Genomic DNA, 57,671 nt, shown 5'->3' with positions numbered 1-57,671 from the left:
TCATGACCAGTTGGGCGAACGTCGACCGCATCCATGCCGAGATGTTCGGCAGCACGATAGTGCGTCTGGCGATCAGTCACGTGACGTTGTCCTTCGGTACTCCAGATCAGATCGCCGAGAACCTGGGGGAGATGTTCGGGCCGTTCCTCGATCAGGTCATCGGTTCGGGCACAGTCGAACCGAACTGAGCCGACAGGATCGATACGGTTTCCGAGCTAGGACGGAAGTTCGATCGAGACTGATCGCCGTAGTTCTTTGGTGGGAAGTTTCGCCGATATGTGTGAATCCAAGTCCCGCTTCTCGGTAGCGTGCCGGACGTGCGTCGAGGTGCAGCCCGTGGGCGGCTCTCGTCAGATTCCGTCAACGGTGGAGGGTTTCGAAGATGAAGAGTCGCAATAAGTCTCGAGTGATGTCGACAGTTGCGCTAGTTGCAACATTTGTCATGGCCGGTGCAGGTGTGGCAATCGCCGACGAATCATCGTCAGGGTCTTCCGGCAGCGGATCGCTCGGTTCCTCCGGTGCGGCAGAGGTTGATCCGTTGACCTTCGACGGTTGGGGCACGTGCCCGATCGAGGATCTCGAGGTGACGACGTGCGCCAGCGTCGTAGTTCGCGGAGGGACCATGAAATTGGGCGCGCTTTCGGTGCCGATCCCGGACGGAAGTCTCAAGGTTGCGGGCGGCGTGAAATACGCGACCCAGCCGGACAACAGTTTCATCGAGACGTTCGTCGCCAAGCAGGACGGGTCCAACGGGGTCTATTCCAATCCGATTTCGGTACCCGGAGGTGCTCTCGGGATCGATACTCCGCTGGGACTGACTCAGATCAGCGCGACGGTGGAATCGGTGGGAGTCCCGGATCTGAAGGTTCTCGAGCAGGAACTCACCATGCCTGTTCGATTGAAACTGTCTAATCCGTTGCTCGGTGACGATTGCTACATCGGTTCGGTTTCGAATCCGATCAACCTTCACCTGACCACAACCGGAAACCCTCCGTCGGAACCTATCGGTGAGTTCCCCGGTGCAGTGTTCCCGGCAGTCCCACATTCGGATGCTGTGTTTGCGGCGCCGGGAGCCAGCGGATGTGGACCGCTCGGTGCGCTCAACTGGGCGGTGAATCTACGCGGGGGAGTGCCGGCGGCCAGCGGAAAGAACTCTCTCACCACGTCGAGCGACGTCTACGCGGTGGCCGCACGAAAGGTGCGACCGCCTGCCTGACGGACGCGCAGTCGCTGGAAAGTAAAACGAGGGCCGACCCGTGGTGGGTCGGCCCTCGTTCTACACAATCAGGTCAGCTGACCTCGGGATCACGCACCGTGATGGTGCCGTCCCTTACTGCGTCGGCGATGCTGTCGTGCAGTTTCGGGCAACCGTCCTTCAATGCCGTCGACTGCCCGGAAGCAATGGCCTCTTTGAAGGTGTGACAACGCAGCGCCGGGTCGGAAGTCCACTGAACACTGGTGTGCTTGTACGTGTTCTTGCGAACAAGTACGCAGGCACCGCATGCCTTGCAGTCGACTTCCTGCAGACCCGAGTCGAGGTATTCGTGCTTGTCCTCGATCGTCTGGGCAGCGATCGCCTCGAGTCGTTCCGTCTGCCCGGCAAAGTCCGGTGCCTTGGCCCAACGAGCCCACCGTGCGTCGGTTCCGATCGAGGCGCTCACGATTAGACCTCTGCTTCTTTCTTTGCCGCTTCTGCTGCAGCTTCCTTCTCGGCCTTCTGGCGTGCGAGGTTTTCCTCGACCTCGGCGTGCCAGGCCTCGTTTGCCTTGGTGGTGTCCACCTCGAACTCGAAGCGCTGCGTCATCTTCTCGGTGACGTCTGCCTTGTCCACGTAGAACTGCTCGTACCAGCGTCGTAGCTGGTAGACGGGGCCGTCTTCTTCGCAGAGGAGGGGATTCTCGATCTTGGTCTTGTTCTTCCAGATCGCGACGTCCTGTAGGAACCCCTCGCTGATGCCCTCGGTGAACTTGCCGGCCAACTTGTCGGCCATCTCGTCGGAGACACCCGTCGGCTTCTTGACTGTCACGCCCCACTGCAGCACGAACGAGTCCGGGCTGATCGGGTAGTGGCAGTTGATCAGAACACTCTCGACCTCGTATCCGCTGTAGCTGTTCCACAGGGGATTGACCATGTACGACGGTCCGTAATACGCAGCTTCGGAGCGAAGAAGCGTGTCGCCGCCGTACTGGGAGGCCATTCCGATGTCGGGACGGCCGGTGGTGTTGAGGTACTGAGTGGCGATCTCACCTTCGAAGACGTTCTTGAAGTACGTCGGGAAGGCGTAGTGGATGTAGTAGAAGTGCGCCATGTCGACCACGTTGTCGATGATCTCGCGGCAGTTGGACCCCTCGATGACCATGGAGTTCCAGGTCCAGTCGGTCCATTCGTCGCTGTACGCACCCTCGATACGAGGAATCACGATCTCCTCGGGCGGCGGATTGCCCTCGGGGTCGTTCCAGACGAAGAGCTGACCGTTCTGCTCGAGGGTCGTCCACGCGCGGGTACGTGCGAGCGGGGGCACGCGGCGGGCATAAGGAATGCCGGTGCACTTTCCGTTGCCGCCCCAGCGCCAGTCGTGGAAGGGGCAGGCGATGGAATCACCCTTGACCTCGCCTTGTGTGAGGTCACCGCCCATGTGACGGCAGTATCCGTCGAGAACTTTGATGTCGCCCTTGCTGTCGGCGAACACCACGAGCTTCGTACCGAAAGCCTCGATCGCGTGCGGTTTGCCGTCCTTGAAGGTCTTCAGTAGACCCAGGCAGTGCCAACCGCGGGCGAAACGCGTTTGCACCGTTCCGACGTCGATCTCGCGAATCTGCGCCATTGTGACCTCACATCCCTTCTAGCTGTTAGTAGAACACGTTATAGAACTCGATCCGGTTCCGCCAGATTTTGGGGGCACTTGTTACAGCATTGCGGCCACAAACGGGACCTTTGTCAGCGTCTCGACAGAAAAGAGAACGTGTTCTAGTCTCAAGTGTAAGTGAACCAACCGATCGAGGAAGACGGGAGCGTCGAAGTGGGTAACCATGACAGCCACGAGGTGATGCAGAGGCTCGACGCACTACTGCCGGCACTGCGCGAGCGCGCACAGGAGACCGAGGATCTGCGTCGTATCCCCGACGAGTCCATCAAGGGACTCCAGGAAACAGGCTTCTTCCGCTTGCTGCAGCCGAAGCAGTGGGGCGGATACGAAGCCGATCCGGTGCTGTTCTACTCCGCGGTCAAGAAGATCGCCAGCGCGTGCGGTTCCACAGGGTGGGTCTCCTCGATCATCGGGGTACACAACTGGCACCTCGCCCTCTTCTCTCAGCAGGCGCAGGAAGACGTGTGGGGCAACGACACTGACGTGCGCATCTCGTCCTCTTACGCTCCGATGGGTATGGGTGAAGTAGTCGAGGGCGGATACAAGGTCAACGGTGCGTGGGCGTGGTCCTCGGGTTGTGACCATGCCAGCTGGGCCGTTCTCGGTGGTCCGGTGTTCAAGGACGGCCGCGCAGTCGATTTCGTGAGCTACCTGATTCCTCGCGAGGACTACCAGATCGACGACGTGTGGAATGTGGTCGGCCTGCGTGGAACCGGCTCCAATACCGTTGTGGTCAAGGATGTTTTTGTTCCCACGCATCGCGTGCTGAGCTTCCGGGCGATGAGCGAACTGACCGCCCCCGGCCTCGAAAACAACACCGCGCCGGTCTACAAGATGCCGTGGGGAACCATTCACCCCACCACGATCTCGGCGCCGATCGTCGGAATGGCTTACGGCGCTTACGAAGCGCACGTCGAGCATCAAGGCAAGCGTGTTCGCGCTGCGTTCGCCGGCGAGAAGTCGAAGGACGATCCGTTCGCCAAGGTGCGTATCGCCGAGGCGTCCAGTGACATCGACGCCGCGTGGCGTCAGCTCTCCGGCAACGTCGCCGACGAGTACGCGTTGATCCTTGCAGGCGAAGAGGTTCCGATGGAACTGCGGCTGCGCGCTCGACGCGACCAGGTGCGCGCCACGGGCCGCGCGATCGCCTCGATCGACAAGCTTTTCGAGAACTCCGGTGCCACGGCGCTGCAGAACGGCACTCCGATTCAGCGTTTCTGGCGCGACGCCCACGCTGGTCGCGTCCACGCCGCGAACGATCCCGAACGCGCATACGTCATGTTCGGAACCGGCGAATTCGGTCTGCCGATCACCGACACGATGGTCTAGAGGAGGCTCAGTGACAACCACCGAAGAAGCTCTCACCTACGAGTCCACTTCGCGGTTCGCGCAAGTGCGCCCCGATCTGAAACTGCACTTCCACGAGGCAGGCGTCGGAAACGACAAGACCATCGTGCTGCTGCACGGCGGTGGCCCAGGCGCGTCGTCGTGGTCGAACTTCGCCCGCAACATTCCGGTGTTGGCGAAGAACTTTCACGTCATCGCCGTCGATCAGCCCGGTTACGGGCAGTCCGACAAGCCGACGGAGCATCCGCAGTACTTCGTGCACAGTGCGTCGGCGCTCAATGATCTTCTGGATACGCTCGAGATCACCGGTCGCGTTGATCTGCTGGGTAATTCGCTCGGTGGTGGCGCTGCTGTTCGTTTTGCACTCGACTACCCGGACCGTGCGGGTCGCCTCGTTCTGATGGGCCCCGGCGGTCTGAGTGTCAACCTGTTTGCGCCGGACCCCACCGAGGGCGTCAAGAACCTCGGGAAGTTCAGCTACCAGCCCACACGGGAGAACCTCGAAGCATTCTTGCGGATCATGGTCTTCGATCAGAAGCTGATCACGCCGGAACTCGTCGACGAACGCTTTGCTGCCGCCAGCACTCCCGAGTCGCTGGCTGCGGCCAAGGCGATGGGTAAGTCCTTCTCCAGCGGTGACTTCGAGCTTGGCATGCTCTGGCGCGAGGCGTACAAGCTTCGACAGCGTGTGTTGCTGATCTGGGGCCGTGAGGATCGGGTCAACCCCCTCGACGGCGCACTGGTTGCGCTCAAGATGATCCCGCGCGCGCAACTCCACGTCTTCGGCGGTTGCGGTCACTGGGCACAGCTCGAGAAGTTCGACGAATTCAACCGGCTCGCAACCGACTTCCTGCTCGACGGAGGTAAATGATGGGTATTCGATCTCTGGCGTACATGCGCATCGGGGCCACCGACATGGCTGCGTGGCGCGAATACGGACTCAAGATCCTCGGAATGATCGAGGGCAAGGGCGTCGACGCGGATTCACTGTATCTGCGTATGGACGACTTCCCGGCGCGTCTTGTCATCGTTCCGAACGACACGGACCGTCTGCTCGTCTCGGGCTGGGAAACCGCGAATGCGGCTGAGCTGCAGGATATCCGTGACAGGTTGTCGGCAGCCGGTGTTCCGTTCAAGGAAGGCACGGCGGAGCAGCTCAAGGACCGTCGCGTCGTCGAGATGATCGCGTTCGAGGACACCTCGGGCAACTCCCTCGAGGTGTTCCACGGAGCTGCTCTCGAACACCGCCGGATCGTGAGCCCGTACGGGCACAGGTTCGTGACGGGCGAGCAGGGCCTCGGCCACGTCGTGCTCACCACCGACGACGACGATGCTTCGCTGCGGTTCTACCGCGACGTACTCGGATTCAAGCTTCGCGACTCGATGCGTCTGCCTCCGCAGATGGTCGGCCGGCCCGCGGACGGCGACCCGGCGTGGCTGAGGTTCCTCGGCTGCAACCCGCGTCACCACAGCTTGGCGTTCCTGCCGTTGCCCAACCCGACGGGCATCGTGCACCTGATGCTCGAGGTGGAGAACTCCGACGACGTCGGACTGTGCCTCGACCGGGCACTGCGCAAGAAGGTCAAGATGTCGGCGACTCTCGGTCGCCACGTCAACGACGAGATGCTCTCGTTCTACATGAAGACTCCGGGCGGGTTCGACATCGAATTCGGTTGTGAGGGGCTAGAGGTCGAGGACGAAAACTGGATCGCGAGGGAAAGCACGGCCGTGAGCCTGTGGGGTCACGACTTCACGGTGGGAATGAAGCCGTGAGTTCGCCCGACGCGTCGGTGAGTGCGGAACAGGCCATCGATCCACGCCAGTTCCGCACGGTTCTCGGGCAATTCTGCACGGGTATCACCATCATCACGACAGTCGACGACGGTGAGCCGGTCGGGTTCGCGTGTCAGTCTTTCGCTGCCCTGTCACTCGACCCACCTTTGGTGTTGTTCTGCCCCACCAAGGGTTCTCGGTCGTGGGCGGCAATCGAGCGGACCGGGAAGTTCGCCGTCAACGTGTTGGCGGAGGAACAGCAGGCGGTGTGTGCTCGTTTCGGGTCGCGTGAGCCGGACAAGTTCGCGGGTATCGATTGGACGCCATCACCGTTGGGGTCACCGATCATCGACAAGTCGCTCGCCCACATCGACTGCACGGTGGAAACCGTCCACGACGGCGGTGATCACTACGTCGTCTTCGGACGTGTGTCGTCGATGAGTGAGATCAAGACCGAACGCCCGCTGCTCTTCTATCGCGGGCAGTACACGGGCATCGAGCCGGACAAGACTGTTCCGGCTACCTGGCGTGACGATCTGGAAGCGTTCCTGACGACCACGACAGAAGATACCTGGCTGTAGTGGCAACCCCGTGAGTGGTTAAGGAGTCCAGGGCCTCCTTGACCACTCACGGGGCCGGAGGCCCTACAGAGAAAAACAGGTATGACAGAAGTCGTCACCGAACGGCGTCAGCAGGATGCTACGACGCACTATCTTGTTGGATCGTCCGGCTCGCTTGACCGCCTCGATCACCGACGGCTGTACCTCGACCACCTGGTACCGGTCGGCCTCGACGGGTTCGCGTGAGAACGCCACCAAACCGAGCCGATGCAGGTTGTTCAGGTACGCGCTGATGCGGTCCAGATGACGACATCCCGCCAGTTCTCCGATCATCGACAGACCCTCGTCGATCATCTCCGAGCCGACGCCGAACGGCCGCGCCGTACGTACGTCCACGCTCGGTTGCGCACCTGAAGTGGCCAGCAACCGAAGAATTCGAGCTTCGTCCGGCGCGATCTCGTCAAGGATCCGGTCGTAGGCCGGGTGCAGATCGTCGCGATCGGTCACGTCCGCGGAACGGTCCAGCAACCTGTCGCCGCGTGCCCGCAGCGCCGCGAGAGTGGCTTCGACACTCTGTTTGCGATTGGTTCGAGTTGCCATTGCTGCCCGTAGGTTTTCGGTCCGCGAGCCGTCTCCGTTGGAGTTCTCGGCCCGACGTTCGGATTGAACATTGGCCGATTCAGCGGCCTCTGCCGCGGCTTCGGCGGCAGCCTGAACGATCTGCCGCGTCGCCTCCTTCGCCGTCCCGAAAGCCCAACCCGTCAGCTTGATCGACGTGAGCGTCGTCGTGGCAGTAAGCCCGACAAGGCTGCGGATCAGACGCTTTTCCACGGATTCGACCGGCGCGATGTCCGCAGCCCAGTCGTACGATTCCGCTTCGACGATCAGGCGATGGTCGTGCTCACTCATACTCATACTCCGACTCATACTCCGAATATTGCGAGGTGCAGGAAACCGGCAAACGAGCCCAGCACGGCCCCGTGTACGAACAACAGCCACTCGTCCTGTTTGACGGCTGAGCGTAGTAGTTCACTGAAATCTTCCGGTGAAAGGATGCTCATGCGTTCGGTGACGAAGACACGAATCTTCTCCGACTGGCTCTCGGCGAACTCCGCGTCCTCGAAGACCCTTGGGTACAGATCGAGCACTTCGGTGGTGGCCAGGCCGGGCAGACGCTTGTAGCTCTGCGAACCGACGGTCATCTTGACCACCGACTTTGCCCAGCCGGCGGCGTCGTCGACGGATTCGCGCAGTACCTGATCGAGCATCCGCCGCGTTCGGTCCGAGCGGGGACCTTCGAGGAGTTCGGTGCCGATGTTCTCGAGCGTCACGACGTGATCGGCCAGGGTTTTTGCGTACCCGGCGATGATCTCGGTGCGGCGTTTGAGGAAAAGTCCCTGCCGCCACGGCACCCAACGGCTGGGGGTGATCGGTTCGAAGATCATCGTGATTCCCAGGTAGTTCACGATGTACCCGATGATCACGCCACCGATGGGAAGCACCCACCACTGCGGAACCAGATGGAGGATTCCGACGAGCACGAAGCCCATCGGGAACCCGAAGTAGAAGCCGAAGTTCTGCATGAACCTGAGCTCTTTGTTGCCCATCGTGCGGAAGATGTCGTTGAGCAGTTTGGGATGCGAGGAGAGGTAGCGGATCACCATCAGCTTCGCGTCGATGAACTCGTCGATGTCCTCTTCGATGCGGTCGGTGATCATGCGCACGCTGGCCGGCAGATCGTCCTCCACCTTGCGGAAGACGGCTTCCTTCACCGACGTCGGAAGGTTGTGCCACAGCTGAGGATTCTCGGCCGTCATGATTCTGGTGACCACGCCGCGCACTTCACTGCGGGAGATGTTCACCAAGTGCTCGGCGATGCTGTCCGGGTCCAGGACGCGATAGAAATCGGCGATGCTTCCGACTTTCGCGAGGGATTTGTCGACGGCGATCGACGCCATCTTCTCCGCCCGCGAGGGGACGATGCCTTGCCAACCGAATCTGCCGTCGCTGGTGATCGCGGGGATCACCTGGACGCGCCGGGGGAGGAACGGGAAGAGCAGTTTGAGGCCGGGCACTTTGATCCCGTGGAAGTTGATCGGCGCAAACAGCATCAGGACGCCCGACCAATTGGTGATGTACCCGATGATTCCGGTGAACAAAGGAATGGTGATCAACTGTTCGAGCAAGTGGTCCGGCACCGTCGCACATCCTCCTCATATCCGAGAACCTCACGTTCGGACATGATTGCCGAAACTTCGCTCTTCGTGGGTGTTTCGTTGGCTACTGCTGCGCCTTCCCAGTTGCGTCAGCATAGAGGCCCGACAATTCGGGCTGTAGGTGGGTAGGAAGTTGATGTAACCTCACGTACATGGTCAGTATTGCGCACAACACGACGACGCCGGTTCTCTTCCGGCGCATCGTTTAGCAACTGCTGACCGAACCCTTTCAGCCCCGGGAGTTATCGCCCCGGGGCTTTCCTGTTTCGTCGCTCCGCGTGCGTCTCCCCTTGAACGATTTGGAGAGCTCTCATGAGCGTTGACCACCGCGAACTCGGGCGCGACCTGGAGTTTTTCGCCACCACCCCCATAGTCGGAGCCGGCCTTCCGCTCTGGTTACCGGACGGCGCCGTCATCAGGAACGAACTCGAAAAGTTCGCCGCCGAACAAGCAGCGCGCTCCGGTTGTCAGGGTGTCTATACCCCGGTTATGGCGAAGAAAGAGTTGTACGAGAGATCTGGTCATTGGTCCAAGTTCTCGGAAGACATGTTCCCCGAAATGAAGATAGGCGGAGAGTCATTTCTCCTTCGTCCGGCTAACTGTCCTCATCACGCTCAGGTATTCGCCGCTCGCGGTCGTAGTTATCGCGAGCTACCTTTCCGCGTTCGTGAACTCGGCTCGATGTTCCGTAGCGAACTCTCCGGAGTTCTCAGCGGATTGAGTCGAGTCCGACAGATCAATCTCGACGACGCACATGTCTTCTGTAGTCGTGAACAAGTGCAAGCGGAAGTGATCGTCGCGCTCGTCGCGATCGAGCGCTGCTACTCGACTCTGGGGATTGCCGAACGGGAGTACCGCCTCTCGATCAGAGGGGGAGAGGGGCAGTACCTCGGCACCGACGAGCAGTGGGCGGACGCCGAGGATCACCTTCGCGAGGCGCTGAATGCACGCTCGATCGAGTACGTGGAAGCGAAGGGGGAGGCAGCGTTCTACGGTCCCAAGATCGACGTCCAGGTGCGAGACGCGCACGGCCGCGAGGAAACACTCTCGACCGTGCAACTCGACTTCAATCAACCGGAGCGGTTCGACCTCGAGTACACCGCTGAGGACGGATCCAAGGCTCGCCCCGTCATGATCCATCGGGGCTTGCTCGGGTCGATGGAACGCATGACTGCGCTTTTGATCGAAAGGTTCGAAGGGCGGATGCCGCCGTGGCTGGCACCCAACCAAGTCTCGATTCTGCCCGTCGGCGACCGGCACCAGGTTGAGGCCGAGCGTTTGCGGGCCGATCTCGAGGCTCGCGATGTTCGAGTGGCGATCGCGCCTGACGGATCGTTGGGACGTCGCATCCGCGAGGCACGCACTCACCGTGACCCGTACATCGCGGTGATCGGGGACAACGAGGTGCACGGCGGCACCGTCGACGTTCTGGTCCCTGCGCGTGGTGGGCGGGCGGTCGTCGATGCGAGTGTGTTTGTCGCTCAGGTGGTCTCGGGCATCGAGGAGCGTGCCCTGCTTCCGGCAGACTTCTAGCCGACGGGTAGTTCGTGGAGCGCGCGCACCAGTGGCGCGAGTTCGGGCGTTTTGCACGCCTCGTCGAGTGCGGCCTCGAGGGTGGCGTCGTGCGTCGGCCGTGCGCTTTCGAGAAGCTCGCGGCCGGCCGGCGTCAGTTCGGTGTAGATGCCTCGACGGTCGTCGGCGCACAGGATGCGCGTCAGTAGTCCTCGATCTTCGAGTCGATTGACCAAGCGCGTCGTGGCGCTGCTGCTCAGTGCGGCAGCGCGAGCCAGCTGGGCCATCCGCATGTGCCAGCCGTCCTGGCGGCTCAGTGCGTCGAGCACGGTGTATTCGACGACGGACAGTTTGTGCTCACGCTGGAGCGCGCGTTCCAGTTCGGTGTCGAGGGCGCCGTGCAGTGCTGCGAGCGTGCGCCACCCTTGCGAACGGATTTCGACGGCGTCGTCGGCGATCCCCATGTGATTCTCCTTGTCCGTTTCCTGCGACTCCAGGTTACCAGCTTGCGCATGTAGCGCGCGCGTGCAACTATTTATAGCGCGCCTGCAACTACTGCACACGCCCGCTAACGGCTTACGCGTAAATCTGTGAAAGGAACATCGAGATGCCATTGGGTCTCATTGCCCTCGCTATGGGCGGGTTCGGGATCGGCCTCACCGAATTTGTCATCATGGGCCTCCTGCCCGAGGTCTCGGCTGATTTCGAGGTCACCGAGTCCGTCGCGGGCTACCTGATCTCGGGCTACGCACTGTCGGTGGCGATCGGCGCGATCCTCCTGACCGCTGCCGTCACCCGCTTCGAGCGCAAGAAGGTCCTTCTCTCGCTCATGGTGCTGTTCATCATCGGCAACCTGATGTCCGCGCTCGCGCCCTCCTACGAGGTCATGATGGGCGGACGCATCGTTGCGGCACTGTGCCACGGTGCGTTCTTCGGGATCGGTTCGGTGGTTGCCGCCGACATGGTCGCGCCCAACAAGCGTGCCGGCGCCATCGCGATGATGTTCGCGGGCCTGACCATCGCCAACGTTCTCGGCGTTCCGTTCGGCACTCTGCTGGGCCAGCAACTCGGATGGCGCTCGACCTTCTGGGCCATCACTGTCATCGGCGTCATCGCCCTGATCGGAATTGCAGCACTCGTCCCGACGACGCCTGCCAGCACGACCGGTGGCGGATTGCGCGGAGAGTTGGGGGCATTCCGCAACAAGCAGGTATGGCTCTCGATCGCCATCACCATCCTCGGCTACGGCGGAATGTTCGGAGCCTTCACCTACATCGCCTTCACCCTCACCGAGGTCACCGGCTTCGCGACGTCCAGCGTTCCGTGGCTGCTCATCCTCTTCGGCTCGGGCCTGTTCGTCGGTAACTTCCTCGGAGCCAAGGCGGCCGACCGCTCGCTGACGAAGTCGCTGGTCTGGATTCTCGCGATCCTGACCGTCGTTCTGATCGTGTTCGCCGCCACCGCCGAGAGCAAAGTCATGACCGTGATCTCGCTGTTCTTCATGGGCGCCTTCGGTTTTGCGACGGTTCCAGGTCTGCAGATGCGGATCATGAACTACGCGTCGGCCGCACCGACCATGGCATCGGGTGCAAATATTGCCGCCTTCAACGTCGGCAACGCGCTCGGGGCATGGCTGGGCGGAATCACCATCGCCGCGGGACTCGGCTTCACCTCCCCGATCTGGATGGGGGCGGCGGTCACCGTCGCCGGTCTGCTGGTCCTGATCGTCGCGGCGAAGATCGACCGCCCGGCAGCGTCAGAGCAGTCGACGTCGAGCATCTCGCTGCACCCGACCGCCGCCTGAACGTGGCCATTGCGCTCTGATCCCATCGCGTGAACGTATCGCTCCCCTTGTCCAACAAGGGGAGCGATACGTTCACGCGGGTCAGGTGAGGCGGAATTCGGACGTCACCCCGGAGAACGGCGAAATCGCGCCGCTACCCCGAGCCTTCGACGCACCGAAGTGTTGGACTCGATACGTACCCGCCGGAGTATCGACCGGAACATCCCACGTGATGCGCACGACGGAACCGTTGCTCCCGACCCGGCGCCAGTGCAGTTTGGTGGACCAGTCGTTGTCGTCGGCGACCCGTGTCCAGGATCCGCCGGTATTTCGCTGGATCTCGTAGAAGGTCCCGTTTCGGTGAGTGTCGTTCTTGGGGTGGCCGGTGACGAACTCGACGGCAACCTGCGCACCCGGTGAGCCGTCGCCGGGCTGGACGGTCGCATCGCCGAATTGTGTTCCCGGCAAGGGCTCGTCGAAGTCGACGCCAGGTCCGAAGCTGGGTTGGAACCCGGACAGGTCGGCCGGCGCGGGGCCGCGAGGAGGTTCGGTGCCGTCGCGCATCGCGGCTGCGAGAGCGGCGTACCCCTGTTGATAGGCCGGCAGTGTGTAACGGCCGAACATCGTCGAACCGCCCTCGTACTGCTGCGAATCGTATTCCTGTGGCGTGGTGCAGTAGCTCGAGTACGAGTTCGCGTAGCCCTGGAAGATGACGTTCTCGAGGGGAACCCCAAGCTCCTCGGCGACGGTTCGACGCACTCGTAATCCGGAGACGATGGTGAATTCCGCAGGGCCACCGACGATGTAGAACTGGCCGATCCGCAGGATCTGGATCTTCAGTACGTTCGGCACCCATCCGCCCGGTGGCAACAGGCCGACCGGAACGACTACGAGCTTGGGAGCCTGTGCATCCTGAAGCCATTGAGGCACAGGAGCATCCATGCCGCCCAAGGCGTCGATCATGGGGTTTCGGGTGCCCTCGGGGAAGATCGGAATTGCCGGCCCGTCCTCGACGCTTCCGGCGCTCATTGCCGCACCGATCGCTGCCGGTGCAGTGCGGTGCTCGCGCCCGTCCGGGGTGAATCTTCCGCTCACCACCTGATTTGCCATGTCCAGGTACATGATCCGACTGTCGACACCACCAGTGACGGTTTCGGAGGCCGAGCCGAAGGCAGTTCGAGCCGCCGCAACCTGGCGCAGCCCGATGATGCGTGCATTCTCGAATTCGTCCTCGGTCGGTCCGCGTCCGGGCTCGAGGAAGAGGTTCGGTGACATGTCGCCGCTGTTGGTCTGCGGAAAAGCGGCAATGAAACTGGTGTCGCCGTCGAGGTAACGCACACCCCGGTCGTCGTGCTCCCAGAAGTACGCCGCGGCGCCCTTGTTGTCCCCGGAGATGAGATGGTTCTCGTTCGTGAGCGAGGCGCAGTGGGTGGCGAACCAGTTGATCGCACCGATGTCCTTGCTGCCCCGGCTGATCCGCATGACACGCATGTGGTGATCGTTGCCACCGGGGTAGTAGGCCTTGTCCTCTTCGGGGTTGAGGTCGAACGCCACTCGTGATCGGTTGACGCTGGCATCGGTGAGATCGGACCGCCCGAAACGGACGGAGCCCGGCGCCAGGTTCTCGTGGGCAGCGCTGATCGCCTCGACCATGCCGTTGACCTCGGCTTCGAACACCTGCAGTTCGAAGCCGAGAACTGCGAGGTTGTACGCGTAGTTGTGCGAGGCCCCACCACATGCCGCGTGTGAATGGATGGCCGTCAACATGACGTTGCGTTCGGTGTAGATGTCGCCGAATTTCCCAGCCAGCCGGCGTAGGACCTCGTCGTGAACGGACTGGAAGATCATGCAGTTGTCGACGCACACGTAGGCGACCCGTGACCCGCCGGACTCGAAGATGAAGGCGCGTGCGCGCATTCGCTGGTGCAGGCCTTCGGCGCGTTGGTCGAAGCTCGAGTAGCCCATCATGCCGACCTCGGCGACCGGTCCGGTCACATCGGAGATCCCGACGCCCACCTGCAACGACGACGACTTGTCGGTACGTGCGGGTGAAACGGTGCGTGCCGGCGAAGCTGCGACGGCCTGGTTCGTCGACAGAGCGGCGAGCGCAGGTGCGGCGGCAGCGCCTGCCAGTACGGTGCGTCGGGTGATCTGCACGAGTGTCCTTTCGGGCGGTCTGACGCGAGTTGGTCAACCGTCCAGGAGTGTAGCCCGAGTCACACGTGACCGAAAGGGGTGCCGTCGGCCGACACTCAGATCGTTGTCGCCTCCCCGAACGTCATCGCCAGGTTTTTGATGGTCGTGGTCATCAGGGCCCGGCGGGGGAGTCCCAGTTTCCGAAGCTCCGCCGCCATCGGGTGACTACCCAGCTGAACCTCTGCTCCACCAGGGCGCGATTTGACGCCGGTCGGCGCCATGTCCCACGACGTGCACCTGGTTGCGCCGTCGAGATGCGAGTACGCGGCCAACGACATGTTGGCTCCGCCGCCAGGCACGCTGACGCCGGACTTCACACTCAACTGTGTGATGAGTTTGCCGTCGCGCGAGACGGATCCGCGCTTGACCGAGCCGACGTGCTCGGTGTCGAACTCGGCGAGCACCTTCGGGAATCCCCAGATTTCCCGGCCGGCGGCCTTGGTGAACTCTCCGTCCACCGGCAACTCGTGAATGAGTGCCCCTGCAGTTCCGGCAGCGAGCGAACGTAGATCTCCCAGCACCGAGGTTTCGGGAGGCGCAGTGTGGCTGCGCACCATGTACGTCACCCCGAATTCGTTGTACGGACCTAGATCCCCATCGATGTAGTCGACAAAAACCAGGCCGCACAGCGCCCGGCCGGGACGGTATTGGAGGACGGTCAAGCCGGTGTAATCGATGATCGACTGCGCCGTTGCGCTGGGTACCGAGTACAACGCCATGAAGGCCGACGCGGTGCGAACTTCGACGGGCATCTCGACCTTCTTGCCCAGAATCGTGTAGCTCATGGCGCGACCACCCCGCGGAGTCCGTCGGATCCGTAGACGGGTTCGAGCATCGAGCGGAAATCCGGTCCGCGGCGCAGCATTTGGCCTCCGTCGACGTTGATGATCTGCCCGGTGATCCAGGTGGACTGCGGTCCGAGGAGGAAGGAAGCGAGTCCGGCGACGTCCTCGACCTCGCCGACGCGTTCGAGCGGAGTGTTGGCCAGGTAATCGTCCAGGATGGGGCCACCGTCGGTGATGAGCGCGACCAGATCCGTTCGGGTGAGACCCGGCCGGATCGCATTGACACGAATGTTGCTGGCGCCCAGTTCGTCTGCCGCCAATTGCACCAGGTGGTCGACGCCGGACTTCGAGACGCCGTACGCGCCGAACCAGCGATGTGTGTTGCTGCTGGCGATCGACGAGATCGCGACGATGGATCCACCGCCTCCTGCCACCAGCGCCCGGGCGCCGTGCTTGATCGTCAGCATGGTCCCCGTGACGTTGAGGTCGACGGTGCGGCGCCACGCGTCGACGTCGAGTTGCGTGACCGGTGCGATGGTTTCGTTCCCGCCGGCGCAGGCCACGACTCCGTCGAGCTTTCCGGTGACGGAGACCGCCGCGGCAACAGCGGCGACGACGTCTGCCTCGATCGTGACGTCGGTAGGGGAGACGCTGACCGATCCTTCCGGACTCGACTGCCGGATCGATTCGGCGGCAGCTTCGAGTTTCTCCTTGTTGCGTCCGCAGATCGTGACGTGAGCGCCAGACGCAACCAGCGAACGAGCGATGCCCAGACCGATGCCACTACCGCCGCCGGTCACCAGTATCGATGTGCCGGTGAAAGTGGGTATGCCCGCTGAGGCGGTGTCGTCGTCCATGTGTGTCTCCTGGTCGTTGCTCCGGCGGGCTCGCGTGCTGATTCTGGAGGTTTTCCGGTTCGGCTTCGGTGAAAACGCCCCACGCTATATAGGAACAGGTTCTACTTATTGTGGCAAGGGTTGTGCGAGAGGTGGAGTGATGGCTACCAGACCGACCTTCGATTTGATCGACGGACGCTTCTACAGCGGAGACCTCGGGAATGTGCGCGACGCATACGCCTGGATGCGTGATCACGAGCCCGTGTACCGAGACGACGCCAACGGAATCACCGCGGCCGCGAGCTACGACGCCGTCGTCGCAGCCGAGCGGGATCCCGAACTGTTCTCCAACGCCGGCGGCATCCGCCCCGAAACGGGTCCGTTGCCGCAGATGATCGACATGGACGACCCGCAGCACCTCACGCGTCGACGCTTGGTCAACGCGGGTTTCACACGTAAGAAGGTCGAAGCCAAGGCCGGCCGTATCCGGGAGATCTGCGATCAACTGATCGACGCCGTCTGTGAGAAAGGAGAAGCCGACTTCGTCGCAGACCTGGCCGCACCACTTCCCATGGCCGTCATCGGCGACATGTTGGGTGTCCGTCCCGAGGAACGCGCGTTGTTTCTGCGGTGGTCGGATGATCTGGTGAAGGCATTGGGAAGCAACGCTTCCCAGGAGCAACTGCAGGCCATGATGGCTGCGTATGTCGACTTCACCGCGTACATGATGCGAACCATTGCCGAGCGGAGGAGCGAGCCGGCCGACGATTTGGTGAGCACATTGATTCACAGTGCGGTCGACGGCGAGGCCCTCTCCGATCAGGAAATCGTCAACGAGTCCCTACTGATACTCATCGGCGGTGACGAGACCACACGGCACGTCCTGAGCGGCGGCATGGAGCAGCTGCTGCGCCATCCGGACCAGCATCGAGCGCTGGCCGACGATCCCGATGCCATTCCCTTGGCAATGGAGGAGATGTTGCGGTGGTCCTCGCCGATCAAGAACATGGCTCGAACTCTGACCCGTGATACCGATTTCTTCGGTGCGCAACTGAAGGCGGGTGAGAAGATGCTGCTGCTCTTCGAATCGGCAAATTTCGACGAGTCCGTGTTCCTGAACGCCGAACGGTTCGATATCGGCCGCACACCGAATCCACACGTGGCCTTCGGCTTCGGAACGCATTTCTGTCTGGGTAATCAGCTGGCCAGGCTCGAGGGACGGATCATGTTCGAGCAACTCTTCGCCAGGCTGCCGGGAATGGCACTTGCCACCGACGCGCCGTTGCAGCGGCGTGCCGCCAACTTCGTGTCCGGTCTCGAATCGATGCCGGTGCGGTTTACCGCTTCGGCGCCGTCAGCCGGGTAGTTGGCAGTTGGGAGGCGCAGCATCTTCGGAGAGGGCGCTGCCCGCCGGATTGACGTAGACGACCTCGAGTACCAATGGTGTTGTCTGCGAGTTGTTTCCGATGTGCACATGATCTGAACCGCTCGGTTCGATCAAAGTATTTCCGGCGCTGTAGATCCCGTCGACGGAGCAATCGGATCGGTAGTGGCTCAACGTGCCCTGCGCGATCAGTGCGTAGAGCGTCCCGTCGTGGAAGTGCCAACCGGTGGAACCGCCGGGGTCGATGGTGATCTGACGCAGGATGTAGTCCTTGCCGTCGAAAGTCACCTGCCCGAGGATTTCACCGTGTACTCCCGTGCTCGGTGTTGCCGACGCATTGATCGGCGTCAGAGACAGCCCGATCGCTGCGGACACTGCAAGCAGAACCTGATGGCGTTTACGCATGAGCGGCCCTCCCAGACGGATGTGCTCCTGAGTGTCCTCCGACAGTGTCCGATTTATCCCGGTTTTCGTGGATCTTGCAGGGTGAAGGCAGAGGTATGCCCTTGAGAGGCGGTTACGCTCGTGTCATGCAGCAAGTCGCGACGAGGCGCCGGAGCCAGCCGCCGCCTGCGCGCTTCATGTTCGAGGCATTGATCGATCCGTACCGCCAGCCCGCCCGGCACTGGCTGGAACTTCTCGAGAGCGAGATCGCACCGGAGATCGTCAGGGCTGAAGAACCGGGGCTGGTGATCTGGTCGTCGATCTGGCCGGACCGCCCCGACGCCGTCATCCGATTCGACATCGAGGCGGTCGGAAACGGCACGATGCTGCGTTGGACGCTTTTCCTCGAAGATCCGATACCGTCCGAGGCGGAGGTCGTGCGGATGCGAAAGCGGCTCAACACCTTGATAAATGCGAATCTCAGGTTCAACTTCGGCCAATAGTTCGCCAAAAGCGGGAACTCTGTGGGCGCCCGTCCCGCCTACCTGCAATTGCGATACGGCATGGACAAAGCCGCCGGCACCGAAAAGGTGTCCAGCGGCTTCACAGCGTCGGTGCTCGTCTTGCGCCTCTCGGCAAGTGGCCGCTCGAATCGGCATTTCTTTCGGTGGTATCCGGGGCAAAGAACTTCAGCACCGATGGCCTGTCGAGATGCAGCGAAGATTGGCGGGACGTGCGCCGCCACTTTGGTGGGCTTCGGGCGAGTCTCCGAAGCCCGCCAAAGTAGTTGCTTCGGCTCCAATAGCTTCTGAAAACTCAGACCGCAGGATCGGAGCGGCGCCGGTGAGGATTCGCGGTGTGAGCAGAGTAAGTAACGATGCGCTGGCCGACCCGTGCGGCCATGAGAGTGGAGACGCCGCTGGGCAGTAGCGGGTCATAGCCGGTGAGTTCGGCGATGCGGGAGAGCCGGTAGGTAACTGTGTTGCGATGGATGAACAGTGCCTGGGCGGAGACGTTGTGGTTGAACTCGCTGTCGATGAACGCATCGAGCGTCTCCAGCAGCGCAGGATGATCGGCAAGGGGATCGAGTAACGCTGCCAGAGCCGTCAGCGTGGGTCCGCCCGCAGCCACGGAATACTCGAATATCATGCGATTTCGGGTGCAGACCGTTTCAGCCCGGCCGAGGGCGCGGGCGGTCTCGGCGACGGTCCGTGCTTCGGCATAGGCCCCGGGGATGTCCGCCCGCGTAAGTGCGGTCGCGACCCCAATCCAGAATTCAGACTGAATGGCACTGTTGGACAGTACGATTCGGCTGGCTAACGCCGACGCCGGATCGCGTTCGTCGCCCGGGCGCAGGGGGACGAGCGCGATCCAACCGCCGTTGTCGCGGTAGAGGAAGGTGCCCGGGAGCAGCCCGAGCCGGTCGCGGAGGGCGGTGAGGGTGCCGGGCGCCGGTTGACCGAGTCGTACCGCGGCAACGATGAACGATTCCGCGATGGGGATCTCGGGTGCGCCCGTCCATCCGCTGACCTCGCGTCCAGCGAGCAGGTCGGCGGCGATCTCGCCTTGGCGTTCCAGGATGTCCCAGCGTGGCTGCCGGCTGTCCTCGATCAGGGTGGTGGCGATGTGTGTGACCACCAGATTGAGGTAGTTGGTCAGGCACAGCCCGAGTTTGGGCAATAGCGGGTACTCATCTGGTTCGAGGGCCAGGATGGACTCGCTCCATAGGAATGCGGTGCCGACCCGGTAGTTGGTCAGAATCTCCTCGAGGGACATGCCGTCACGGATCAGTCGCAACGCTCGTTCGACGATCGGGCGGGTGTCTTCCCTGGTCAGTTCGTGTTCCATGACGAGTGACCGGAAGAACAATGCGATGTTGAGCTGCACGCTGGGCACGAAGTCTGCGTCCAGCATGGAGTGCGGCAGCAGGTCGTCGGTCTTTAGAGTGGTGGCCAAGCCGGCCGCCCGGGCGTGCGCCCGGGCGATCACGTGCTGCCATTGCTCGTCGTGCGCGGGCCCGGGTTCGGGGTAATGCGCCATATTGCCTCCTCAGTCACTGGTACCCACGACCAATTCGCTCAAGCTCCTGGGAAGCCTGCGGGCAGAGGGGCGGGGGACCCGAGATTGAACTTCGGACCTGGGGACAAGCCGCGCAGTACGGCGCTGGTCCACGCTACCGCCGGAGCCCAACCGGTGACGGCATTGAGTCCGTGCTCGGGCAACGGTACGGTGATGAACCGCATGTCGGCACCGCTGTCCCAGTACTTGTTCACTGTCGGCAGCACTGTCGAGGGTGGCACGATCTCGTCCCAGATGCCGTGCCACCACAGGATCGGGCTGTCCGGGATGTGCTTGCCGAGACTGTTTTCTTCGAGCACTTGCATGACCGCAGGTTCGGTGTCCAACGATTTACCTGGCTTGAAATATGCGCTGAGTGGGCGGTAAGCCCCTGAGGGCGCGATGGTGATGACACAGCGAGATTGGAAATCGCGCAGCAATTGCTGGCCTTCCTCGGTGAGCAATTCCTCAGGCCGGAACACGTCCGGGTATTCCCGTGCCAAGGCTACGAACCCGAGCCACATGGTGAAATTTCCGGCTCCCGCGAGTCCGGGGTGCGGCTGCACTGCATATCGTGCGATGCCGGTGAGGCTGCCTGGGGTGGCGCCCGCGGCCGTGCCCAGCAGCCGTACGTCGGGCGCGTAGGTCGCACGCAGTTCGGCAGCGCGCATCGATCCCGAGCCGCCACCGGAGTATCCGTACAACGCGATGCCGGGATCGGCCAGGCCCAGCCCCTCATCGTTCTTCACCGCGCGCAGGCTGTCCAGCACCATCTTGCCCTCGGCATAGGTGTTGAACGTGTTGAACTTGCCGTCGAAGTCGGGGACGTTGATGGCGAAGCCCTGCGCCAGCCAACCGGCCACGAGCGGGGACTCCTTCATCGTGCCGACCTGCAAGGTGTGCGACGGATTGCAGGACGAATCGGTGGAGTCGATGGCCTCCTGGAACGAGACCACCGGCCGGGTACTTCCCTGCCACGGAATGCCTGGCACGATGACCGTCGTGGCTGTCACGATCGGATTGTCGTGGACATCGTTGGATCGGAAGAGTAGTTGCTTGGTGTAGACGGGAACCGGAATACCGACCAACCGGGTCTGCACCTCCCGAGTGCGCACAATCTGACCAGGTGCATAGGACGCGAGGTCCTCCGGATCGTTGTACCAGGGGTCTTCCGAGGGGGTCGGAATCGGCAGCTGATCGTAGAGTTGCGGTTCGGACGGCAGTTGTGGGAGCTGGTTCTGGTCCGGAGGAAATACGATATCGGTGGGATCACCCGCCGCAGTATTCGCACCGACCAGCACAGCTACCGCGGATATCATTGCCACAGTCGAGTGTCGCAACCACGTCTTACTCATTTAGCCTCCAGCGTCATCGCCATGAGGTGAAAGCCTCCAGGCGTCTGGAACAAGAACACCGCATGACGCGGTGTGAAATCTTCGGCACGATCCCAGCGGTGATTGCAATTATTAGTGCATGTGCACAATCGAATCGGCTGCGCTTCATCTGACTGGACAGGAATTGCTGGCGGGACGCTCCAGGAAGGACGCGATGCGCGTAGGCCCCGGTATCGAGTAGGGCAATCTACGGTCCCCTGGGGGGAAATGCTGGGAACCGATGTTCTATTCGTAGCCACATCGTTTCCCTCTTCGCAGCGAATACTTTCGGTGAAAACGTATGCCGGTGGGAACTTTCCCGGCAGGGTAAACGTAGAGTAAAGAACAAGGCTTCTTTCGCATCGACAGAGAGACCCATGGACAGCCACAGACCCAGGCCGGACACACCCCACTACGTGAACGCATGTGATGGCGAGGTGTCCGGCTCATGATGATCGCCCTGACACTGCTGCTCGGTGTGCTGGTCGTTCTGCTGATCACCGCAGTGACCGGCTACTTCGTTGCCCAAGAGTTCGCCTACATGGCCGTGGACCGATCCCGGCTCAATTCACTCGCCCAGGCCGGCGATTTGGGGGCGCAGCGGGCTCTGGCGGTGACGCGACGCACCTCGTTCATGCTTTCCGGCGCCCAGCTGGGCATCACCGTCACCGGTCTGCTCGTCGGTTACGTCGCCGAACCTCTCATCGGTGAATCGCTGGGAACGATCTTCGGTGGCATCGGCATTCCCACCGCCGTCGGGCTCGCGATCGGTGCCGTGCTGGCTTTGCTGTTCTCCACTCTGGTCCAGATGCTCTTCGGTGAGCTCTTTCCGAAGAACCTGGCCATCGCCCGTCCCGAACCGGTGGCCCGGTGGCTAGCTCGCTCGACCACCCTCTATCTGAAACTGTTCGGCTGGCTGATCTGGATCTTCGACCAAGCGTCGAACCTGCTACTTCGTGCCCTGAAGATCGAGCCGGTGCACGACGTCGAACACTCCGCCTCCGCCCGCGACCTCGAGCACATCGTCGCCGAATCCCGCGAAACTGGGACTCTGCCGCCCGAGTTGTCGACGATGCTCGATCGTATTCTCGATTTCCCCACTCGTCCGGTGGAGCACGCGATGATCCCGCGCACCCATGTCGACACCGTCCGCGCTGACGACTCCCTCGACCACGTCATCACTCTCATGGGGCGAGGGCACTCCAGATATCCCGTCGTGGGAGCAGATTCCGAGGACATCGTCGGCGTCATCCACCTCCAGGATGTTCTCGGCCTGACACCGACCACTGATCTGACCGTGCGCGCACTCACCCGCTCCGCCCTGATCTTCCCGACCACACTTCCCCTGCCGAAGGCCCTGGCCGAACTCACCGACAGCAAGAACCAACTCGCTTGCGTCATCGACGAATACGGTGGATTCGCCGGAATTATCACCCTCGAGGACATCGCCGAAGAACTCGTCGGCGAAATCACCGACGAACACGACCCCGATCTGCCACTCGAACTACCCAGCGAGGACGGATCGTGGACCGTCGACGGTGGCGTGCACCTCGACGAGATCGAACGCACCATCGGACACGACCTCCCGAGCGGTGACTACGAGACGATCGCCGGCTTCACCATCGCTCATCATGGCGAACTTCCGGCCGAAGGGACCCGAATCCGCGTCGAATTGCCACCTGATCCCGCCGACCTGATTTCCGACGGCGAACAACCCCGACATTCACTGGTCATCGATGTCCTGTCCGTCGAGCGGCACGTCCCGGCATCACTACGACTACGCCTCGACCCCACCGAGATGGCCGGGACTGAAGCCGCGGAGGAGAACCGATGAGCAATCCCTGGATCGTCATTGCGATCACCGTCGGCCTCATCGCATTGAGCGCCTTCTTCGTCGCCGTCGAATTCGCCCTCATTTCCGCCAAACGGCACCGCCTCGAAGACGCCGCCCCCAACAGCCGCTCCGCCCGAGCCGCTCTGCGCAGCGCCTCCGAGCTGACCGTGCTCCTCGCCGGCTCCCAACTCGGCATCACCGTCTGCACCCTCGCACTCGGCGCGATCACCAAACCCGCCGTCCACCACTGGCTCACCCCTGCCTTCTCGAATTGGGGTATGCCGCTGTGGATCGCCGACGTCGCCGGTTTCGTTCTCGCGCTGATCATCGTGACTTTCCTGCATCTGGTCGTCGGTGAAATGGCACCGAAATCCTGGGCGATCGCCCACCCCGAGAAATCCGCCACACTGCTCGCCATCCCGATGCGCGGATTCATGTGGATCACCCGGCCTCTACTGCAATCGCTGAACTCGATGGCCAACTGGCTTCTGGTCAAAGTCGGTGTGCAACCGGTCGATCACGTCGGCAGCGGCCAGGACCCCGACGCCTTGCGGCACCTGGTCGAGCACTCCACCAACGTCGGAGCCCTCGACGCCGGATACTCCGCGCAACTCTCCGGCGCCCTCGACATGCAGACCCTGACCGTCCGCGATCTGCTTCCGAGCAACAAAGCTCCGACCTCCGTCACCACATCCGCGACCATGAACCACGTTCGATCGGTATCGAAACAATCAGGGCACCTACGAATCCTCGTTCGCGACAACGGTGTTCCTCTCGGGATCGTGCACGTTCGCGACACCCTGCTCCAACCCGACCACACCCGCGCCGAGGACATCATGCGACCGGCGTTCACCCTTGCGCCCGATACCCCCGTCCACCTCGCACTCGCCTCGATGAGGGAGAGCCGAAATCACCTCGCCGTAGTCACAGACGAACGAACAACGGTCGGCATCATCACTCTCTCCGATGTTCTCTCGCGATTGTTCCCGCGGTCCGAACCAGCAATCTGACCCGGGCTTGGGCACGACGATCAGATCTCAGGTTGCTCGAAGCGATGCTCGAAAGGAACGACCAGATCGTCGTGCCCAACGACCGGTGTTCAGATCAACTCCGGATTCTCGGCGTACACCTCTTCGAGGATCGACATGTCGAACAGTTGGTCCGCCGTAATCTCCAGCCCCGCTTTCGACAGTGCCGCGATGTTCTGTTCGATCAGTTGGGGTGTCATCGTGAACAACCCGTTGGCTTTGGTATCTGCCGACACCACAAGATCGTTCTGTGCGGTGGCTTCCTTGATCTGCTCTTCGAGTTCCAGGTTCTGGTCCTTGCCGTAGACCTCGACGGCAAGCCGCGCCGACTCTGCCGGATCAGCGACCGCGTCCTTCCAACCCTGGATCTCGGCCTTCAGGAATGCCTTGAGCTTGTCCCTCTCGTTGTCGATGGTGGACTGGAGAACCGTGAACGATTCGGCGACCAACGGCAGGTTGTAGTCCGCGAAGAGGAAGTGGGCGTTGGGGAAACCTTTGGCGGCCAGTGTGATCGGCTCGTTGGTCACGTAGGAGACCCAGCCGTCCACCTCGCCGTTTGCCAGGGGGCTCGGATCGAACTGCGCGGGCACGATCGTCATCTGGCTTTCGGTCAGGCCGTTGGCTGCCAGGAGAGCTCCGAAGACGAGCTGATTGGAATCCTGGACGCCGATCTTCTTGCCGATCATGTCCTGCGGTGAGTTGATCGGTGCCGCAGCGGAACTGACAATCGCAAACGGATTCTTCTGGAACGTCGCCCCGACGATCTTTGCCTCCAGTCCGTCGAGTACGGCGGGTGCTGTGAGCTGCGGTGCGGACATTCCGATCCACACCTTGCCGGTGTCCAAGCCGGCTTCGACGCCGGTACCGGCTGCGCCACCTGCCACCAGGTCTACATTCCCGAACCCGGCATCCTTGTAGTACCCCTTGTCGAGAGCGAAGTACTCACCGGCGAACTCGATGTTCTTGATCCAGGACAACTGCACTGCAACTGTTCCGAATTCGGAACCGTCGTCCGTGGTTCCGCCACTCGAACTGCTGGAGTCACTGCTACACGCGAGCAATGACGCACTACCGGCGACTGCGATGCCGGTCAGCGCGGAGTAGCGGAAGAAGGCCCTGCGGTCCAGCTGGCGGACGGGCTTGAATGGCGTCATGAATCGGAACACTAGGGCCAGTCGGTTTCGTTCAGTTTGCTTGGGAGAGAGAGTTTGTTGAGGTCGTGTTAACAGATGTCACGACTTGCCCGCCGAAGGACCGAAACGAGACAGAGCGATGCTTTCGAAGATCCCGACCACGGCGTAGAGGACGATCGACACCACGGTGATCACCACGATAGATGCCCACAATTCGTTGTACTGGTAGCGCGGAATGGCTTTGATCATGCTCGAACCCAAGCCTTGACCGCTACCGAGCCATTCGCCGATCAGTGCTCCGATCAAAGCGCCGGGCACTGACACCCTAGCGGCGGCGAACACCGCCGGAAGTGCGGACGGTACGGACACCATTCGCAATGCGGTCCAACGACTCCCGCCGTACGCAGCGATGAGGTCTTGTGCCTGAGCTGGAGCGGCGCGCAGACCGACCATGATCATGACCAGGGCAGGAAAGAACACCACTATCGCAACCATGACCGTCACACCCACGATTCCGCGGCCGAATATCAGGACGATGATCGGGGTCATCGCAACGAGAGGAACAGATCGTAGAAGCATTGCAACGGGCATGAAAGTCTGTTCGACAGTGCGGGAAACGACGAAGATCGATGCCACCACGAGCGCGGCAGTCATTCCGACGGCAAAGCCGACACCGGCGTCGCGCAGAGTGATGAACAGGTTGTCGATGATGCCCGAACGAGCGTCGGCGGACTTAGGACCGGAGAACAGGTACTCCCAGACGTCGGCCGGCGTCTTTCCCACACGCGGGCCGACCTGGGGGAAGGTGTTGAGGAAGACCACCCAGATGACAAGCAGCAGTGCCGAGGCGATGGCAATCGGAGCGAGGAATCTCAATGTTCCTCGTACCGCGGTCATTTCTGTGCTCCCGGAGCGCTCGTCCACGGGGTGACGAGCCGGGCGATCGCTGCGACGACGGCGTATCCCAGGCCGGCGAGCAAGGCGGCGGCGATGGCCATTCCCCACGTTCGCGGGACGTTGTACGACGTCTGAGCGGCCGTGAGTGCGACGCCGATCCCGCTGTCCACCCCGCCGAGATACTCTCCGAGGATGGCACCGAGTACAGCCGAGGGTGCAGCAATCTTGAGGGCGGCAAAGGTACTCGGAAGTGCGCTCACCAGTTGAACTTTGGTGAACTTCTGCCAACGCCCACCACCGTAGGCGGCAACGAGATCGAGACTCGTCTTGTCGGCCGATCTCAGGCCAGCGAGTGTGCCGACCATCGTGGTGAAGAAGCAGTACATCGCGGCGAGAAAGATCGTGGGGGTCCGGCCGCCGAAGACGACCAGGATGATTGGGCCAAGCGCCAACAGCGGTGTGCAGTAGCTCAGGATCGCCAATTGTGTGGCCAATCCCTCGATGGGCGGAATGAGGACGACAAGCACGGCAAGCGTGATCGCCAGCAGATTTCCCCAGAGAAAGCCCTGCAGCGCACCGGAAGCCGTGACGGTGAAATTGGGTCCGTACAGCGACCAACCGTCGTCGAACATCGTCGAAACAACCACCCACGGCGTCGGAATCGTACCTCCCGCAACACCGGCCGCCGCCAGAATCCACCAGAGAGCGATCAGTCCGCAGATGCCGACTGCACCGCCGAACCACGTTGGACGCTTCAATCGGATCCGGCGCGGTACAGATGGCTGCGCCGCCGCGGTCGCGACGTTCTCGATATCGGTAATTGTCATGCGACGCCTGCTTTTCCGAAGAGCAGTCCGGAGAGGTAGTCGTGGATCTCGTGGAACTCGGGTGTACGCATCATCTCGGGAGTACGCGGGCGCGGCAGGTCGATCGGCACGACTTCGAGGACGCGTCCGGGCCTCGGCGTCATGACGGCAACGACGTCGGAGAGGAACACGGCTTCGGCGATTCCGTGAGTCACCATCAACGTGGTCGCCGGTTTCTCGGTCCAGATCCTGAGCAATTCGATATTAAGTCGTTGTCGGGTCATGTCGTCCAGCGCGCCGAAGGGTTCGTCGAGTAGGAGGACACTCGGCTTGACCACGAGCGATCGTGCGATCGACACACGCTGACGCATACCGCCGGACAATTGAGCGGGCTTGGCCTTCTCGAATCCTTCGAGGCCGACGAGAGCGATCAGGTCGGCGATCTGGTCGGGGTCGGGATCGATGCCGGCAACCTGAAGCGGCAGTTTGATGTTGGAGGTCACCGTCCGCCACGGCAGCAAAGCCGAATCCTGGAAGGCGATTCCGAGTTCGCGGCGCTTGCGTAACTCGGCGGGCGACTGTCCGTTGACAAGTGCTGTTCCCGACGTCGGAGTATCGAGGCCCGCAAGGATGCGGAGAACGGTGGACTTCCCGCATCCGGACGGCCCGAGCAGAGACAGAAAGGATCCTTCGCTGGTTTGAAGGGACACGTCGGTCAGCGCGGTCACCGACCGACGACCCATCTCGAAGGTCTTGCCGAGGCCGGAGATGTCGAGACCGGTTCCAGCGGGGCGAGGTGTGGTGACGGGACTGGTCATTCCCGCACAGTACGAACGTCCGATTGCGGTCATGTTGCCTGCGCGTCACCGCTGCGTGAGGCTGGTTCGGCGTCTCCTGTCACAGCGCCGTGGTGAGATGGACGTCTGGACGGAGTGAGGGGAGCGAAGATTGCTGAAGTTGTACCGGGCCGAGCGTTCGGACACCTTGGTCTCGGCGTTGGCCACGCTCCTCCGTACACCGCTGTCGGATCCATTCGCCCAGGAAACTGTTGCGGTGCCGGCCAAGGGCGTCGAGCGTTGGCTCAATCAGCGGCTGTCCTCCCAGCTAGGTACGTCCGGACCGTCAGCAGTGGACGGAATTTCTGCGAACATCGCGTTTCCTTCACCCGCGCGCCTGGTCGCGGAATCCGTGGCTGCGGTCAGTGGAATCACGGCTGACGACGACCCATGGTCGCCGACGCGATTGGTGTGGACGGTTCTCGACGTGATCGACGAGTCCCTCGGCGAGCCCTGGTGCGGAGTCCTGGCGAAGCATCTCGAAGGCCATCGTGAAGGTCGACGGTTTGCCTCCGCCACACATGTCACCGAACTCTTCCGCAGTTATGCCGCGCAACGCCCACAGATGCTGATCGACTGGGCCGCCGGGCGGTTGACCGACGGACACGGATTGGCGCTGTCGGAGGATTTCGAATGGCAGGCACGTCTGTGGTGCATCGTCGCGGACAAGATCGACGTTCCGGGGCCCGCAGAGCGACTGGGGCAAGTGAGCCGCGCGCTGGTCGAGGACCCGGCCTTGGTCGACCTACCGGAACGTCTGTCGGTCTTCGGGCCGACCCGGCTGCCGGTCGATCAGCGAATGATCTTGAGCGCACTCAGTGCGAATCGGGACGTGCACATCTGGCTCCCGCATCCCAGCCCCGCGCTGTGGACCAAGATGAGCTCGCGCATGCAGCCTCGAAGTGAGAGCACGATCCGACGTTCGGAAGACGGGTCAGCGCTGATATCCGCCAATCCGTTGCTGTCGAGTCTTGCTCGCGACGTTCGTGAACTTCAGATCAGCCTCGGTGCCGCCGAGTTCGAGTCGGTGCATCTTCCCGAACCAGCCGGCCCGAAATCCCTCCTGGCGACGGTCAAGGCCGATGTCATCGCAGATCGTGCTCCCAGCGTTGCAGCGGAACCGGACGGGACAGTTCAGGTCCACGCTTGCCACGGGCCGGCACGGCAGGTCGAGGTGCTCCGCGAATGTCTGCTCCGATTGTTCGAGGACGACCCGACATTGCAGCCACGCGACGTACTCGTGATGTGCCCGGACGTCGAAACGTACGCACCCTTGGTTCGTGCTGCATTCGGGCAAGGTGTCCATGGACACCCGGGGCATCTTCTTCGAGTAAAGCTGGCAGACCGCGGATTACGTCAGACCAATCCTGTCCTGGCCGTTCTCGGCTCTCTCCTCGAATTGGCCGACGGCCGGGCCACAGCCAGTGAGGTTCTCGACCTTGTTGCGACCGAGCCTGTCCGCACACGTTTTTCGTGGGGCGACGACGAATTGGAAAGACTGCGGGAATGGACGACGGAAGCGGGTGCTCGCTGGGGAATCGGTAGTCGGCAGCGTGCCACGTTCGGTCTCGATGCATTTCCGCAGAACACCTTCAACACCGCCATGGACCGAATCTTGTTGGGGGTCAGCGCGGACGAATCGGAAAATGCCTGGTTGGATCTCGCGCTGCCACTCGATGACGTGGACGGCACAGACATCGATCTGAGTGGACGTTTCGCAGAGTTCGTCGATCGCCTGGCAGTCTCGCTTCGCGATCTTGCCGGCCCACATTCGCCGGCCGAATGGCTTCGTGTGCTGATGCGGGCCCTGGATCTACTGACCGACACTGCGCCCGCCGATTCCTGGCAGAGCGCGGGGGCCCACCGCGAACTTGTAGCTGCTGTCGAATTCGGCGGAGAGACGGTGTTACGTCTGGCCGATGTTCGCGCGATGCTCTCGCGCAGCCTCGCTGGCAGACCTACGCGTGCCAACTTCCGAACCGGCGAACTGACGGTGTGCACGATGGTTCCGATGCGTTCGGTGCCGCATCGCGTGGTCGTTCTGATCGGGCTCGACGACGAGGTGTTCCCTCGAACCGGTGGAGTCGACGGCGACGACATCTTGTCCCGTGATCCAGTTGTGGGGGAGCGTGATCTGCGCAGTGAAGACCGGCAACTGCTTCTCGATGCCGTGATGTCTGCGGGTGAGCATCTGATTCTGTTGTATACCGGTGCCGATCCGGTCACCGGTGTCGTCAGACCGCCGGCGATCCCCCTCAGTGGCCTCCTCGACGTACTCAGTGCGACGGTGGGCCCGGAAGCGATCAACGGGGTGCTGACTCGACACCCGTTGCAGTCGTTCGACAATCGAAACTTCTCGCCGGATCAGCCGTTCAGCTTCGACACGGCAGCGCTGGCCGGTGCCAGGGCTGCTGCCGGAACACCGATCGAATTGCCGACAGTCTTGTCGGCCAAGCTACTCGAGGTGCATCCGAAGGAAGTGAACCTTGCCGACCTGGTGAACTTCCTCGTACACCCCGCCCGTGGTTTTCTGCGCCAACGCCTCGGCGTCCGGGTACCGGAACTCGACGACGACATCGCGGATTCGCTGGCAACCGAGCTCGATCCACTGTCCACCTGGGCTCTGGGTGACCGAATGCTTCTCTCGCGCTTGGCTGGACGCAGCTCGGCGGATTTCCGTGCAGCCGAGTGGCGCCGCGGTACTTTGCCGCCCTACAACCTGGGCGCCTCGGTTCTGGGCAACGTCGAGTGGGTGGTAGACCAACTTGCCGGTCTTGCATTGCCACACCTCGAGGGCGACTCCGAGGCTGTCGACGTCGACATCGACCTCGGTGACGGGCGTCGTCTCACCGGAACGGTAACCGGTGTGCACGGCAATTCAGTGGTGCGAGCGTCGTATTCCTCACTGGCGCCTAAACATCGAATGACGGCCTGGATAAACCTGCTCGCCTTGAAAGCGCACGGACGACCCGGTGCGCTCGATGCAGTCTCCATCGGACGGGGTCGGGGAAAGATAGCAGCGGCACGGTCGGTGCTCGATGCGCCAGGCAATGCGGTCGAGATCCTGCAGCAACTGGTGGACCTACGCGAGCGGGGGCTGCAGCGTCCGTTGCCGATGTGGGCCGCTACTTCAGCCGAATATGCGCGCCGACGCTTTGGTGGCGAGTCGGTCGACGATGCGACAAACGGTGCGGACACCCAGTGGACCGGGCAGTACGGCGAGATGATCGATCCGAGCAACGCTTACGTTTTCGGAGAAGCTCGAACACTGGCGGAGTTGGCTGCGGATCCGCCGTCGGACGACGAATTCGTCTGGGCCGAGGAACCGACTCGATTCGGAGTTCTCGCCCGACGACTGTGGGATCCGTTGCTGACCAACGAAAGAGCGGAGTAACCCGTGGACTTCGACCTTTTGGGGCCGCTACCGACCGGCACCACGGTGTTGGAAGCGAGCGCCGGAACTGGCAAGACCTACGCGATCGTCGGACTCGCGACCCGTTGTGTTGCCGAAGGTCTCGCTGACATTTCGCAAGTTCTGCTGGTGACATTCAGCCGGGCCGCCACTCAGGAACTTCGTGAGCGTGCCAGGGAGAGGTTCGCCGGAGTGTCCGCCGCTCTGGTCGACCCGGAGGCGGCGAGGCGGTCGGATGATGATCTGGTGTCGTACCTCGCCACAGCTGACGACGAGGAGATCGGCGTGCGGCGTCGTCGACTCCTGCGCGCTCTCGCGGAGTTCGACGCCGGCACCATCACGACCACCCACAGTTTCTGTCAGAGGATGCTCGACGGACTCGGCATCGCCGGGGAACGCGAACCCGACACAACTTTTGTGGAGTCGGTCGACGACCTGATCAGTGAGGTCGTCTCGGATTTGTACCTCAGCCGCTACAGCCGGACGGACTCGTCTCCACCGTTTTCCACGAAGGACGCGCTGGCCATTGCCCGAAGCGCAGTCGGCGATGGCCAGGCAATTCTCGAACCCGACGGCGAGGAGGAGACCGCTCCCGGTCAGCGAGTCCTGTTCGCGGCGGCTGCTCGTCTCGAGGTTGAACGACGTAAGCGGACCAAAGGAATTCGCGACTTCAACGATCTCCTGACGCTGCTGCACGGCGTGTTGACGGATCCGGAATACGGCCCCGTCGCGTGCCGTCGGGTGCGCGAGAAGTTCAAGGTCGTGCTGATCGACGAGTTCCAGGACACCGATCCGTTGCAGTGGGACATTCTGCGGTTGGCCTTCCACGGTCACACCACCCTGGTCCTGGTCGGTGATCCCAAACAAGCCATCTATGCGTTCCGCGGGGCAGAAGTCCTGAGTTATCTCGATGCGGTCAATCAGGCGGATGCGCACCAGGAGTTGACCACCAATTGGCGCAGCGATCCAGGGTTGTTGGCGGCACTCGAACACCTCTACGGCGGCGCCGCACTGGGTAACGAGGGCATCGTCGCGCATCCAGTAGAGGCTTCGCACAAGAAGTCTCGGTTGTCCGGCCCGATGCCGATGCGTGTACGCCATCTGCCGCGTACCGGAGCCGGACCGCTCAATCGTTCGGGATTTCCGGCCGTAGGCAGACTTCGCAGTCGCGTCGCCGACGACGTCGCAGCAGACGTGGTCGGACTGCTGGGCAGCGATGCCCGCTTGGCAGTCGACGGTGATCCGCGCCCGGTCGAGCCGGGAGACGTCGCGGTATTGGTGCGCACCCACAAGCAGGTGGCGATGATTCGCGATGCCCTCGATGCCGTAGGTGTACCGTCCGTGTTGACCGGCGGTTCCAGTGTTTTCGCGACACCCAGCGCAACACAGTGGCTATGGCTGCTGCAGGCGATCGAGCAGCCGCACCGGTCTGATCGCGTCCGGTTGACCGCCCTCTCTCCGATTTTCGGGCGCACCGCCGAAGAATTGGACCTCGACGGCGACAACGTCGTCGCGGAACTCGCGGGTCAACTGCGTTCATACTCCGGGTTGTTCGCACGCGTCGGGTTCGCGGCCGTGTTCGAAAGGATCTCCGCCGAAACGAATCTGGAGAAGCGTGTACTCGCGGCCCCGTCCGGCGAACGAGATTTCACCGATCTGCGGCACGTCGCACAACTTCTCGGCCGCGTCGCCACCGAGGAAGCGTTCGGGTTGAGCGCATTGGTTCGCTGGCTCTCCGATCGGATCAAGGATCCGACGTCCGGGAGTGCCACCGACAGAAGCCGTCGCCTCGACAGTGATGCTGCCGCTGTACAAATCGCAACCGTGCACGCCACCAAAGGGCTCGAATTCCCGATCGTCTACGTCCCGTTCAGTTGGGAGAGCGTAGGCGGCTTCAACTCTCCGACGCAGTTGTTGCACGATCCGGATGGGCGCCGCATCCTCGACGTCGGTGGGCAGGAAGGCCCGGGGTACAACGCCAGAAAGATTGTTGCGGAGGCTGAAGAAGCAGGCGAAGAACTGCGACTGCTGTACGTGGCGCTCACCCGGGCGCAGTGCCAACTCGTGCTCTGGTGGGCGCCAAGCTACGGGACCTCCCGCTCGCCACTGCACCGGTTGATGCTCGGACGTACACCCGGCATCGCCGAACCTGCTCGGGTAGTGAAGGTGCTCGACGACGGTACAACCGCAGCACGACTCGCGACGTGGCCGGCAGCAGCTTCCGATGTGATCTCGGTGGAACCTGTTGGTCCACATCCTCCGTCGCCCGTCCAGTGGTCCGGTGCAGCCGCGAACGTGACCGAACTGGCCGCGGCGCGTTTCGATCGAGACCTGGACACTCTCTGGCGTCGTACGTCGTACTCGGCACTGACCGCCGGAGCGCACCACGCGGTCACGAGCACCGACAGTGAGGTAGAGGATCCCGAAAAGGACGACGAGCCAGAGGATTCCGTAGACGTCGGGACCGTCACCCCCTCGCCGCTGGAGGCGTTGCCTTCACCGATGAACGGTCTTCCGGCGGGCGCCGCATTCGGCACGCTGGTGCATGAAGTGCTCGAGGTAGTGGACACGGCTGCTTCAGACCTGAGAGCGGAACTCGGTATACGCTGCGCCGAGGCGGTCTCGGTTCGGGCGGCCGAGGTCGACTCCGAAGCACTCGCGGATGCGTTGTTGCTGGTGATGCAGACTCCACTGGGATTCGGAACCTTGGCCACGATCGCGCCGAAAGATCGTCTTCCCGAACTCGATTTCGAACTCCCACTGGCCGGTGGCGACGATCCGGTGTCGATGAGTGTCACACTTCGCGGAGTGTCGGAACTGTTGAGGCGCCACCTTCCCCCGGACGACATTCTGGCGTCGTACGCCGACCATCTTGACCGTGTCGAGACGTCACCGATGCGCGGGTTCCTGACGGGCAGTATCGACGCCGTCTTGCGGATCCCGGGCCCGTCGTTCGTGATCGTCGACTACAAGACAAATCGGCTGGGCCGCGGCGATCTGACGGCTGCCAACTACACGCGCGAACTCATGGCGACGGAGATGATGCGCTCGCACTATCCCTTGCAGGCACTGCTGTATTCGGTTGCGCTGCATCGATATCTGCGGTGGCGACTGCCCGACTACGATCCGCATCACCATCTCGGAGGCGCGCAGTATCAATTCGTGCGGGGGATGCTCGGCCCGGACAGTCCGCCGGAATGTGGTGTATTCGAATGGAAACCGCCTGCTCAGCTGACGGTTGAACTATCGGATCTGCTGGCCGGTCTTGATGCGTCCCACACAGTAGGGGAGAAGATTCGATGACCGAGGCGCAATTGGCGCAGCGCGCCAAAGGGATCGTGCGAATCTTCAATGAAGCCGGGGTTCTGGTTGCCGCCGACGTTCATGTCGCGACGAGAGTGTGCAGCCTGGGCGGTGAAACTTCCGAAGAAGTGATGCTGGCCGCGGCGTTGGCAGTTCGGGCCGTGCGATCAGGTTCGGTGTGCCTCGATCTACGACGGATGCGCGATGTGAGCGTCGACAATGCGACGGAAGACGAACTTACGTCGTTGCCGTGGCCCGAACCGTCGGAGATCGTTGCCGCCCTTCGGCTGAGCCCTCTGGTGATCGGCGGCAACGCCGGACCGCTCAGGCCCCTCCGGTTGGTCGACACGGACGACGGTGAGCTTCTCTACCTCGATCGGTACTTTCTGCAGGAGCAGACGATTCGGCGAGTGCTCGACGAGCGTGCGTCCACGTGGCCGCCCGCCGACCTGGAAGCGGTCCGAACGCGCCTGGATTCGCTGTTCGTAGACGAGAACGGGCCGACCACCAGCCCTGATCGTCAACGGATAGCCGCTGCTCTCGCCGCGACACAGTGGACGACGGTCATCGCCGGTGGGCCCGGAACCGGCAAAACCCATACGGTCGCACGTATTCTCGCTCTCCTGTCGGAGGAACTGGGTTCGAATGCTCGCATCGGGCTGGCCGCACCAACGGGTAAGGCCGCAGCACGTTTGCAAGAGTCCGTACGTGAGCAGACCGCGAGCCTTGGCCTTCCCGAAGAACTCGCGGCCATGACCCTGCACCGGCTGCTCGGTTGGCAGCGGGGGAGTTCGAGCCGCTTCAAATACAATGCGACCAACAGACTTCCCTACGATGTTGTCGTCGTCGACGAGACGTCGATGGTCTCCCTCACCTTGATGGCGCGCCTGCTCGAGGCCGTTCGCCCCGATGCCCGTCTGCTGCTTGTCGGCGATCCCGATCAGTTGACCTCAGTCGACGCCGGCGCTGTTCTTGCTGACCTTGTCGCCCGCCCGGTAGAAGTCAGTGGAAATCCGGCGCTGACACAGTTGGTGGGTGACGATCTCACGGCCACCGGTTCCGAAGAGTCCCTGAGTGTGGACGAGCAGGATCGTCTGCGGGGCGGGATCATTCAACTCTCACGCGGGCGCCGCTTCGACGGAACCATCGCGTCGTTGGCCAGGGCAGTGCGAGCGGGAGATTCCGCTGAGGTTCTGCGTATCCTGCGTAGTGGCGATCCCGCCGTCTCCTTCCATTCTCCCGAGGATGTTGACGCATTGCGCGCCGATATCGTTGCGAGTTCAGAGGTGGTGACGAGGTCGGCCGAGGAGGGTGATGCGATCGGCGCCCTGAAAGGCCTGGAATCGCACCGCCTTCTGTGCGCGCACCGTGACGGACCGTACGGTGTCGGGCGGTGGGCGCAGCAGGCGATGGAGTGGGTCGGCACGGCATCAGGGCAATTCCTGGATCCGACGAGGTGGTATCCGGGCCAACCCCTGTTGGTGACGGCCAACGACTACGAGGCCAAGATCTACAACGGGGATGCCGGGGTGATCGTGCAGCGTGAGGATGGCGTTCCTATTGCTGCATTCCAGCGGGGGAGTGATGCGTTTCTGATTCACCCGAGCCAACTCTCGTCGGTGCAGACCGTTTACGCGATGACGATTCACCGGAGCCAGGGCAGCCAGTACGACACGGTATCGGTGATGCTGCCGGCCGAGGCTTCGTCACTGCTCACCCGGGAGTTGTTGTACACGGCGATCACTCGCGCCAGAAACCATGTGAGGGTAATCGGCACCGAGGATTCCGTGAGGGCGGGAGTTCAGCGACAGGTGCTCAGGGCAAGTGGGCTGCGTCGGGAGATCCGTCCGTACGACGGGCCGTGAAAGTCGGATGTTGCGGATTCTCTTGGTCATACGTTGTATACGACGAACACCTTGCGTACGGTCTCGGTGACCGTCCACGTACCCTTCCATCCGATTGGGAAGATTGCACTCGTACCGGCAACGAGATGTACGGGATCGCCGTCGTCCTCCTCGACGGTCATGGCGCCGGAGACGATAGTGATGATCTCGCCGCGGGTGAGGAACTCCCACCGCGACTTTCCCGGTTCGCTCTCCCAGACTCCGGATTGAATGCGGCCGTCGTCACTGGTGAACTCGACATCTGCACGAGTGATGATGTCTCCGCCGAGTGGCTCTGCACTGGGTTGGCCGAGCAGTGCTTGCTGGAAGATCCCACTTGCGCTGTTCAACTCTGCGGCACGGAAGGTAATGGTCACAATTCAATCCTGACTTTCGAAACTCATGTGAATCATCGGACTTGTCGATGATGTCGTGTGTCTGCTGGGTCGGGATAGGTTCACTTGTCGCATCTTTCGGCACTTCGCTCGTACAGATGTCGAAAGTGCGATCACCCACCACTTGGCCGGGTTGAGGGACCCAGCTGACGCCGAAACAGGCCCGAGCCAATGGCAAACGGCCCCGCGTCGGTGATTTCGAACGAGGGTGATCGGTTGTCGGGCCTTAGGTGATGGTCGTGGTCAACGAGGTGATGAAGCGCTCGGCTGCGGCGTCGACCTCGGCGTCGGGGGTGAGCAACCTCTGCAGCAACAGTCCTCGCAGACATGCGGTTGCGATGATGCTCTGCTGCTTTGCATCCACCACTGTGAATCCTTCGCGAAGGGCTGCCGCTTCAAGGAGATGAGCCAAGTCGTCGAGGTCGGCGGCGAAATCTTGAAATGCTTTGTGCTCGTAAACCGCAAGTCCGGCCAGGTGAAAAAAGGTGCGGCTTCGATCTTCATGGTCGGCGTTCGAGTAGAAACTCCAGATCGCCCTGCACAGGGCCGCGAACCCGAGATCCTTGCCCATCGCGGCGATGACGAGGTTGTCACGGCGGCGCGCTTCCGACAGTACGGCGCTGAGGAGACCTGGTCGTGATCCGAAGTGATAGGTCAGAAGCGTGTGGTGCACGCCGAGTCGCTCCGCTACTTGGCGCATCGACAGCTTCGGACTTGGGCCGGTTTCACCGAACTCGTCGAACAGTGCCTGTAACAGTCGCTCTCGACCCTCCCCAACCGGCGATCTCACGCTACCTCCATTGACGGGTTCACCACTGTTGAGTACGGTACCGCATATCGAATTCACCAGTGTTTAGGAGAGTGGTTTCTAATGCTCGGGAGGTCCCTTTGACTGACGTATGGTTTGCCGGCGGCATGGTCGCGGATGGATCGGGTACCGACCCGGTCGAAGTCGACGTGTGCGTGAGTGGCGGCATTGTCACAGCGATCGGACAGGCGCCGTCGGGTTCGACGACAGTTGACTTGGACGGCATGCTTCTGACTCCGGGGCTGATCGATGCTCATGTCCACCTGGGTATTTCGAGTCCGATCCGAAGACAATTCGGGTTTGAGCTCTCGGCAGCCGAACTGGCGGCGGGCATCTTCGCCACCGCGGGCGATGCCCTCGACGCGGGCTTCACCACGGTGCGAGACGTCGGTGGCATCGACGGCGGAGTCGTCGACGTTATTGCGAGCGGCAAGGTGCGTGGTCCGCGTGTCCTCTCGTGTGGTCCTGTGCAGTGCCAGACCGGCGGACACGGCTACTACGGGGCCGCATGGGAGCCGACAGAGCTGTGGAACATGCACCACATTCCAGGGCTCTGCGCCTTGTCCTTGATGTCGGGTAATGCCGACGAGCTACGACGCAACGTGCGCGAATCGTTCCGCCGAGGCGCAACATTTCTGAAACTGTGCGTCACCGGCGGTGTCGTCGGAGGCCATGACCGCCTCACCGACACACAGTTCACCGTCGAGGAAATCTCCGTGGCAGTGGAAGAAGCAGCGTCGCGCGGCACCTACGTCACGGTCCACGCGCACAACAATGCGGGCATTCGCAACGCAGTGCGGGCGGGAGTGCGGTGCGTGGAACACGGCACCGACATCGACGCGGAGACTGCCCAGTTGATGCGCGAGCATGACGTGGCTCTGGTCCCCACCTTCGCCGTGGTGGAGCAGTTGACGGACACCGAAAGCATGGACCTGGACCCTGCAATACGAGAGCGTGCAGCCGGAGTGCGTCAACGCATGGCCAGAGCGCTCGAGGCCTCTCGCGCAGCAGGCCTGAGGATCGGCCTGGGCTCGGACCTCATCGGGCCGCACCAAAAGCGCCGAGGTGAGGAGTTGCGCTTGCGCGCGGAGTTGGAGTCGCCGATGCATGCACTCGTTTCGGCCACCAGCGTCAATGCCGACATTCTCGGTATCGGGGAAACCGTCGGGACTATCCGCGTCGGTATGCAGGCGGACATGGTTGCCTGGCAGCAAGACCCACTCCGAGACGCAAAGGTGTTCGCCGATCCGGACATGGCTGCTCTCGTCGTGAAGTCCGGCAATATCGTCAAGGGAGACGTTCGATGAGCGCAATGCTGCACGGATGTTTTGCAGACACGGAGTACTTCGAAATAACGGCGAAGTCGGGGCACAGCTACGGCGTCTGGGTGACCACACCCCCCGGCTACGCGGACTCCACGGATCCCTTACCGCTGATCTACGTGATGGACGGCAACTGGGCTGTAGGTCTTACCGCCCCGCTCATCGTCACGCAGGCAGACCCGTACCTGACGGTCGCCCCGTACATCCAGGTCAGTGTCGGATATGCCGGTGAGGAAGCCGCCAACTGGGCACGGCTCCGCAACCGCGATCTCGTGCCGCCTGGGGAACCGGTAGGCGAAGAAATGATGGCTACTCTTGCCGCTGCTCGCGACTCGGGTGCAATGACCCAGGAGTACGTGGACGCCTACCTCGAGGAGCTGGCAGACACCCACGGGGACGTCTTCCTCGACTTCCTGACCAACGAACTCCACCCTCGCCTGTACTCGTCGGAGCTACGTGTCAGCGAGTCCGGGCACGGACTCTTCGGGTACTCGTACGGAGGCCTTTTCGCCCTCTACGCATGGCTGCGCGACGCGCCCCCATTCGCGACCTTCGGTGCGGGTAGTCCCGGAGTTGTGAACGCCGACAGCCAGATTCACACACTGGTCGAGGCACTGCCCGAGCGTGGCGTGGGCTCAGTTGTGCCGCAGCTGCACGTCACGCTGAACGAAGCCGAACTGACTGGACCCATTCCGATCTATCGCGGACTGTCACGCAATGTTCTCGCCGTCGTGGAGCAGTTGCATGGCAAGGGACGGTCGCAGGATGTTTCGACCGCGTTGTTGCACGAGACGCACGTCACCGGGCTGCAGGCATCGTTCCTGAGCTACTTGAAGACCTGCCATGCACGTTAGCTCTCCGTCCCGGAGACGATGTGCCGCTGACACGTTCTAGGGCGATTTTCCGTAGACGCCGTTGAAGGAGAAGTCGGCTGTGGGTGTCCACCACGTAGTGGACACCCACAGCCGTGTCTATTCAGTTGTCGCGGCTATCGATTCGCCAAGCCGGACAAGACTTCTAACCCATGACCGTCCCGGTCGACTCGGCATTGGGTGCCCGAAGGCGGGAGAATGCGCCGAGGTCGATTTCGAGCCCGGTGTGCATCCCGACATAGGTCAGGGGATCAGCGTCGTGATCGTATCCAGCTTCCACTTCGTCGATGATCCTGGACATGAGGCGCCCAGCGATGGGCGCATTTTTGAATTGGTTCCCGCTGGTGCCCATGGCGACGTAGAAACCTTGCCTGTCTGTCTTGTCATAGATCGGGGTCCAGTCAGATGCTGCGTCGTACACGCCGGCAATACCTTTCGGTTGTGAAGGGACCTCCAGGGTGGGGAAACGCCTGGCGGCGCGGAAAACCTGCGCTTCGAACCGGGCAACAGTGCGATTCGGGTTTGCGGTATCAGGATCGTCGATCCACTCGAGCGGATCGCAATCCGGTTCGGTTCCGCCGACGAGGAAACCGTTTCCAGGTTCGGCTCGCATGTAGGTTCCGAGATCCAAATCGGCGATCATCGGGCCGAGGATCTCGTTTTCGTTGTACCCAGTGGGCGCGGTGACGTGATGGACTTCCTGACGCAAGGGCCGAACCGAAACCTTGAAGTCGGACCCGACATTCGACAGCTTGTTGAACGCTCCTGACCAGGGGCCGGCGGCGTTGATGACAATCTTGGATTTCACACTTTCCCCGTCGTCGAGCCCTAGCTGCCAGATGCCGTCAGGCAACTGCTCGACTGCCACCACACGCGTGTTGTATGCGAAAACCGCACCGTGCGAACGTGCTGCCGCAGCAAGATTCGCGGCTGCCAGTTGCGGGTCGTCGACGAACCCCGCCTGCGGTGTGTACAACGCGCCGAGCGTGGTTTCCGCATCTGCGAAGAAGGACTCCGAGTCGACTGGCTTCGGTGGATAGTATTTACCTGCGTCGATACCGGGAATCTTTTCGACGAGTGTCGTTGCGTCCCACAGTTGGTAGTCGATTCCGATCTTCTCGAAGAGTCCAATCGTGCGCGCGTGGGGTGCGACGTCGACATCGAGCAGTGCCATCCCGCATCGCCGAAACTTCGCAAGCGCGCCGTCGACTGTCGCGTTGAGATGCTCGTTCCAGTTTTGCCAGCAATGCAGCGACTCCCAAGCCGCAGCCATACCGTCGAATGTGGAGTAGTTGAACCGGATGACCGCACTGGATGCACTGGTCGAGCCGTAGCCCGGACCACCAGACTTGTCGATGACCAGGACTTCGTAGCCTCGAGCGGCCAGTTCGTAGGCGATGGAGCTGCCGATCACTCCAGCTCCGACCACAACTGCATCGGTCTTGTCGGTAGGCACTTTCGGCCCCTCTTTCTACTGATGGCTTCGCCGGATCGAAAGCACAGCTATGCGATCCGGCGAGCTTGGGTTCTGGTAATTCCGACGCCGTCGACTTCCTCTGGAGACCCGCATCCCGACTTCTCGGATTCGGCTCTGCCTTAATGGATTTGGTACCTGAAAGTCCAGAGGTGTCCGTCGTCCTCAACTCTCTCGTGGCGGCCATCGGAACGCTATCGACAGCTGCTCAAAAAATCACGGCCGTGGCGCGTCCGTTGTCAGAAATGTTTCGTCGAGCTGCCCCGCGTGGCAGACCAGTTTTTCGATTCCGGAATCCCTCGCCACAGAATGGGAAGTGCGATCAAAGCGATGGCGGTCGCGTAGAAGGCAGGCGACAGATCGCTTCCAGTGGCGTTGACCAGTGCTGCGCACACCAGCGGCGCAGTTCCTGCAAAGAGTGCATATGCGATGTTGTAGGGGATCGCCGTGCCGGTGAATCGAGCATGCGTCGGCATCATTTCGAGGATTACGAGCAAAGCGGACGCGAGTAGGGAAAGCGCGATGACCAGAGCAGCCAGTGCAATGGCAATCGCGAAAATGTTTCCGGTGCCAATGAGCATGTAGCTGGGCACCGAAACGAAAACTGACATCACCATGCCGATTCTGACGAGAGGTCTCCGGCCGATTCGGTCGACCGTAGCGCCGAAGAAGATGAACAGCGGGACTGCGAGAACCAAAGCGCCGGTTGTCATCAGCAGTGCCACCGTGCTCGAAACGTCGGCTGAAAGAATCAGAAATGTCGGCATGTAGCCGAGCAGCATATGAGTAACGACACCGAGCGAGGCGAAATACACGAATGACGTGAGCAGAGTCCGCCAGTGATTGCGGAACAGATCTGTGAGAGGGCGGGTTGGAAGGGAATCGTTTTCTTTCATTTCCTTGAAAGCCGGAGTTTCCTCGACCGCAAGCCTCATGAACAGTCCCACCATGGCGACAACGCCTCCGATGATGAACGGCCAACGCCATCCCCCGTCGGCAAAGGACTCAGTGCCGACCAAGCTGAATGACAAGACTGTGACCGTGGCCAAGATGCTGCCGACGAACGACGAAGAGCTGATAATCCCTGCGTACAAGCCGCGCCGGTGAGACGGCGCATGCTCGACGACGAAGGTTGCCGCTCCGGTGTATTCGCCACCGGCCGAGAATCCTTGAACCAAGCGACAGAGCAGCAGCAACAGCGGTGCTGCGACACCGATCGAAGCATATGTCGGTAGGAGGCCGATAGCCGCTGTCGAGCAGCCCATGAGCGTAATTGCCAGGGACAGTGACCTCCGTCGGCCGAGGCGGTCACCCAGTCTTCCGAAGAATATGCCGCCGGCAGGTCTGGCCAAGAATGCGACTCCGTAAAGAGCGAAGGTGGCAAGCAGTGCGCCACTGCCGAACTCCGGAGGGAAGAACACTGTCGCGAGAACTGCGGCAGTGAAACCGTAGATCGTGAAATCGAACCATTCGACGATGTTGCCTGTCGCGCCGGCAATCAGGGCCCTACGGCGCGCCGATCGACGTCCGGGTGACGTCTCGGTTTGATGCTCTACAGGAGCATTTGCTGTGCCGGTCATGATGATTCCTCTCGGGATATGCTGAATAGCAACGGTTTTGCGACGTCACGGTGGCCGATGTCGTTCGGAGGCATGCGAAATTGAAAGAGGCCGACCGGACCCACGTTGATCTGGCGAACGGAGGTTGCGATCGATTCCGGATCAGGGACGACGCTTTCTCACGCGAGAGCGTGTCGGCTGGCTTCGGCCCACAATGCAAATCTCACGGCTGCAACGAATCTCGTCGCTGTCGTGCAACCTGTCGTTGCTGGGTATGCCTGGTCGCGGGCCGAGCGAACACGTTCCGGGTCTCATGTGCTTCGGCATGTAGCGAGCTTATGGCGCGAAAGTTAGTTGCATCACTGTCATTCGTTCAAATTGTCGCGGACGAATTTAGTCATATGTTGCAAAACGGCGAGCGCTGCTCGTACAGTTCGACCATGGCCGGAGAACTACAGCATTTGGTGGATACTACCGGGCGCCGACTGGACCGTTCCGTTGCGATCGATGATGCACAGATCCGTCTACTCGCGTACAACTCGCATGACAGTGCCGTCGATTCAGTCAGAATGAATTCCGTTCTACAGCGGAATGTTTCACGCGAGATTGTGGACTTCATCTACGCGAGTGGAGGCCGTGAAGCCCTCGATCTCTTCACTGTTCCCGTCAACGAAGAACTAGGGCTGACCCTTGGCCGGGTCGGGATGCCGATCCGGTACCGCAATGCGCTGCTGGGCTTCGTCTGGCTGTTGACTTCAGAGGGCGAAGTTGACGAGGATCAAGCCGAGGTCTTGAGGCGCACGGCTGATGCGGCGGCGATGATCCTCCACCGCGAACAGTTGCTGGACGAGTTGTCCCGAAGTCGGGAGCGGGAACTTACTCGAGACGTACTGTCTGGCGAGCGGTCGCTGCGCGAGGACGCGGCAAGCAGATTGGCTGATGAGGGCTTGATGGCTGCGGGTCCAGCAGTCGCGGTCACTATGTTGCTCCGTCCCGTGGACCGGTCGACATTGACCGAAAGAGATCGTCTGAGTGTTGCCGTCGGCGTCGATCAGCTTCGGCGGAGGCTCCCGCGGAACAGTGCAATCCAACTCGACCGCCCCGACCACAGTCTGTTGATCGTATCGGTGGCCGAACGCTCGACTCAAACCCATCTGGACTCGTTGATCGTGGCAGCCCGGGAGCGAGTCTTGTCTGAAAGTGGGCGCCAGAACATCGAATGTTGGGTTGGTATCGGTGAACCGCGAACCTCGGTTGCAGACGTGCGCGAATCCTACGAAGAGTCCAGACGCTCCGCAGATGTAGCCCAGGTCGTCAAGGTGCTCGGAAATGTTGTGCATTATCGGGATCTCGGCGTCTACGGACTTCTGGCCGAACTGTCGGAGGATCGACTCGAGAACAGTATTCACTCAGGTTTGCAGTCCTTGCTCAGCCATGAGGACTCAAAAAGTGAGGCTCTTCTCGCGACGCTGGAGAGCTTTTTGGACAATGCCGGTGACGTAAAGCGAACGTCCGAGGCGCTCTGTGTGCATCGAGGGAGCTTGTACTATCGTTTGCGGCGAATTCAGGAGATAACACGCGCAGACTTGGCAAACGGCGACGACCGGTTGGCATTGCATTTGAGTCTGAAAGTCGCGCGGTTGTTAGATCTCCGATGATCCCAACCGAGAAGAGCGGACTGTGGAAGAATCCAGCGGCTCAACGTAGTTCGGGGCTCGATCGTCAAGCGGGATGGTTCTGGGGTGGGAAAGGAAGCGCGTCGTACATCGGCCGGCGTGGGTTGGCTTGACCTGCTGAGACGTTCATACGTTTGATCGGGCACCTTCTATCCTCCTGTCGGCAGATGCGGCGGAGTGCAACTTTCTCGGGCATTGAAAGTGCAGAATCGTCCAGATGGGTGTCGAGCTGCGTGAAGAACGCGCGTTTTTGCAAACCGAAATGACGACGAATTTGGTCTGAGTTCGGTCCCCCGGTACGCAGATGTTTGCGCGCAAACTGGACTATTTGTTGCCGACTGCACACAGGGGATTTCGCGTCCATCCCGTTGGCTCCCTTTACGGTTGGATTGGATCAGATACCTGAGCCGGTGCGATTTTTACGCACCCCTTCACTGCAGGTCTGGTCTGATCTTTCCGAAATTGGAGTCGCGGAGATATATGCAGTTGTTCGAGATCGTTCCCCCGAAATTGAACAAACGCGCCAGACTGGATTGTGGCCATTGATGCTGCACGTCTAGCCATTTGCTTGCTGCTGAGCTGGCTGGTCAGCGCGACACAGTATCGGTGATGTTGCCGGCCTATCGCCAAACGGTGAAATGGTTCTGCCAGGAGAACGACACGTTTTTGCCGGCATTCGAGACGACGACTCCGCGCGGATCGACTTCTGGGGGAAGGGGAACCGACCACATCATCTTTCCGTCGCGAGCCCGGATCGCGTGCATGCCGGTGTAGTCGCTGAAGACGAAGTGGTCGCCATCGGTTACCCCGCTGCGAACCCAGTACGCGTCTTGCCAGGGCGTTTGCCACAACTGTCGGCCACTCTCGATGTCGAGACCCGAGATTGTGCGAGTCTCGGGAGACGTGACCAGGATTGTTTTTCCTACCACCGCGGCGATGGCGCTTCCCGTCCCGGCCATCGCGGTGTTGACGATTTGTGAACTGCGCCAAAGTTCGTCACCGGAATTCGGGTCGTAGGCGCCGTCGCCGAGAAACATCGGCAGGCCCGTCGAGGACTTACTTGGGTAGGACGACGATGAGTACGAGGGAATCGGTATCGCACGAATCGTGGATCCATTTGAAGCCAAGAGGTTTTGGGTTCCTACGTAGCCTGATCTGCCTCCGACACCGGTGAGGAACAATCCGTTCCCGGCCGGGGCAAGCGAATCACCCTCGAATCTGAATCGTTCTGCGCCGGAATCCAGATCGTAGATTCGATAGCGGTACTGTGGGTGCCCGCCATCGCCCTGTTCCATCGCAATGACAGTGTTGGTGCTCGGGATCGTGTAGACCGATCCGAACTTTTCACTTGGTTCGAAGGTACGAACGAAGTTGGCCGTCACATTGGTGGTGTTGCCGCTGGCAAGAATTCGTGTGCGAACGGTTCCGTCCATCCTTTCGCCGGACGTGTACACAGTGTCTCCGGTGATCGCGGCACCACTGAGATCGAAGTCGGTTCCGAGGTCGGACAACAGAGTTCCGGTCGCGGTATCGACAAAGATCATCCGTCGATCGCCCCAGCACGCGATGATCGTGGATTCGTTCTGTTGGCTGCACTGGCCGATGACTCCGCCGATTCGCGTTTTCCACAGCGGACTTCCGTCGTCGGGATTCACACCGACCAGTGTGACGGCACCGACTCCCTGACTCGACGAAGACTCGTCGGTCTTGGGCAGGGGATAAGCAGTCGCGGCCACCAGCACGTCACCGACTTGGTACGTGTTGCCGTAGCCGTAGTAGCTATCGAGCGTGGAAGGCATCGACAGCAGTACGTCGCCGGAGTTGTCCGTGAGCGTTCGAACATCGAGTTCCCAGGCTTGTTGCGGAGGATCGGAGAGGTCCACGTCGACAACCCCCTGCTCGACGATCGGACCGCCTATCTTCTGCTTCGGCGAGGCCGCCTCACTGGAGTCGGAGAGTGCCGATACGACGATGAACGCGATCGCCACGATCAACGCCAGTCCGAGGGCGACCAGTTTCCAGTGTTCCTTCAACCGAAGCTGCATCGAAAGACCGTAACCGATCGAGCAAACTGATCGGTTCGTTTCGCGGACGGCCGGTTCGATGTCGATCGCGAGATCGAGCCCACGTGCTCGGTGTGACGAAGTGTGGTGGCCTCGCACACACGAGACCACCACACCGACGGCGTCAGACGTAAGGCGAGTACGCCGGGAGATCCAACTGACCGTTGCCCGACAGTCCGATCACAATCACCTCGGGTTCGGTGACGGCGCGAGCGTGAGCGATGGCGCCGGCAACCGCGTGGGTTGATTCCGGAGCCGGGATGATCCCTTCGGCGCGGGCGAAAATCAGACCGGCCTGGAGCGCGTCGTCCTGATCGACGGCAATCGCATCCATGAGTCCGAGGTTGACCGCATGCGAGACCATCGGCGACATACCGTGGTAGCGAAGGCCACCGGCATGGATCGCCGGGGGAACGAAGTCCTTACCCAGAGTGTGCATCTTGAGCAGCGGAGTCAGCCCGGCGACGTCACCGAAGTCGTAACGGTACTCGCCCTGGGTGAGGGACGGGCATGCCGAAGGCTCGCAGGCGACCAGACGAGTCTTGGTGCCTTCGCGAAGGTTTCGTCCCAGGAACGGGAAGGTGAGTCCGGCGAGGTTGGAACCGCCACCGGCGCAACCGAACACGGTGTCGGGGACGGCGTCGCCGGCTTCTTCGAGCTGGACCATTGCTTCCTGACCGATCACGGTCTGGTGAAGCATGACGTGATTCAGCACGCTGCCGAGTGAGTAGTGCGTGTTCGGATCCTGCGCAGCGACCTCGACGGCCTCACTGATCGCCATACCAAGCGAGCCGGTGGTGTCGGGATGCGACTTCAACAGTGCGCGTCCGGCTTCCGTCAGGTCGGAAGGCGACGGGTGACAGATTCCGCCGTACGCCTCCATCTGGATGCGTCGGTACGGCTTCGAATCGAAGGAGGAGCGAACCTGCCACACCTCGACGTCGAGTCCGAGCAGTGCGCCCGCGAACGACAGCGACGCACCCCACTGGCCTGCACCGGTTTCGGTGGTGAGCTTGGTGGTTCCTTCGATCGCGTTGTAGTACGCCTGCGCGACAGCAGTATTCGGCTTGTGCGAACCGACCGGGCTCACGCCTTCGTACTTGTAGTAGATGCGAGCAGGTGTGCCCAGAGCGCGCTCGAGTCGGTGCGCACGGAACAGGGGAGAGGGCCTCCACATGCCGTATATCTCGCGAACCGTCTCCGGGATCTCGATGTAGCGCTCGGTTGCGACTTCCTGCGCGATGAGGTTCATCGGGAACAGCGGCGCCAAGTCCTCGGGGCCGAGCGGCTCACGAGTGCCCGGATGCAGGTGCGGGGGAACGGGCTCGGGGAGGTCAGCCGCCAGGTTGTACCAGTGCGTCGGCACTTTCGACGGGATGGAGACGCCCAAAGGCTCGAGCGAACGGTTGAGTGGGGTGGTGGTCAACTAACTCTCCTTCGTGGATTCGGTACCTGATCTTGGCGGTCGTAGCGACGACGCGTACGGCATTTGCCGGATCGGGGATCCTGGAGAGGAGCCTGCTGGACCACCCGATATCGGTCCGGGCAGCACGCAGTTGCGGCTGACCGTCAGCGGTCGGGCCACCAGAGGTGCGCAGTGAGCAGGGTCACGAGCCGATCGTACATCGGTACTCGCGCCCTGCTCACGTCGGGCGCGACTACATTCTCGCCATCCTTCGTCGGCTCAGCTACATTTTCGCCATCCTCCGTCGGCTCAGCGAAAAATCATGCACGTCGTAGTTCCATGCGCAACCAACTTGCCGTTCTTGTCCAAGACCTTGCCCTCTGCGGTCGCGGTACGCCCGCCCACGTGAATGACACTGCCGTGGGCTGTCAGTTCGTCACCGTCGAGAGGCACCGTGCGGATGTAGTTGAGCTTGAGTTCGAGGGTCGTGTAGCCGACGCCGGCCGGAAGCATCGTGTGTACCGCGCAGCCCATGACCGAGTCGAGCAGCGTTGCGCAGATTCCGCCGTGGACAGTGCCGAGCGGGTTGCTGAAATCGGCACGCGGGGTCAGGGCGAAGCTCACCGATCCCTCGTTGACCTCGCGCATCTCCATGCCGAGGAGGCGTCCGATGCTGGGGCGGTCGTTGACCTGCGTTCCCATCCAGCGGAGAAGTTCGAGGCCTGTCATCTGCGCCGGATCGACGGTTGCGGTTGTCTCGTCACTCATTGTTTCATCCCATCACTATGTAGGTCGTCATACATAACGTAGCGTATGAGTCGACAGGTGTACCGACGGCCGAAGGATCTGTGACATGGCAGAGCTGAGCTCACGTGATCGCATGATTCGTAGTGCGGTCGAACTGATCAGCCGCAACGGTGTCGATGCGACGTCCTTCAGCGACGTCATCAAGCACAGCGGCGCGCCCCGTGGGTCGATTTACCATCACTTCCCCGGCGGCAAGACCGAGCTGATGGTCGAAGCCGTGCGCGCGGCTGGTGCGATCATCACCAGACGAATCAGCTCGGCTGCGGCCACCGGTTCCACTGCCGACGTGATCGAAGCGGTCGGAGACATCTGGCGACTCAATCTCACGCGCTCGGACTTCGCGATCGGCTGCCCGGTGATTGCCGGCGGGTTGGCACGCGCCAGTGAGCCAGAAGTCGCGGAAGTGTCGGCTGAGGTCATGCTGGGATGGCAGAAGTTGATCGAATCGCAACTCGAAACTGCGGGTTATCCTGCAGTGCAAGCAAAGTCGATGGCAAACCTGACGATCACGTCGGTCGAAGGTGCAGTGGCGGTGTGCCAGACGACTCGAAGTATCGAGCCGCTCGAACAGGTCATCGCTTCACTGCAGGGGCTCTCTCGTTCTGAGGCTTGGTCCCGCTGAGCCTTCGGGGGTTGACTTCGGCCATCAAGTATCCGTAACTTCATGTAACGGCTAATTAGGCAGGAGTAGGCGATGACACATTGGTTCGACCTCGAACCGGTCGGTGTCGATTTCTTCGACACGGCACCGCATATCTTCACGTACTCGATCGACCTCGCCGCCGAACCCGATGCCGTCTGGGCCGGTCTGACCGCCGACGAGCCTTTGTCGTGGTGCCGACTGCTCACAAAAGTGCACTACACCTCGCCGCGCCCCTACGGCGTCGGCACGCGCCGAATCGCGGAGGTGGGCGGTGGCGCGATGCAGATGCGCGAAAAGTTCATCACCTGGGACGACGAAACACGTCGGCACTCGTTTTACGTCGAACAGTCCAATGTTCCGCTGTTCCAATCCTTCGCGGAGGACTACCGCGTCGACGAGCTCGCAGTGGGTTCGAGATTGCAGTGGGATTTTGCATTCTCGCCGCGTCCGAAGCTGTCGCTCGCGGTGCGCGGCGGGCTACCGGTCAACTCACTGATCTTCTCGAGCTTCGTGCGCGATACCAAGCGGCACTTCGGTTCTGCGCCACGCCATTGACTTTCTTCCCTTCATGCGAGAGGCATCCATGACCACGCTCGGAGAATCGTTGACTTTGCCCTGTGGGCAGATACTGCGGAATCGCACGATGAAAGCTGCGCTCAGCGAGGCTCTGGGTGACCGGACTCATGGACCGTCCACTCGCTTGGAAACGCTGTACGGTCGTTGGGGCAGTGGCGGGTTCGGATTGCTCGTCACCGGCAATGTCATGGTCGATCGATCGCAGATCGCCGAACCGGGCAACGTCGTCGTCGACGACGATCGTGATGCCGAAGCGCTGACTGCCTGGGCCAAGACTGCCAAGAACGGCGGCGCCGAGATCTGGATGCAGCTGAACCACCCAGGGCGGCAATCCAACCCGATCGCCAGCAGAGGTCGACCGGTCGCACCGAGCGCGATTGCGCTGAAGATTCCGGGAATGGCGACGCCGCGAGAACTCTCGACTGCTGAGATCGAAGGGATCGTCGACAAGTTCGCGGAAACCGCTCGCGTCGCCGAGTCCTCCGGATTCGGAGGCGTGCAGATACATGCCGCGCACGGTTATCTTGTTGCGCAGTTCCTTTCGCCGTTGTCCAATCAGCGGACGGACGAGTGGGGTGGAGATCCTGAGCGTCGACGACGCTTTCTGATCGAAATCGTTCGGCGCATACGCTCGACCGTTGCTCCGGGATTCGCGGTGTCGGTCAAACTCAACTCGGCTGATTTCCAGCGCGGCGGATTCTCGGAAGACGAGTCGCGAGAAGTAGTACGCGCGTTGACCGAAGAGTCGGTCGACCTCATCGAGATCAGCGGTGGCAGTTATGAATCGCCGGCCATGATGGGCAAAGCACAGAAGCAGAGCACTCGCGATCGAGAGGCATATTTCCTCGAGTATGCCGAGACGGTTCGAGCGATTGCCGGCGACATTCCGTTGGCGGTCACCGGCGGCTTCCGCTCGCGATCGGCGATGGTCGAGGCGCTCGCTTCCGGCGCGTGCGACGTGATCGGTCTCGGCCGGCCGACGATCACGATTCCCGACGCAGCAACCGTTCTCCTGGAATCGAATCGGGAACGATTGATCGTCCCGACTGTGGAGTTCGGAGCGCGGAAGTTGTTGGGGAAGGTTGCCGACATCTCGATGCTCGACGGTGCACTCGACCTGCAGTGGCACACCGATCAGTTGCATCGAATGGGTGACGGCAGCGAGCCGGATCCGGCTCGGCCGTGGTGGAAAACCCTCGGGACCATGGTGAGGCGAAACGGAATCGATGCGCTTCGCCCCACCAAACGAGCGGCTTGATCAGCTCGGCGCACCGATGTTGAGTTCATCGGGATGCGCGCCGACGCGGGTACCGTCGTCGAGAGTGTCGATTTCGCTCAGATCGAGATCAGTGAGTTCGAAGTCGAATACGTCGATGTTCTGAGCGATCCGGGCGTCATGCACTGATTTCGGGATGACGATCAGGCCGTTCTGCAGGTGCCAACGGATCAGGACCTGCGCCGCAGTCTTGCTGTGGCGGTCACCGATTCGAGTGATGATCGGATCGGTGAGCAGCGTGTTGGGCTTCGATGCCTTACCCCAACCCGCGTTGCTGGTACCGCCGAGTGGGCTCCACGATTCGACCTTGATCCCGTGCTCGGCGGCCTTGTCGCGGATCGCGTGCTGCGTGAGGTGCGGATGCAGTTCCACTTGATCGACTGCCGGCAACAATCCGCCGCGATCGACGAGAAGCTGCAGATGATGCGGCTCGAAGTTGCACACCCCGATTGCCTTGGCGCGGCCCGATTCCGCGATCTTTTCGAGCGCGTCCCAAGTGCGGAGGAGTCGGTCGTTGTCCTGCAGTGGCCAGTGGATCAGATACAGATCGACGTAATCGACGCCCAGCTTGTCGATGCTGCTGTCGAAAGCCTTCAACGCCTGCTCGTAGCCCTGATCTGCATTCCACAGCTTCGTGGTGAGGAATATGTCCTCTCGCGCGACGGACGAGTTGGCGATACCTCGTCCGACGCCCTCTTCGTTCCCATATGCGGCAGCGGTGTCGATGTGCCGGTAGCCGGCGTCGTCGAGAGCGAACCGCACTGCATGCTCAGTTTCGTCGTTGGTGGCCTGCCAGACTCCGAGGCCGAGTTGCGGGATCGTGGTTCCGGAATTCAGCGTGATGTCAGGATTGCTCATGGATCAAGGCTAGCGATCTCGAGCTTTCCTTGCCGGGGTCAGAGCCGCCTGGGTCAGAGAGTCGTAGCCGAGTACCCGTGTGCCGCTGCAACACTGTCGGACAGGAGCAGGCCGTCGTGTGTGCTCAGTCCTGACCCCAGGCCGGGAACTGCCGTGACCGCGTCCTTCCACCCCTTGTCTGCCAATGCGACGACGTACGGAAGCGTCGCGTTGGTGAGCGCGTACGTCGACGTACGGGGGACGGCTCCGGGCATGTTCGCAACGCAGTAGAAGACCGAACCGTGAACCTGGTACGTCGGATCGGCGTGCGTGGTCGCGTGTGAATCCTCGAAGCAGCCGCCCTGGTCGATGGCGATGTCGACCAGGACAGAACCCGGCTTCATACGCGCCACCAGGCTGTTGGAGACGAGAGTCGGCGCCTTCGCCCCGGGGACCAGCACTGCGCCGATGACGAGGTCGGCGTCGAGTACTGCCTGTTCCAGTTCGAGGCTGTTGGACGTGATGGTCTTGACCTGGCCGTGGTACAGCTCGTCGATTTCCCGCAGGCGAGCGATCGACAGATCGAGAACGGTGACGTCGGCCTGCATGCCGTAGGCCACGGCGATGGCGTTTTTGCCGGAGACTCCCGCACCGATCACCACGACCTTGGCGGGGCGCACTCCGGGGACGCCGCCCATCAGCACTCCGCGTCCGCCGCCGTGACGCATCAAGTGGTAGGCGCCGGCCTGCGGCGCAAGGCGTCCGGCTACTTCGCTCATCGGTGCGAGAAGGGGCAGTGAACCGTCGGAACCGACAACGGTTTCGTAGGCGATGGAAGTGGTCTTCGAAGCCAGGAGTGCGTCGGTGCATTCCTTCGAAGCCGCCAGGTGCAGGTAGGTGAAGAGCACCTGATCCTTACGGAGTCGCGAATACTCTTCTGCAATAGGTTCTTTGACCTTCAGGAGCAGATCTGCGTCTGTCCAGACCTGATCGGCGGACCCGAGGATCTGCGCGCCCGCGGCCTTGAAATCCTCGTCACTGAACGAGGAGCCGACGCCTGCGCCCGTTTCGATGACGACCTCGTGCCCTCGGCCGACCAGTTCGTGGACGCCTGCTGGGCTGATAGCCACGCGGTACTCGTGGTTTTTGATTTCGCGGGGGATTCCGACCTTCATGACACGGCTCCGAACTGAGTCTGTTGTTTCTTCGAATGGCAGGTGCCAAGCATGAAGTTTTGTCGTCAGATAGTGAAGAGAAGTGAAGATAATTCTCTAGGCTGTATTCATGGTGCGCGAAAGTTCAAAAATCGGTATTCAGACGGCCGCCTCGCCGAAGCATGTTCGGGCTGCCGTGAAGTTGGACGAGGTCGACCGGGTTCTGCTCGAAGAGCTGGCGAAAGACGCGAGGATTCCGAACAATGCGCTGGCCGCGATCGCGGGAATTGCGCCGTCGACATGCCTCGGCCGTGTGCGCGCCTTGGTGGACAACGGCGTGATCAGGGGATTTCACGCGGACATCGACCCCGCCGCTCTCGGAATGGATCTGCAGGCGATGATCGCAGTTCGACTGCAGGCCAACGCACGGTCGCACCTCAACCGGCTCGGCGACGATTTCGCCAAGCTGGACTCGGTGCTCAACGTGTACTTCGTTGCCGGTGTCGACGACTACATGCTGCACGTCGCAACGACGGATTCGGCGCAGTTGCGTGACTTCGTCGTCAACAATCTCTCGGCACATCCAGCGGTTGCTGCGACCGAGACGATTCTGATCTTCGAACACGTCAGGCCTCGAGGCGGTACTGCCTGATTAGTTCTCACCTGATGGCGGGTCGACGCCCGGACCAGGCGTTCTCGAGGAGTTCGCTCAGGCCCGGCGGGGTGATCTCACGCGGGTTCGGATACGCGGCGGAGGTGGCGAGTTCGACTGCATTTTCGATTTGATCGTGACTCATTCCCAGTTCTCGCAGAGTGGTCGGTCCGCCGCACGCGGTGACGAGGTCGAAAACGCCGGTAGCGGCATCGGATGCGCCCAGAGCAGTCGCTATTCGCGACATCACATCCGGGACAGCAGGCGCGTTGAATGCCATCGCGTGGGGGAGGACAACGGTGTGGGTGGGAGCATGCGGCAAACCGAAGCTGCCACCGAGGGTGTGGCACAACTTGTGATGAAGCCCCATACCGACTGTGCCCAAGCAAGTTCCGGCCAACCAGGCCGCTTGCAGTAGTTCGGCCCTACCTTCCAGATTTTTCGGATCATCGACAATGCTCGGCAGCGCACGGGCGATCCCGGAGATCGCCTCGATCGCCATCGAGTCCGTGATCGGGTTGGACTCGGTGGAGTACAACGCTTCAACCGCATGCGCCATCGCGTTGACGGCGCTGGTGACGGTGGTATCCAGCGGCAGATCGAGAGTGAGGTCGACGTCGTAGATGACGGTTTCGGGTCTGATGTGGGGAGAGGAGCGAGTTGTCTTGCGTCCGTTCTCTGTTTCACCCAACACCGGAGTGACTTCTGATCCCGCGTACGTTGTCGGAACGACGATCTGATCGAACCCCGCTCGTAGTGCCAGTGCCTTGGACAACCCGGTTGCCGAACCGCCGCCGATCGCGACGACCGTGTCGACGTGATGGTTCTCGGCAAGTCTCAGCGCGGCTGTCGTGACTTCGATCGGAGTATGCATCACAGCGCCGTCGAAGCGGACCACCGCCATGTCGCCGAGAGATTCGGTGACGGCGGCGGCAACCGCGTCGAGTCGACGACTTGCCAGCACCATCACTCGGCTACGGCCGAGCCGCCGCACTTCTTCGGCGATCGTATCGATCGTCCCTTGGCCGAAGACAATTCGAGACGGTGAAGCGTCGTACGAGAAGGGCTTCATGTCATCCCTGCGAAACGGTGGCGTGCATTTCCCAGACGATGACCTCTGCCCCGGTATCGGAGCTGAGCTGCTGACCTCCACCGCCGGATACTCGCACCGCGTCACCTTGTTCGAGCACTCCGACGCCTTCCATGGCGGCCTGACCGTCGGCGACAAAAACATGCAGGAACGGTGCGTCCGGCAGGGTCACAGGTTGTCCGGGTTGCAGACGCGCAACGTGCATCGCGGCGTACTTGTTCTTGATCCGGATTGCCGAGTGATCGGCGTACGCGTCCATACCCGAGGCGACCGGAACCAACCCACCGGCAAGCAATTCGGCGTCGATCTCCAACTGCTCGTAACCAGGTGTGATCCCGGCTTCGTCGGGGACGACCCACATCTGGATGAAGTGAACCGGATCGCTGTGCTTGTCGGAATGCGCACCCGCCACATCACCGAGTCGCCACGAATCGTTCTTCTCCGAATGCAGGATTCCCGTTCCAGCGCTCATCCGCTGGGCAAGACCGGGGTAGATGACGCCCGAATGCCCCATCGAATCCTGATGTACGAGAGAACCTCTCAGTACCCAGGTGACGATCTCCATGTCCTGGTGCGGGTGGGTGTCGAATCCCATTCCGGGCGTGACGATGTCGTCGTTGTTGACCAGGAGAAGACCGTGGTGAGTGTTCTTCGGGTCGTAGTGATTGCTGAACGAGAACGAGTGCTTCGAGTCCAGCCAGCCGGCATTGGACTTGAAGCGATCCCCGGATCGACGGATATCGAGGTTCGGCTGCGACAGAGTGGAGGTCATGGTGTGCCTTCCGAATGGTGTGGGGGAGAGCAAGTTTTCAGAGGACGTGATTGCCGTACATCTCGCCGAGCGGGTCGGCGATCAGCTCGAGTCGAGCGCCGTCGGGATCGCGGAAGTACAACGAAACCTCGCTGTGCTCGATCAGTTCGACGCCGGCCTCGGTCAGTTGGGTGCGCAGCTTCGCCCACTTGGCAGGTTCGACGCTGATCGCGATGTGGTGGAGACCGCCGAGCACCTCTTGATATGGGCCCACGTCGAGACCCGGGAAGTCGAAGAAGGCCAGAAGGTTGCCATTGCCGATGTCGAAGAAGAAGTGCGACGACCCGGGATAGTCACGGTTCTCGATCAACTCGGTGAGTGGGAATCCGAGGAGATCCTGGTAGAACTTCACGGTTCGTTCGACGTCACTGCTGATCAGGGCCGTATGGTGCAGGCCGCGGGCGGTCGATGCGGGTCGTTTGTCGGCGGGGAGCAGATGTCGATCCCTGATCTCGGCCCGGCGTTCCTCGAACTGCACTGCGTTGTCGAACTGCACTGCGTTGTTGTCGCTCATGGCGCCCGCCTCTCGGTTGAACCTTCTCTTCGAACAGGTAGTTGACTGATCAACTACATTGAGAATAGATCATTTGATTTCGTTGTCAACTACTTCGGATATGCTGCTGTCATGGAATCGACGCGGTGGTTGAGCGACTCGGAGCAAACGGCCTGGCGGGCTTACCTGGACTCGACCCGACTGCTCCAGCGTGTTCTCGATCAGCAGTTGGTGCGAGACTCCGACATTTCCTTCACCGATTTCGAACTGCTGGTCGCTCTCGCCGAAGCGCCCGGCCGGCAACTGCGCATGAGTGAGCTCGCCGACGCTGTGATGGCTACCCGAAGTGGTGTGACCAGGGCCGTTAATCGATTGGTCGGCGCAGGGTGGGTGCGCCGGGTTGAGTGTGTCGACGACAAGAGGGGCGCCAATGCGGAGCTGACCGACTCGGGTGCCGACAAACTGGCGTCGGCAAGCCCGGCGCACGTAGCCGCAGTGCGGGAGGGCATGTTCGATCTGCTGAGCCCGCGAGATGTCGAGCGGCTCGGTGTGGTCTTCGGCGAGATGCGTCGGCACCTTCTCGAGACCCAGTCAGGTAATTGACAGAGCAACGGTCCACGTCACGTAGTTGGTGAGGGCTGCGAACGGACTGCCATCATTGTCTGGTGACCCGCATTCGTATCTTCGCAACCGACCTCGACGGCACCCTGCTGCGCTCCGACCGAACGATTTCGGCGCGCACCGCGCAGGCCATGGAGAACGCGCGGCTCGCCGGAATCGAAGTTGTGTGGGCGACGGCCCGCGCCCGGCATTCGGTACACACATTGGCGAACTCGTGCGGATTTCGCGGTAAAGCTGTGTGTGCCAACGGAGCTGTGATTCTCGACCTCGCCGACGGGACGCCGGAGATCGTCGACACCGTCTCGATCGAAATATCCTTGGCTGCAACGGCTATGGAGCAAGTTCGGTCGCTGGTTCCGGGCGTCGTGTTCGCGAATGTCGGACCCACCCAATTCTTCGCTGAGCCGGAGTACGCCGCTATGTGCGAGTTCGCGGACCATCACCGGCACCTGCACGAGATGGTGCTGGCCGACACCTTGCCGCTCGATGTCGAGCCGATGGTCAAGATCGTGGCCCGGCATGCGGAGGTTTCCAGCGCCGACCTGTACCGAACAGCCGTCGCTGCGGGCATCGAGGGCGTGGAGTTGACCCACTCCGGCGCCCCGTACATGGAAATGGCTGCAGCGGGCGTCTCGAAGGCCAGCGCTCTCGCGCAGTTGTGCGCGATCGACGGCATCGACGCGTCGGAAGTGGCCGCAGCCGGTGACGCCTTCAACGATGTTGCCATGCTGACCTGGGCTGGAACGGCTCTGGCGCCGGCCAACGCGAGAACCGAGGTCATCGAGCTCGCCGACCGAATTTTGCCCACGAACGACGAGGACGGCGTGGCGAGCTACCTCGAAGAGTTGGTTGCGGGGCGCTAGTTCAGCTGCTGACGGCCTTGGGTCCGGTGCCGATACCGACTCCGCAGTCCGTCATGAATTCGGAGAAGA

Annotated in this window: 52 protein-coding genes (2 of these 52 running past the window's edge); 24 read left to right on the top strand and 28 right to left on the bottom strand. The window is 61.7% G+C overall.

The window, feature by feature from the left end:
- Both EEB12_RS11360 and EEB12_RS11355 read left to right on the top strand, forming a co-directional pair.
- Window positions 1-188 carry the end of a TetR/AcrR family transcriptional regulator gene (locus EEB12_RS11360; protein ID WP_020906152.1) on the top strand. It extends 439 nt beyond the left edge of the window, so the window shows 188 of its 627 coding nt (coding positions 440-627); its start codon lies off the left edge, out of view; the stop codon is at window positions 186-188.
- 194 nt (window positions 189-382) lie between these two features.
- Complete coding sequence (locus tag EEB12_RS11355; RefSeq protein WP_031332836.1) at window positions 383-1,216, top strand: hypothetical protein; 834 nt, start codon at window positions 383-385, stop codon at window positions 1,214-1,216.
- A 73-nt stretch (window positions 1,217-1,289) separates the two neighbouring features.
- Here the strand turns inward: EEB12_RS11355 and EEB12_RS11350 are convergent, their stop codons facing one another.
- Together EEB12_RS11350 and EEB12_RS11345 are read right to left on the bottom strand one after the other, a co-directional pair.
- On the bottom strand, window positions 1,290-1,661 hold the full coding sequence (locus EEB12_RS11350; protein ID WP_007734099.1) for a hypothetical protein: 372 nt from the start codon (window positions 1,659-1,661) through the stop codon (window positions 1,290-1,292).
- Window positions 1,662-1,663: 2 nt separating this feature from the next.
- A complete protein-coding gene (locus tag EEB12_RS11345; protein ID WP_003945847.1) occupies window positions 1,664-2,824 on the bottom strand; it encodes a Rieske 2Fe-2S domain-containing protein in 1,161 nt (386 codons plus the stop codon).
- A 195-nt stretch (window positions 2,825-3,019) separates the two neighbouring features.
- Here EEB12_RS11345 and hsaA point away from each other — a divergent pair, with 195 nt between their 5' ends.
- From hsaA to hsaB, 4 genes are read left to right on the top strand one after another with little or no spacing between them, the layout of a single operon-like run.
- Complete coding sequence (gene hsaA, locus EEB12_RS11340) at window positions 3,020-4,195, top strand: 3-hydroxy-9,10-secoandrosta-1,3,5(10)-triene-9,17-dione monooxygenase oxygenase subunit (RefSeq protein WP_029537542.1); 1,176 nt, start codon at window positions 3,020-3,022, stop codon at window positions 4,193-4,195.
- Between the two features lie 10 nt (window positions 4,196-4,205).
- Window positions 4,206-5,084, top strand: coding sequence for a 4,5:9,10-diseco-3-hydroxy-5,9,17-trioxoandrosta-1(10),2-diene-4-oate hydrolase (gene hsaD, locus EEB12_RS11335; protein ID WP_019746906.1), 879 nt, complete (start codon window positions 4,206-4,208; stop codon window positions 5,082-5,084).
- Window positions 5,084-5,986: an iron-dependent extradiol dioxygenase HsaC gene (hsaC, locus tag EEB12_RS11330; RefSeq protein WP_020906158.1), complete on the top strand. Its 903-nt coding sequence runs from the start codon at window positions 5,084-5,086 to the stop codon at window positions 5,984-5,986. Before hsaD ends, hsaC begins: the two co-directional genes overlap by 1 nt.
- Window positions 5,983-6,567, top strand: a complete 585-nt coding sequence (hsaB, locus tag EEB12_RS11325; protein ID WP_003945677.1) for a 3-hydroxy-9,10-secoandrosta-1,3,5(10)-triene-9,17-dione monooxygenase reductase subunit — start codon at window positions 5,983-5,985, stop codon at window positions 6,565-6,567. Before hsaC ends, hsaB begins: the two co-directional genes overlap by 4 nt.
- Window positions 6,568-6,630: 63 nt before the next feature.
- Here the strand turns inward: hsaB and EEB12_RS30820 are convergent, their stop codons facing one another.
- Window positions 6,631-7,455 (bottom strand): Abi-alpha family protein, encoded by an 825-nt coding sequence (locus tag EEB12_RS30820; RefSeq protein ID WP_019746907.1) that lies wholly within the window; start codon window positions 7,453-7,455, stop codon window positions 6,631-6,633.
- A 14-nt stretch (window positions 7,456-7,469) separates the two neighbouring features.
- On the bottom strand, window positions 7,470-8,744 hold the full coding sequence (locus EEB12_RS11315; protein WP_019746908.1) for a DUF445 domain-containing protein: 1,275 nt from the start codon (window positions 8,742-8,744) through the stop codon (window positions 7,470-7,472).
- Window positions 8,745-9,074: 330 nt separating this feature from the next.
- On the opposite strand from EEB12_RS11315, the gene thrS reads away from it, so the two are divergent.
- Window positions 9,075-10,295 carry a threonine--tRNA ligase gene (thrS, locus tag EEB12_RS11310; RefSeq protein WP_047890333.1) on the top strand — a complete coding sequence of 407 codons (1,221 nt, stop codon included), beginning with the start codon at window positions 9,075-9,077 and terminating at the stop codon, window positions 10,293-10,295.
- Here thrS and EEB12_RS11305 read toward each other — a convergent pair.
- Window positions 10,292-10,738, bottom strand: coding sequence for a MarR family winged helix-turn-helix transcriptional regulator (locus EEB12_RS11305; protein WP_003945852.1), 447 nt, complete (start codon window positions 10,736-10,738; stop codon window positions 10,292-10,294). The two genes, thrS and EEB12_RS11305, sit on opposite strands and share 4 nt — an antisense overlap.
- A gap of 143 nt (window positions 10,739-10,881) precedes the next feature.
- Here EEB12_RS11305 and EEB12_RS11300 point away from each other — a divergent pair, with 143 nt between their 5' ends.
- Window positions 10,882-12,078, top strand: coding sequence for an MFS transporter (locus EEB12_RS11300; RefSeq protein WP_141487777.1), 1,197 nt, complete (start codon window positions 10,882-10,884; stop codon window positions 12,076-12,078).
- Window positions 12,079-12,159: 81 nt separating this feature from the next.
- On the opposite strand, the gene EEB12_RS11295 is transcribed toward EEB12_RS11300, so the two are convergent.
- The 3 genes from EEB12_RS11295 to EEB12_RS11285 form a co-directional block, all read right to left on the bottom strand.
- On the bottom strand, window positions 12,160-14,214 hold the full coding sequence (locus EEB12_RS11295) for a neutral/alkaline ceramidase (protein ID WP_141487776.1): 2,055 nt from the start codon (window positions 14,212-14,214) through the stop codon (window positions 12,160-12,162).
- A gap of 95 nt (window positions 14,215-14,309) precedes the next feature.
- On the bottom strand, window positions 14,310-15,038 hold the full coding sequence (locus tag EEB12_RS11290) for an acetoacetate decarboxylase family protein (protein WP_007734116.1): 729 nt from the start codon (window positions 15,036-15,038) through the stop codon (window positions 14,310-14,312).
- Entirely contained in the window at window positions 15,035-15,895 is an 861-nt protein-coding gene (locus EEB12_RS11285; protein WP_019746912.1) for an SDR family oxidoreductase, read from the bottom strand. The genes EEB12_RS11290 and EEB12_RS11285 overlap by 4 nt, the downstream gene beginning before the upstream one ends.
- Window positions 15,896-16,034: 139 nt before the next feature.
- Between EEB12_RS11285 and EEB12_RS11280 the strand changes: the two genes are divergently transcribed.
- Window positions 16,035-17,240: a cytochrome P450 gene (locus EEB12_RS11280; RefSeq protein ID WP_047890335.1), complete on the top strand. Its 1,206-nt coding sequence runs from the start codon at window positions 16,035-16,037 to the stop codon at window positions 17,238-17,240.
- Here the strand turns inward: EEB12_RS11280 and EEB12_RS11275 are convergent.
- Window positions 17,229-17,663, bottom strand: a complete 435-nt coding sequence (locus tag EEB12_RS11275) for a cupin (protein ID WP_113682127.1) — start codon at window positions 17,661-17,663, stop codon at window positions 17,229-17,231. The two genes, EEB12_RS11280 and EEB12_RS11275, sit on opposite strands and share 12 nt — an antisense overlap.
- Before the next feature lie 125 nt (window positions 17,664-17,788).
- On the opposite strand from EEB12_RS11275, the gene EEB12_RS11270 reads away from it, so the two are divergent.
- The gene (locus EEB12_RS11270; RefSeq protein WP_024487755.1) at window positions 17,789-18,145 is read left to right on the top strand and encodes a hypothetical protein; all 357 of its coding nucleotides are present in this window, start codon (window positions 17,789-17,791) and stop codon (window positions 18,143-18,145) included.
- A gap of 313 nt (window positions 18,146-18,458) precedes the next feature.
- Here EEB12_RS11270 and EEB12_RS11265 read toward each other — a convergent pair whose 3' ends face one another.
- Together EEB12_RS11265 and EEB12_RS11260 are read right to left on the bottom strand one after the other, a co-directional pair.
- Complete coding sequence (locus EEB12_RS11265; protein ID WP_141487775.1) at window positions 18,459-19,682, bottom strand: PucR family transcriptional regulator; 1,224 nt, start codon at window positions 19,680-19,682, stop codon at window positions 18,459-18,461.
- Between the two features lie 38 nt (window positions 19,683-19,720).
- The gene (locus EEB12_RS11260) at window positions 19,721-21,055 is read right to left on the bottom strand and encodes a lipase family protein (protein WP_020968441.1); all 1,335 of its coding nucleotides are present in this window, start codon (window positions 21,053-21,055) and stop codon (window positions 19,721-19,723) included.
- A gap of 466 nt (window positions 21,056-21,521) precedes the next feature.
- On the opposite strand from EEB12_RS11260, the gene EEB12_RS11255 reads away from it, so the two are divergent.
- Together EEB12_RS11255 and EEB12_RS11250 are read left to right on the top strand one after the other, a co-directional pair.
- Window positions 21,522-22,907 (top strand): hemolysin family protein, encoded by a 1,386-nt coding sequence (locus EEB12_RS11255; RefSeq protein ID WP_113682128.1) that lies wholly within the window; start codon window positions 21,522-21,524, stop codon window positions 22,905-22,907.
- Window positions 22,904-23,917 carry a hemolysin family protein gene (locus EEB12_RS11250; RefSeq protein WP_020968443.1) on the top strand — a complete coding sequence of 338 codons (1,014 nt, stop codon included), beginning with the start codon at window positions 22,904-22,906 and terminating at the stop codon, window positions 23,915-23,917. The genes EEB12_RS11255 and EEB12_RS11250 overlap by 4 nt, the downstream gene beginning before the upstream one ends.
- Before the next feature lie 89 nt (window positions 23,918-24,006).
- Here the strand turns inward: EEB12_RS11250 and EEB12_RS11245 are convergent, their stop codons facing one another.
- The 4 genes from EEB12_RS11245 to EEB12_RS11230 all read right to left on the bottom strand — a co-directional run bounded on the left by EEB12_RS11245 (window position 24,007) and on the right by EEB12_RS11230 (window position 27,622).
- Entirely contained in the window at window positions 24,007-25,089 is a 1,083-nt protein-coding gene (locus EEB12_RS11245; protein ID WP_020968444.1) for an ABC transporter substrate-binding protein, read from the bottom strand.
- A 78-nt stretch (window positions 25,090-25,167) separates the two neighbouring features.
- The gene (locus EEB12_RS11240) at window positions 25,168-25,965 is read right to left on the bottom strand and encodes an ABC transporter permease (RefSeq protein ID WP_042950824.1); all 798 of its coding nucleotides are present in this window, start codon (window positions 25,963-25,965) and stop codon (window positions 25,168-25,170) included.
- Window positions 25,962-26,792: an ABC transporter permease gene (locus EEB12_RS11235; protein WP_003945560.1), complete on the bottom strand. Its 831-nt coding sequence runs from the start codon at window positions 26,790-26,792 to the stop codon at window positions 25,962-25,964. The genes EEB12_RS11240 and EEB12_RS11235 overlap by 4 nt, the downstream gene beginning before the upstream one ends.
- Window positions 26,789-27,622, bottom strand: a complete 834-nt coding sequence (locus EEB12_RS11230; protein ID WP_141487774.1) for an ABC transporter ATP-binding protein — start codon at window positions 27,620-27,622, stop codon at window positions 26,789-26,791. Before EEB12_RS11230 ends, EEB12_RS11235 begins: the two co-directional genes overlap by 4 nt.
- A gap of 97 nt (window positions 27,623-27,719) precedes the next feature.
- Here EEB12_RS11230 and recC point away from each other — a divergent pair, with 97 nt between their 5' ends.
- From recC to recD, 3 genes are read left to right on the top strand one after another with little or no spacing between them, the layout of a single operon-like run.
- Entirely contained in the window at window positions 27,720-31,001 is a 3,282-nt protein-coding gene (recC, locus tag EEB12_RS11225) for an exodeoxyribonuclease V subunit gamma (protein ID WP_060938424.1), read from the top strand.
- Window positions 31,002-31,004: 3 nt separating this feature from the next.
- On the top strand, window positions 31,005-34,322 hold the full coding sequence (locus EEB12_RS11220; protein WP_141487773.1) for a UvrD-helicase domain-containing protein: 3,318 nt from the start codon (window positions 31,005-31,007) through the stop codon (window positions 34,320-34,322).
- The gene (gene recD / locus EEB12_RS11215) at window positions 34,319-36,187 is read left to right on the top strand and encodes an exodeoxyribonuclease V subunit alpha (RefSeq protein WP_141487772.1); all 1,869 of its coding nucleotides are present in this window, start codon (window positions 34,319-34,321) and stop codon (window positions 36,185-36,187) included. The genes EEB12_RS11220 and recD overlap by 4 nt, the downstream gene beginning before the upstream one ends.
- Window positions 36,188-36,213: 26 nt before the next feature.
- Here recD and EEB12_RS11210 read toward each other — a convergent pair whose 3' ends face one another.
- Both EEB12_RS11210 and EEB12_RS11205 read right to left on the bottom strand, forming a co-directional pair.
- The gene (locus EEB12_RS11210; RefSeq protein ID WP_020906254.1) at window positions 36,214-36,582 is read right to left on the bottom strand and encodes a cupin domain-containing protein; all 369 of its coding nucleotides are present in this window, start codon (window positions 36,580-36,582) and stop codon (window positions 36,214-36,216) included.
- Window positions 36,583-36,826: 244 nt separating this feature from the next.
- Window positions 36,827-37,390, bottom strand: coding sequence for a TetR/AcrR family transcriptional regulator (locus EEB12_RS11205; RefSeq protein ID WP_141487771.1), 564 nt, complete (start codon window positions 37,388-37,390; stop codon window positions 36,827-36,829).
- Window positions 37,391-37,488: 98 nt separating this feature from the next.
- On the opposite strand from EEB12_RS11205, the gene EEB12_RS11200 reads away from it, so the two are divergent.
- Window positions 37,489-38,715: a metal-dependent hydrolase family protein gene (locus EEB12_RS11200; RefSeq protein ID WP_020968452.1), complete on the top strand. Its 1,227-nt coding sequence runs from the start codon at window positions 37,489-37,491 to the stop codon at window positions 38,713-38,715.
- On the top strand, window positions 38,712-39,584 hold the full coding sequence (locus EEB12_RS11195; protein WP_020968453.1) for an alpha/beta hydrolase: 873 nt from the start codon (window positions 38,712-38,714) through the stop codon (window positions 39,582-39,584). Before EEB12_RS11200 ends, EEB12_RS11195 begins: the two co-directional genes overlap by 4 nt.
- 163 nt (window positions 39,585-39,747) lie before the next feature.
- Here EEB12_RS11195 and EEB12_RS11190 read toward each other — a convergent pair whose 3' ends face one another.
- Entirely contained in the window at window positions 39,748-41,058 is a 1,311-nt protein-coding gene (locus tag EEB12_RS11190; RefSeq protein WP_141487770.1) for an NAD(P)/FAD-dependent oxidoreductase, read from the bottom strand.
- Between the two features lie 257 nt (window positions 41,059-41,315).
- Window positions 41,316-42,656, bottom strand: a complete 1,341-nt coding sequence (locus tag EEB12_RS11185) for an MFS transporter (protein WP_069147015.1) — start codon at window positions 42,654-42,656, stop codon at window positions 41,316-41,318.
- A gap of 50 nt (window positions 42,657-42,706) precedes the next feature.
- Here EEB12_RS11185 and EEB12_RS11180 point away from each other — a divergent pair, with 50 nt between their 5' ends.
- Window positions 42,707-44,293, top strand: coding sequence for a PucR family transcriptional regulator (locus tag EEB12_RS11180; protein WP_241895980.1), 1,587 nt, complete (start codon window positions 42,707-42,709; stop codon window positions 44,291-44,293).
- 638 nt (window positions 44,294-44,931) lie between these two features.
- Here the strand turns inward: EEB12_RS11180 and EEB12_RS11175 are convergent.
- The 3 genes from EEB12_RS11175 to EEB12_RS11165 all read right to left on the bottom strand — a co-directional run bounded on the left by EEB12_RS11175 (window position 44,932) and on the right by EEB12_RS11165 (window position 48,547).
- The gene (locus EEB12_RS11175) at window positions 44,932-46,356 is read right to left on the bottom strand and encodes a PQQ-binding-like beta-propeller repeat protein (RefSeq protein WP_141487769.1); all 1,425 of its coding nucleotides are present in this window, start codon (window positions 46,354-46,356) and stop codon (window positions 44,932-44,934) included.
- A 142-nt stretch (window positions 46,357-46,498) separates the two neighbouring features.
- Window positions 46,499-47,800: a TrpB-like pyridoxal phosphate-dependent enzyme gene (locus tag EEB12_RS11170; protein ID WP_003945451.1), complete on the bottom strand. Its 1,302-nt coding sequence runs from the start codon at window positions 47,798-47,800 to the stop codon at window positions 46,499-46,501.
- A gap of 288 nt (window positions 47,801-48,088) precedes the next feature.
- Window positions 48,089-48,547 (bottom strand): PaaI family thioesterase, encoded by a 459-nt coding sequence (locus tag EEB12_RS11165; protein WP_003945940.1) that lies wholly within the window; start codon window positions 48,545-48,547, stop codon window positions 48,089-48,091.
- 85 nt (window positions 48,548-48,632) lie between these two features.
- On the opposite strand from EEB12_RS11165, the gene EEB12_RS11160 reads away from it, so the two are divergent.
- The 3 genes from EEB12_RS11160 (at window position 48,633) to EEB12_RS11150 (ending at window position 51,063) form a co-directional block, all read left to right on the top strand.
- On the top strand, window positions 48,633-49,208 hold the full coding sequence (locus tag EEB12_RS11160; RefSeq protein WP_007734151.1) for a TetR/AcrR family transcriptional regulator: 576 nt from the start codon (window positions 48,633-48,635) through the stop codon (window positions 49,206-49,208).
- Between the two features lie 72 nt (window positions 49,209-49,280).
- Window positions 49,281-49,784 (top strand): SRPBCC family protein, encoded by a 504-nt coding sequence (locus EEB12_RS11155; protein ID WP_030534740.1) that lies wholly within the window; start codon window positions 49,281-49,283, stop codon window positions 49,782-49,784.
- A 28-nt stretch (window positions 49,785-49,812) separates the two neighbouring features.
- A complete protein-coding gene (locus EEB12_RS11150; protein WP_069146995.1) occupies window positions 49,813-51,063 on the top strand; it encodes an NADH:flavin oxidoreductase/NADH oxidase family protein in 1,251 nt (416 codons plus the stop codon).
- Here the strand turns inward: EEB12_RS11150 and EEB12_RS11145 are convergent, their stop codons facing one another.
- Together EEB12_RS11145 and ald are read right to left on the bottom strand one after the other, a co-directional pair.
- Window positions 51,064-51,939, bottom strand: a complete 876-nt coding sequence (locus EEB12_RS11145) for an aldo/keto reductase (RefSeq protein ID WP_141487768.1) — start codon at window positions 51,937-51,939, stop codon at window positions 51,064-51,066.
- 53 nt (window positions 51,940-51,992) lie between these two features.
- Window positions 51,993-53,093, bottom strand: a complete 1,101-nt coding sequence (ald, locus tag EEB12_RS11140; RefSeq protein WP_021342891.1) for an alanine dehydrogenase — start codon at window positions 53,091-53,093, stop codon at window positions 51,993-51,995.
- A gap of 109 nt (window positions 53,094-53,202) precedes the next feature.
- Here ald and EEB12_RS11135 point away from each other — a divergent pair, with 109 nt between their 5' ends.
- Window positions 53,203-53,724, top strand: a complete 522-nt coding sequence (locus EEB12_RS11135; protein WP_019746936.1) for an Lrp/AsnC family transcriptional regulator — start codon at window positions 53,203-53,205, stop codon at window positions 53,722-53,724.
- 7 nt (window positions 53,725-53,731) lie between these two features.
- Here EEB12_RS11135 and EEB12_RS11130 read toward each other — a convergent pair whose 3' ends face one another.
- Genes EEB12_RS11130 through EEB12_RS11120 form a run of 3 tightly spaced genes read right to left on the bottom strand, consistent with a single transcriptional unit; the run spans window position 53,732 to window position 56,139 of the window.
- The gene (locus tag EEB12_RS11130; RefSeq protein ID WP_141487767.1) at window positions 53,732-54,796 is read right to left on the bottom strand and encodes a maleylacetate reductase; all 1,065 of its coding nucleotides are present in this window, start codon (window positions 54,794-54,796) and stop codon (window positions 53,732-53,734) included.
- Between the two features lies 1 nt (window position 54,797).
- Entirely contained in the window at window positions 54,798-55,586 is a 789-nt protein-coding gene (locus EEB12_RS11125; protein ID WP_020906267.1) for a pirin family protein, read from the bottom strand.
- Between the two features lie 37 nt (window positions 55,587-55,623).
- Window positions 55,624-56,139 carry a VOC family protein gene (locus EEB12_RS11120; protein WP_020906268.1) on the bottom strand — a complete coding sequence of 172 codons (516 nt, stop codon included), beginning with the start codon at window positions 56,137-56,139 and terminating at the stop codon, window positions 55,624-55,626.
- A 111-nt stretch (window positions 56,140-56,250) separates the two neighbouring features.
- Between EEB12_RS11120 and EEB12_RS11115 the strand changes: the two genes are divergently transcribed.
- A complete protein-coding gene (locus tag EEB12_RS11115; protein WP_097387861.1) occupies window positions 56,251-56,721 on the top strand; it encodes a MarR family winged helix-turn-helix transcriptional regulator in 471 nt (156 codons plus the stop codon).
- 62 nt (window positions 56,722-56,783) lie between these two features.
- The gene (locus EEB12_RS11110) at window positions 56,784-57,602 is read left to right on the top strand and encodes a Cof-type HAD-IIB family hydrolase (RefSeq protein WP_141487766.1); all 819 of its coding nucleotides are present in this window, start codon (window positions 56,784-56,786) and stop codon (window positions 57,600-57,602) included.
- A 1-nt stretch (window position 57,603) separates the two neighbouring features.
- Here EEB12_RS11110 and EEB12_RS11105 read toward each other — a convergent pair whose 3' ends face one another.
- Window positions 57,604-57,671, bottom strand: partial view of an alpha/beta fold hydrolase gene (locus EEB12_RS11105; protein WP_003945464.1) — the final stretch only. 820 nt of this gene lie beyond the right edge of the window; the window shows 68 of its 888 coding nt (coding positions 821-888); the start codon falls outside the window, past its right edge — the gene reads right to left on this strand; its stop codon occupies window positions 57,604-57,606.

Source organism: Rhodococcus sp. WS1, from assembly GCF_003797745.1.
Taxonomy (GTDB): Bacteria; Actinomycetota; Actinomycetes; order Mycobacteriales; family Mycobacteriaceae; genus Rhodococcus_F; species Rhodococcus_F erythropolis.
This window is presented reverse-complemented; position numbering and strand designations above follow the sequence as displayed.

Bases quoted from the DNA above. Each gene is read 5' to 3' on its own strand.
- EEB12_RS11355 (WP_031332836.1), top strand. From the start codon at position 383: ATGAAGAGTCGCAATAAGTCTCGAGTGATGTCGACAGTTGCGCTAGTT.
- EEB12_RS11345 (WP_003945847.1), bottom strand. From the start codon at position 2,824: ATGGCGCAGATTCGCGAGATCGACGTCGGAACGGTGCAAACGCGTTTC.
- hsaC (WP_020906158.1), top strand. From the start codon at position 5,084: ATGGGTATTCGATCTCTGGCGTACATGCGCATCGGGGCCACCGACATG.
- EEB12_RS30820 (WP_019746907.1), bottom strand. From the start codon at position 7,455: ATGAGTGAGCACGACCATCGCCTGATCGTCGAAGCGGAATCGTACGAC.
- thrS (WP_047890333.1), top strand. From the start codon at position 9,075: ATGAGCGTTGACCACCGCGAACTCGGGCGCGACCTGGAGTTTTTCGCC.
- EEB12_RS11305 (WP_003945852.1), bottom strand. From the start codon at position 10,738: ATGGGGATCGCCGACGACGCCGTCGAAATCCGTTCGCAAGGGTGGCGC.
- EEB12_RS11300 (WP_141487777.1), top strand. From the start codon at position 10,882: ATGCCATTGGGTCTCATTGCCCTCGCTATGGGCGGGTTCGGGATCGGC.
- EEB12_RS11290 (WP_007734116.1), bottom strand. From the start codon at position 15,038: ATGAGCTACACGATTCTGGGCAAGAAGGTCGAGATGCCCGTCGAAGTT.
- EEB12_RS11285 (WP_019746912.1), bottom strand. From the start codon at position 15,895: ATGGACGACGACACCGCCTCAGCGGGCATACCCACTTTCACCGGCACA.
- EEB12_RS11280 (WP_047890335.1), top strand. From the start codon at position 16,035: ATGGCTACCAGACCGACCTTCGATTTGATCGACGGACGCTTCTACAGC.
- EEB12_RS11275 (WP_113682127.1), bottom strand. From the start codon at position 17,663: ATGCGTAAACGCCATCAGGTTCTGCTTGCAGTGTCCGCAGCGATCGGG.
- EEB12_RS11270 (WP_024487755.1), top strand. From the start codon at position 17,789: ATGCAGCAAGTCGCGACGAGGCGCCGGAGCCAGCCGCCGCCTGCGCGC.
- EEB12_RS11265 (WP_141487775.1), bottom strand. From the start codon at position 19,682: ATGGCGCATTACCCCGAACCCGGGCCCGCGCACGACGAGCAATGGCAG.
- EEB12_RS11260 (WP_020968441.1), bottom strand. From the start codon at position 21,055: ATGAGTAAGACGTGGTTGCGACACTCGACTGTGGCAATGATATCCGCG.
- EEB12_RS11255 (WP_113682128.1), top strand. From the start codon at position 21,522: ATGATGATCGCCCTGACACTGCTGCTCGGTGTGCTGGTCGTTCTGCTG.
- EEB12_RS11250 (WP_020968443.1), top strand. From the start codon at position 22,904: ATGAGCAATCCCTGGATCGTCATTGCGATCACCGTCGGCCTCATCGCA.
- EEB12_RS11245 (WP_020968444.1), bottom strand. From the start codon at position 25,089: ATGACGCCATTCAAGCCCGTCCGCCAGCTGGACCGCAGGGCCTTCTTC.
- EEB12_RS11240 (WP_042950824.1), bottom strand. From the start codon at position 25,965: ATGACCGCGGTACGAGGAACATTGAGATTCCTCGCTCCGATTGCCATC.
- EEB12_RS11235 (WP_003945560.1), bottom strand. From the start codon at position 26,792: ATGACAATTACCGATATCGAGAACGTCGCGACCGCGGCGGCGCAGCCA.
- EEB12_RS11230 (WP_141487774.1), bottom strand. From the start codon at position 27,622: ATGACCGCAATCGGACGTTCGTACTGTGCGGGAATGACCAGTCCCGTC.
- recD (WP_141487772.1), top strand. From the start codon at position 34,319: ATGACCGAGGCGCAATTGGCGCAGCGCGCCAAAGGGATCGTGCGAATC.
- EEB12_RS11195 (WP_020968453.1), top strand. From the start codon at position 38,712: ATGAGCGCAATGCTGCACGGATGTTTTGCAGACACGGAGTACTTCGAA.
- EEB12_RS11185 (WP_069147015.1), bottom strand. From the start codon at position 42,656: ATGACCGGCACAGCAAATGCTCCTGTAGAGCATCAAACCGAGACGTCA.
- EEB12_RS11175 (WP_141487769.1), bottom strand. From the start codon at position 46,356: ATGCAGCTTCGGTTGAAGGAACACTGGAAACTGGTCGCCCTCGGACTG.
- EEB12_RS11165 (WP_003945940.1), bottom strand. From the start codon at position 48,547: ATGAGTGACGAGACAACCGCAACCGTCGATCCGGCGCAGATGACAGGC.
- EEB12_RS11160 (WP_007734151.1), top strand. From the start codon at position 48,633: ATGGCAGAGCTGAGCTCACGTGATCGCATGATTCGTAGTGCGGTCGAA.
- EEB12_RS11155 (WP_030534740.1), top strand. From the start codon at position 49,281: ATGACACATTGGTTCGACCTCGAACCGGTCGGTGTCGATTTCTTCGAC.
- EEB12_RS11150 (WP_069146995.1), top strand. From the start codon at position 49,813: ATGACCACGCTCGGAGAATCGTTGACTTTGCCCTGTGGGCAGATACTG.
- EEB12_RS11145 (WP_141487768.1), bottom strand. From the start codon at position 51,939: ATGAGCAATCCTGACATCACGCTGAATTCCGGAACCACGATCCCGCAA.
- ald (WP_021342891.1), bottom strand. From the start codon at position 53,093: ATGAAGGTCGGAATCCCCCGCGAAATCAAAAACCACGAGTACCGCGTG.
- EEB12_RS11135 (WP_019746936.1), top strand. From the start codon at position 53,203: ATGGTGCGCGAAAGTTCAAAAATCGGTATTCAGACGGCCGCCTCGCCG.
- EEB12_RS11130 (WP_141487767.1), bottom strand. From the start codon at position 54,796: ATGAAGCCCTTCTCGTACGACGCTTCACCGTCTCGAATTGTCTTCGGC.
- EEB12_RS11125 (WP_020906267.1), bottom strand. From the start codon at position 55,586: ATGACCTCCACTCTGTCGCAGCCGAACCTCGATATCCGTCGATCCGGG.
- EEB12_RS11120 (WP_020906268.1), bottom strand. From the start codon at position 56,139: ATGAGCGACAACAACGCAGTGCAGTTCGACAACGCAGTGCAGTTCGAG.
- EEB12_RS11115 (WP_097387861.1), top strand. From the start codon at position 56,251: ATGGAATCGACGCGGTGGTTGAGCGACTCGGAGCAAACGGCCTGGCGG.